Source organism: Vreelandella stevensii S18214, assembly GCF_000275725.1.
GTDB lineage: Bacteria > Pseudomonadota > Gammaproteobacteria > Pseudomonadales > Halomonadaceae > Vreelandella > Vreelandella stevensii.
The window spans coordinates 1-54,966 of sequence record NZ_AJTS01000030.1 but is presented as its reverse complement, the minus strand read 5'-3'; the positions used below and the strand labels follow the sequence as shown (position 1 = coordinate 54,966).

The following is a 54,966-nucleotide window of genomic DNA, read 5'->3' as shown; positions in this document are numbered from 1 at the left end:
ACACGCTGATTCCCAGGCCCGACACGGAAACCCTGGTGGAGGTGGCGCTTTCTCGCGCCGCTGCCCCGGTGGGCAGGCTACTGGATCTGGGAACGGGCACGGGCGCCATTGCGCTGGCGCTGGCCAGTGAAAAGCCGGGTTGGCAGATCATCGGTGCGGACATTCGCCCCGGAGCCGTGACGCTGGCCGAGCGCAATGCCGACGCATTGGGGATCACCAATGCCCGGTTTGTGTTGAGTGATTGGCTCAGCGCGTTCGTGCCTCCGGCAGAGGAGCCGCCTTTCGATATCATCGTCAGTAATCCCCCTTACATTGCGGCCGATGATCCGCATTTGAGCCAGGGCGACGTGCGTTTCGAGCCGCACTCGGCGCTGGTTGCCGATGCCAACGGCATGGCCGACCTGCTCCACGTGATCGAGGCGGCCAAGGCCCACCTGGCCCCTGGTGGCTGCCTGGCAATGGAGCATGGCTACCAGCAGGCGGCCAGTGTGCGTGAGGCACTGTTGGCGGCGGGCTATCAAAGCGTTGAAAGCGTGCAAGACATGGGTGGCCATGAACGGGTTACCCTAGGGCACCTCGAATAACTGCCTGATTCATTTGTATTGGATCCTGCCATGAAACCAAAAAATAGAACGCTGGACCGTATCGACCTCAAGATCCTTCGCTGTTTGCAGGAAAATGCGCGTATTTCCTACGTGGATCTCGCCGCAGAAGTTGGGTTATCCACAACCCCTTGTCTGGAGCGGGTCAAGCGCCTGGAGCGTGCCGGTATCATTCGTGGCTACCAGGCCATTCTGGACCCTCGCGCCCTGAAGGCGAACCTGCTGGTGTTCGTCGAGATCAGCCTGGAGACCCAGTCGCCTGCGGTCTTCGATGAGTTTCGGCGCGCGGTGGAAAAGCTGCCGCAAATTCAGGAGTGCCACCTGGTGTCCGGGCAGTTCGACTACATCCTGAAATGCCGTATTCCGGAAATGGCCGCTTACCGCCAGCTGCTGGGGGATGTGGTATTGACGCTGCCAGGGGTGAAAGAGTCCAAGAGCTATGTGGTGATGGAAGAGGTAAAAGAGAGCTTCAATCTCCACATTCCTGATTTCGAGGAATTCGAGGATAAGTAAGCCAATGATGGACGATCAGGCGCTGCTGCGTTACAGCCGCCAAATCATGCTGCCCGAAGTGGATATCGAGGGTCAGGAGCGACTGCGTAGCGCTCACGCCTTGATTATCGGGGCTGGCGGGCTGGGCTCGCCAGCCGCGCTGTATCTCGCTGCGGCGGGAGTGGGGCGGATTACTCTGGTAGACGCCGACCATGTAGAGCTTTCCAACCTGCAGCGCCAGATAGCCCACCAGCAGGCCAGCCTGGGGCTCAACAAGGCGCGTTCGGCGCAGCAGCGCCTTGAAGCACTGAACCCTGAATGCCAGGTGGTGGCCATCGAGCGTCACGCCGAAGGCGAGCTGTTGGCAGAGTTGGTGGCCTCGGCCCAGGTGGTGCTGGACTGTACCGACCGGTTTAGCAGCCGCTATGCCATCAATGCCGCGACACAGCGAGCCGGTGTGCCGCTGGTCTCGGGGGCGGCTATTCGCTTTTCCGGCCAGCTGGCGGTATTCGACCCGCGTCAGCCAGATAGCCCCTGCTACGCCTGCCTCTATCCCCCGGAAGCTGGCGATGACGAAGCCCTCAGCTGTGCCGAGAGCGGCGTCATGGCGCCCCTGGTGGGATTGATTGGCTGCTTTCAAGCGGTCGAAGCCTTCAAGCTACTGAGCGGCGCAGGGAAGGCACACCAGGGGCTGTCGGCCTTCGACGGGCTCAGCGGGCAGTGGCGTCATTTCCAGGTGCCGCGTGACCCGGCGTGCCCGGTGTGCGGAACGCGAAAGCCCGCCTGAATAGGCGGGCCTGGTCACGGTCTTTTGCTTTTTATAGGCGGATGAATCAGTTGCGGATCAGGTAATCGAAAGCGCCCAGCGACGCTTTGGCGCCTTCACCCATGGCAATGATGATCTGCTTGTAGGGCACGGTGGTGACATCGCCTGCGGCAAACACGCCGGGCACCGAGGTCATGCCGTGGGCGTCGACGATGATTTCGCCACGCGGTGACATCTCGATGGGGGAGCCCTTCAGCCACTCGGTATTGGGCACCAGGCCGATCTGTACGAAGATGCCTTCCAGAGCGATGTTCTTGACTTCGTCGGTTTGGCGATCCTTGTAGGTCAGGCCGTTGACTCGGCTGCCATCACCGGTCACTTCGGTGGTTTGCGCGTTCAGCACGATATCCACGTTGGGCAGGCTCTTGAGCTTCTTCTGCAGCACGGCGTCGGCGCGCATTTCACCCATGAACTCCACCAGCGTCACATGGCCGACGATGCCTGCCAGGTCGATGGCTGCTTCGACGCCTGAATTACCGCCACCAATGACCGCGACACGCTTGCCCTTGAACAGCGGGCCATCGCAGTGAGGGCAGTAGGCCACGCCCTTGTTGCGATACTGCTGCTCGCCGGGCACGTTCATTTCCCGCCAGCGGGCGCCTGTGGCCAGTACCAGGGTCTTGCTTTTCAGCTTGGCGCCGGATTCGAAGGTCACTTCGTGCAGGCTACCTTCGGTTTCTGCTGCTTTGAAGGCGGTGGCACGCTGCAGGTTCATGACGTCCACTTCGTACTGCTTGACGTGCTCTTCCAGGGCGCTGACCAGCTTGGGACCTTCGGTATGGGTCACGGAGATGAAGTTCTCGATCCCCATGGTGTCGGCCACCTGACCACCGAAGCGCTCGGCGGCAACGCCAGTATTGATGCCCTTGCGCGCAGAGTAGATGGCCGCTGACGCGCCCGCCGGGCCGCCGCCGATGACCAGCGTGTCGAAGGCTGCCTTGTCACTCAGTTTCTTGGCTTCACGCTCGGCTGCGCCGGTATCCACCTTGGCCAGGATCTGCTCCAGCGTCATGCGACCCTGGTCGAAGGGCTTGCCGTTGAGGTAGATGCTGGGCACCGACATGATTTCGCGGGCCTCGACTTCCTCCTGAAACAGGGCGCCGTCGATGGCGACGTGGCGCACCTTGGGGTTGAAGATGGCCATCAGGTTCAGTGCCTGGACGACGTCCGGGCAGTTCTGACAGGAGAGCGAGTAGTAGGTCTCGAACAACATCTCGCCGTCCAGCGCCTTGATTTGATCGAGCTGCTCTTGCGACGTTTTGGGCGGATGTCCGCCGACCTGCAGCAACGCCAGTACCAGCGACGTGAATTCGTGGCCCATGGGAATGCCCGCAAACACGACGCCGGTCTCTTCGCCAGCACGGTTGAGAGCAAAGGAGGGCTTGCGCGCATCCTGGCCGTCGGTTTTGAGGGTGATCTGAGTGCTCAGGCTGCTGATGTCTTCCAGCAGGCCCAGCAGCTCGCGTGACTTGGCACCGTCATCGAGGGACGCAACGATCTCGAAGGGCTGAGTCACTTTTTCCAGATACGCTTTCAATTGATTCTTTAAATTGGCGTCCAGCATGACAGTGGTTCCTCGTAGTCAGCAGTAGAACGTTCTCGACCAGGCACGCCAGCCTTGGGTATGCGATAAGGGGCAAGCGTGTGGGAAAACAGGGATGCATTAACAGGGTGCTGAAAAAAAGACACCCGGGACATGCCCGGGTGTGATGCTGCCGACCGACACGCGCCGGGTCGGCAACGGTAGGCGTTTAGATCTTGCCTACGAGGTCCAGAGACGGGGCCAGAGTCTCTTCGCCTTCTTTCCATTTGGCCGGGCACACTTCGTTCGGGTTGGCGCGAACGTACTGGGCGGCCTTGACCTTGCGCAGCAGCTCTTCGGCGTTACGACCGATGTTGCCCGCGTTGATTTCGACGATCTGGATCTTGCCGTCGGGGTCGACAACGAAAGTACCGCGCTCGGCCAGGCCAGCTTCTTCGATCAGTACTTCGAAGTTGCGTGAAATTTGCAGGGTCGGATCGGCAATCATCGGGTACTGCAGCTTACCAATGGTCTCGGAGCTGTCGTGCCACGCCTTGTGGGTGAAGTGGGTGTCGGTGGAGACGCTGTAGATCTCGACGCCCAGCTTCTTGAAGGCTTCGTAGTTGTCGGCCAGATCACCAAGCTCCGTGGGGCATACGAAGGTGAAGTCAGCGGGGTAGAAGAAGAACACTGACCACTGACCTTTCAGATCCGCTTCAGTAACGTCAACGAACTCGCCGTTCAGGTAAGCAGTCGCTTTAAACGGTTTTACTTCAGTATTGATCAAAGACATTGAAAACATCTCCGCAGTGAGTGAATGGTAGTTGGAAAAGTTGCTGAACATATTAGCGAACTACGACTAATAGCTAAAATTGGAAAAAATGATGCTGCCAATAGCCAAGGTCTATAGTTTGCCTGCGCCCTTGGATGTGGGGTCACCAACAGGGTAATGCAAGAATTTTTCACTTGGACTTGCGATGGACGTCGCTGCGCCGCAAAATTCGCACGGTCAGCAGAATGGCCTAAGCTGTTTTTCAGCAGCGGCAAACGAGTAGAAAAAGTGGCCACCATGACCGTTGCCTGATGCGGCAGACCCGCGGGCCGGGCGCTGTTGAAACAAGTGAACTTTCGAGACCGGGTAGGCTTTCGAGCCCAGGCAGATTTTCGAGATAAGGAGTAGCTAGATGGGGAACATCCCAAAACGTTCAGTGGCCGTTACGGCGTTGGCTTTTGCCGTAGCGGCCGGGACTGCTCACGGCAATGAAGTGCGGGTATACAACTGGTCCGACTACATTGCGCCGGAAACGCTGGAGAAATTCACCGAGCGCACCGGTATCTCCGTGACCTACGATGTCTACGACAGTAACGAGATCCTCGATGCGGCGCTGCTGTCTGGCCGCTCGGGCTACGATGTGGTCGTACCCTCCAACTACTACTTTACCCGTCAAGCCAGAGCGGGGGTGTTCCAGCCCCTCGACCACGAGCAGCTGCCCAACTTCGAAAACCTCAACCCGGAGTTGATGGCCAACCTGGAAGCCATCGATGAGGGCAGCCAGTACTCCATCCCCTACATGTGGGGCACCAATGGCATTGGCTACAATGTCGAGCGAGTGAAGGAGATTCTCGGTGACGATGCCCCGGTGGATAGCTGGGCACTGCTCTTTGATCCGGAAATTACCGCGGCTCTGCATGCGGCCGGTTGCGGCATCTCCATGATGGACTCGGCAGACGAAATGCTCTCGCCGGCCATTGCCTACTCGGGCGGCGACCCGCTGAGTGAAAACCTGGAGGACATCGAAACCGCCGGGCAAGTGATTGCGGCCGTACGCAACCACGTCACTTACTTCCACTCTTCGCGCTATATCTCGGATCTCGCCAATGGCGAAATCTGCGTCGCGGCTGGCTACTCGGGCGACGTGTTCCAGGCAGCAGACCGAGCTGAAGAGGCGGGGCGTGACTTCACCATCGCTTACAGCATCCCGAAAGAGGGCGCTGCGCTGTGGTTCGACATGATGGCCGTGCCGGCCGATGCGCCTAACCCCGAGAACGCCCATGCGTTCATCAACTTTATTCTCGACCCGGAAATTGCCGCCGAGATTAGCGAGTACGTTAGCTACGCCAACCCCAACCTGGCCGCGAACGAGTTCCTTTCCGAGGAGCTGCTGAATGACCCTGCGGTTTATCCGGATGCAGACGTCATGCAGAACCTGTACGTTCAGGCGGAAAAGCCGCAGGACGTGCTGCGTGCGCGTACTCGTATCTGGAACCGCGTCAAGTCTGGTCGCTAAGCTGACCCCTGCCTGACAGCGAGCCGGGCAGTTGCCTGGCTCGCTGTTCGTCTTTTATCGCCCGGCTTCTCGGGCCTTTTGATGGGAGTGGCGAATGGTCACTACGCCCCTGTCGAACGACACTTCATCCTCGTCATCTGCCATTCCCCCGTCGCTGAGACCACAGGGAAAGGCACCCCGTTTTGCCGAGGATATCGTGTTGGAAGTCAAACGCCTGAGCAAGCGCTTCGATGACGCGCTGGCGGTGGATGACGTGAATTTGCAGGTCAAACGCGGCGAAATCTTCGCCCTGTTGGGGGGCTCGGGGTCTGGCAAGTCGACCCTGCTGCGCATGCTGGCGGGCTTCGAGACGCCGAGCGAAGGTCGCATCCTGCTGAGTGGCGAAAACATTACCGACATGCCGCCGCACAAGCGCCCGATCAACATGATGTTTCAATCCTATGCGCTGTTTCCGCATATGACGGTGGCGCAGAACATCGCCTTCGGGCTGAAACAGGACAAGCTCCCCAAGGCGGATATCGAGGCGCGAGTGGCCCAGATGCTGAAGCTGGTGCATATGGAACGCTTTGCCAAGCGCAAGCCGCATCAGCTTTCCGGCGGCCAGCGCCAGCGAGTGGCCTTGGCGCGTTCGCTGGCCAAACGGCCGAAGCTCTTGCTGCTGGACGAGCCCATGGGCGCTCTCGACAAGAAGCTGCGCACGGAAATGCAGCTGGAAGTGGTCGAGATCATCGAACAGGTAGGCGTTACCTGCATCATGGTGACCCACGATCAGGAAGAAGCCATGACCATGGCGGACCGTGTGGCGATCATGGCCGATGGCTGGATCGAGCAGGTGGGCTCTCCGGTCGATATTTACGAAAGCCCCGCCAGTCGCATGGTGGCGGAATTCGTCGGTACCGTGAACCTGTTCGAAGGGGAGATCATCGAAGACGCGGCGGATCATTGCCGCATCGCCAGCCCTGCGCTTTCACGGCCGATCTATCTCGACCACGGGATCACCACCCAGGCGGTGGACCGTCGAGTATGGGCAGCCCTGCGGCCCGAGAAAATCTGGCTGACCCGTGAACAGCCTGTCGGTGAGTACAACTGGGAGGCCGGCAAGGTGGACGACATTGCCTATCTGGGGGGGTATTCGCTGTATTACGTGCGTACGGCCTCGGGCAAGTTGATCAAGGTGAGCATGGCCAACACGGAGCGGCGCGGTGATCGTCCCACCTGGGAGGATAGCGTGTACGTTTATTGGGAAGATCACAGCGCTATCGTGCTGAATCGCTGATGATTCGGTCTCTTGAAGGAGATTGCCTACCATGATGCCATCTGGCTTTACCGGCATGATCAAGCGTCTACAGCTGGGGCGGCGTGCGGTAATCGCATTCCCGCTGGTGTGGCTCACGCTGTTCTTTTTGCTGCCCTTTGCGTTGGTGCTCAAGATCAGCCTTGCCGAAGGGGCGATTGCCATTCCTCCCTACGGGCCGCTGGTCGAGTATGCCGATCAAACCCTGAGTATCTTTCTCAATGTCGGCAACTATCTGTTCTTGCTCTCTGACTCGCTGTATGTCGCGGCTTACTGGGGCTCCATCAAGACAGCATTTACCGCCACGCTGGTGTGCTTGCTGCTCGGTTATCCCATGGCCTATGCCATGGCCCGTGCCCCGGGGCGCTGGCAGTTGATTCTGCTGCTGCTGGTGATGCTGCCCTCCTGGACGTCGTTTCTGATCCGCGTGTATGCGTGGATGGGCATACTCAGCAACAATGGCCTGATCAACAATCTGCTGCTGAGCATCGGCCTCATCGACTCGCCGCTACGCATGATGAATACCCAGTTTGCGGTCGTCGTGGGCATCGTGTATGCCTACCTGCCGTTCATGGTGCTACCGCTGTATGCCCATCTGACGCGTCTGGATACATCGCTATTGGAAGCGGCCTCTGACCTGGGGTCGCGTAAATTGAATACTTTCCTGAAAGTCACTCTGCCGCTTTCCATGGGGGGCATCGTGGCGGGTTCCATGCTGGTATTCATTCCTGCAGTGGGTGAGTTCGTGATCCCTGAGCTGTTGGGAGGGCCTGATACCCTGATGATCGGCAAGGTGCTTTGGGAAGAGTTCTTCCTGAATCGTGATTGGCCGGTGGCCGCAGCGCTGGCGATGGTCATGTTGCTGCTGTTGTTGATCCCCATTGTATGGTTCCACCGCTACCAGTCACGGGAGCTCGAACAATGATGACGTCCTCTCGGCGCCCCAGCTTTACCACAGTGATGCTGGTGCTTGGCCTGCTGTTTCTCTATCTGCCGATGTTCGTGCTGGTGTTCTACTCGTTCAACTCATCGCGCCTGGTGACGGTGTGGGCGGGTTTCTCGACCCACTGGTACGGCGAGCTGTTCCGGGATCGGCAGATTCTCTCGGCGGTATGGACCAGTCTCAAGATCGCCTTTTTCGCTGCCAGCATGGCGGTGTGCCTGGGCACGGTGGCGGCTTTCGTGATGACCCGCTATGGCCATTTTCGAGGCAAGACGGCGCTTTCCAGTATGGTGACGGCACCGCTGGTCATGCCTGAGGTGATCACCGGGCTTTCCCTGCTGCTGCTGTTCGTGCAGATGGCGCAACTGATTGGCTGGCCCGCGGACCGGGGGATGGCGACGATATGGATTGCCCACACCACGTTCTGCAGTGCCTATGTGGCGGTGGTGGTGTCGGCGCGTCTCCGGGAGCTGGATCGTTCCATCGAAGAGGCGGCCATGGACCTTGGCTCGCCGCCGGTCAAGACATTCTTCAGCGTGACGCTGCCGGTCATTGCGCCTGCTCTGGCGGCAGGCTGGCTGCTGGCGTTCACGCTGTCGCTGGATGACCTGGTGATCGCCAGCTTCGTATCAGGCCCGGGAGCCAATACGCTGCCCATGGTGGTGTTCTCCTCCGTGCGCATGGGCGTCTCGCCCAAGATCAATGCCTTGGCCACGCTGATCATTCTGACCGTCTCGTTGGCGACGCTGCTGGCGTGGTACTTCATGCGCCGCAGCGAGGCCAGGCGGGTGGCTCAGATGCAGCAGGATGACGTGGCCTGACCATGGCTCACAAGACGTCGTCGTCACGGCCGGTGATGACGGCGTCGAGTTCGCCTGTGAAAGGTGAGATCACCACCTGAAGCCGGATGGGGGCGCAGCATTGATGGCAATCTTCCCAGGTATCGTGGCTGCCCTGTGACGTGTCGATCATGAAGGTCAGAGGCGTGTCACAATAGGGGCAGTAGAAGTCATGGGGGACCAGCGCGTCGTCATGCATGGTGGTTGCCTGTCAGGCAGAAAAAGGATATCCAGTGTAACAGCCCTGTCCGGGGCGGGCACAAGCGGCATGATTCAGGTAGGATAAGAGCGGGTTTACCCAATTAACCTAGTGAGAAAAAACGATGATGAAACGTCACATGGCAGTAGCGGCCTTATTGGCCTTCCCGATGGTCGCTCTGGCGGAAACACCCAACGTAACGCCTGGCGAGTGGGAGTTCGTCAGCGTAACCAGTATCAGCGGTGACATGCAGATTCCCGATCAGACGGAAACCGAGCGTCAGTGCATCACCCAGGAAGAGCTGGATGGCGCAGAGTTTGGCTTCATCGAAGAAGAAGAGGGCTGCGAGCTGCAGCACCAGGACATGAACGCCGATGGCCTTTCGTACAGCATGGTGTGCCGTGCTGAAGGCGGCGAAGCCAATATCGACGGTGAAATGCGCTTCATGGGTGAGCGTATCGAAGGCAGCGTGGACATCTTCACCCAGTCACCCATGGGCGAATTGACCATGAACACCGTGATCGAAGGCGAGCGCATCGGCGACTGCGAGTAACCGTACGCACTGCTTTAACGATCTTCAGCAGCGGTTTTCAACAACAAGGGCGCCTTTTGGCGCCCTGGTTGTCTGTCTACTCGGTAGCAGAGGTTGCTTAGCGCTCGGGCGTAGCCAGCGGTTCGTGGTCGGCCTCCGGCGCATTGGCAATTTCTTCTTCCAGCTGCCGCTTAACGGCGCCAGGGGAGCCTGAGTAGCGTGCCAGCAAGTCGTAGGCCACCGGCACCACGAACAGCGTAAACACCGTGGCCGCGCCGACCCCCGCCATGATCACCGTGCCAATCACCAGGCGAGACTCTGCGCCAGGGCCACTGGAAACGATCAGCGGAATCGCCCCGGCCATGGTGGTCACCGCCGTCATCAAAATGGGCCGCAGGCGGGTCACCGACGCTTCGATCAGGGCCGAGCGAAAGGCCTGACCCTCATCGCGCAGCTGGTTGGCGAACTCGACGATCAGGATGCCATTCTTGGCCGCCAATCCTATCAGCAGCACCAGCCCCACCTGACTGTAGATATTCAATGACTGGCCGGTCAGCAGCAGGGCCAGCAGGGCGCCACTCATGGCCAGCGGCACCGTCAGCATGATCACGAAGGGGTGAATCAGGCTCTCGAACTGGGCGGCAAGCACCAGGAAAACTACTATGGCGCCAAGTACCAGCAGGAAGGTCGTCGCCCCGCTGGCCTGCTGGAAGTCTCGAGAAGGGCCTGCCAGATTGGTCTGCACTTCTTCCGGCAGGATGGTGTCTGCGGTCTCCTGCAGGTAGGCCAGCGCTTCACCCAGTGGGTAGCCATCGGCCAGGTTGGCCTCGATGGTAATGGCGCGCACGCGATCGAAGCGGTTGAGCGTGCTGGCGCCAGCGAAGTCAGAGAGTGTCACCAGGCTGGCCAGCGGAATCAGCTCACCGGACCGCGCGGAGCGCACCTGGATGTTGTCCAGCGCTCGCGGGCTGTTTTGGCGGCCACGGTCGCCTTCCAGAATCACGTCGTACTCTTCGCCGTCATCCACGTAACGGGTCACGTTGCGCCCACCGAGCAGCACCTCCAACGTGCGGCCTATTTCCGTGACGGTGACCCCCAGCGCGGCCGCCCGTTCGTAGTTGATGTCGACCCTGAGCTGCGGCTGGGTTTCGTTGTAGTTGCTCTCTACGGCGGTCAGGCGCGGGTTGTGCTCGCGAATATGGTTGACCAGCGTATCCCGCCAGCTGGCCAGTTCCTCGTAAGTGCCGCCCCCTAGCACGAACTGGACCGGTTTCTGGGTGCGTTGACCAAACCCCTGGCGCATGACCGGGAAGGCTTGCACGCCCGGCAAAGAGCCCAGGGTTTGCCTCACGTCCGCCATGATCTCCCAGGCGCTGCGGCGGCTGCCCCAGTCGGCCATGTTGACGATGATGAAGCCGCTGTTGAAGTTTTCGATATTGCCGAACCCCCGCGGTGCCCGGACCACCACGCGCTCCAGCTCACCGCTATCGACAAAGGGAGTCAGGCGAGCTTCGATCTCATCCATGTAATCCATCATGTAATCGAAGGTGGCGCCCTCTGGCCCGTTGACCAGTACGATGAAGTTGCCGCGATCCTCCTGGGGGGTGTATTCGCTGGGCAGCACCGACGCCAGCCAGGCAGTGCCTGCCACCAGCAGGGCAAACAGGGCCACCACCACCCATCTGAATGCCAGCACGACCTCCAGCGCGCGCTGGTAACGCTTTCGAGCGCCGTCCAGCAGCCACTGCACCCCTTGGCCAATGCGGCTATCGTGCATCCCCGGCTTGAGGATCTTGGAAGCCATCATGGGCGTCAGGGTCAGGGCCAGCAGCGTGGAGACGACCACCGCGGCGGCCATGGTCAGCGCAAATTCGGAAAACAGACGGCCGATGTCACCCTGCAGCATGCTCAGCGGCACGAACACGGCTACCAGCACGAGGGTCGTGGCAATGACCGCAAAAGCGATTTGACGAGTGCCGCGGAAGGCCGCCACCAGCGGTGTCTCACCGTAATCGTGCATGCGCCGGTTGATGTTTTCCAGCACCACGATGGCGTCGTCGACGATCAGGCCAATGGCCAGTACCAGCGCAAGCAGCGTCAGCAGGTTGATCGAGAAATTCATGGCCGCCAGCGCGGTAAAGGCGCCAATCACGGCGATGGGGACGGTCACGGCGGGCACGATGGTGGTTCGCAGATTGCCCAGGAACAGGAAAATCACGATCACCACCAGCCCCATGGCGATGAACAGCGTCATGACCACCTGGTCGATGGCTCCGGATACGAACACCGAAGCATCGTAGTTGAGTGACAGTGACATGCCCTCGGGCAGGGTGCCTTGTAAGCGCTCCAGCTCCTGCTGTACCGCTTCGGAAAGCTCCACCACGTTGGCGGTGGACTGCATGATCATGCCTAGCCCCACCATGGGCACGCCGTTGGCCCGAAACACCGAACGGTCTTCCACCGAGCCCACTTCCACTCGGGCCACATCGGCCAGACGAATCAGGTGCCCGTTGCTGCCCTGGGTAACCGCCAGCCGCTGAAAGTCATCGGCAGTGGCGAAATTGCGCGGCAGCCGTACGATGAACTGGCGATCATCGGACTCGATGGAACCCGCGGGCAGCTCGACGTTTTCGGCACGCAGGGCGTCCTCGATATCACCCACGGTGAGGCCCCGTGCTGCCAGCGCGTTGCGGTCCAGCCAGACACGCATGGCGTAGTCACGCCCGCCGCCCACGCGCACCCTGGCCACCCCCGGCTGCACCGACAGGCTGTCCACCAGAAAGCGGTTGGCGTAGTCGGTGAGCTCGGTGATCGAGTAGTCCGCCCCTGAGAGACTAAGCCAGATGACGATTTCATCGCTGCTGTCGGCCTTGGTGACTTCAGGGTTGTCAGCATCATCGGGAAGGTTGCGCAGGGCGCCCGATATGCGGTCGCGGACGTCGTTGGCGGCCGCGTCGATATCCATGCTGATGGCAAACTCGATCTGAATGCGCGAACGGCCATCTTCGCTTTGAGACGTGATCAGCTCGATGCCTTCTACCCCGGCAATACGGTCTTCCAGCACCTGGGTGATACGGGTTTCGACCACGCTGGCCGAGGCGCCGGGGTAACGCGTGTCGATACTGACAATGGGCGGGTCGACGGTGGGGTACTCTTGCAGCGGCAGGCGATTTAGCGCGAGTAGACCAAAAGCCACGATCAGCGCGGCGATGACCATGGCCAGCACCGGACGCTGTACGGAGATGTCGGATAAGCGCATTAGCGGTCAGCCTCCAGCAGGGTACGGATGCTGGTTTCTTCGTCGGTAATGCCCATCAAGCGAACCTGCTGGCCGTCGCGGGCCAGCTGCAGGCCGTGCACTGCCACCAGCTCGCCATCTGCCACACCCTCGAGCACTTCCACTTCCCCACTGCGGCGCTCACCCAGGGCGACCTCGCGGCGCTCCAGGCGATGCTCTCCTTCCTCCTCGTGAATGACCATCACGAAATGGCGATTGCCGCTCGGCTCGATAGCGGCTTCAGGCAGTACCAGCGTATTGCGCACGCGTTGCTGCACGACCACCTCCATCAACATGCCGGGGCGCAGGCGCAGCGCGGGGTTGGCCAGCTCGGCCCGGACGCTAACGCTGCGTGACACCGGGTCGATGCGCGTGCCAATGCTGGCGATTTCACCTCGGAAGACCTCATCCGGGTAGGCGGCGGTGGTCGCACTCAGCGCCAGCCCTGCCGACAGGCGCCCCAGAAACACTTCCGGTACGGTAAAGTCCAGCTTCATGACATCCAGCTTGTCGAGGGTCACCAGCTCCATGCCCGGGGTCACCAGCGCGCCAACGCTGACGTTGCGAAAGCCAACGCGGCCGCTGAAGGGCGCGACCACGCGGTAGTTGGCCAGGCGTGCCTGGAGGGCCTGCACGTCGGCTTCGGCCTGTCTTAGCCGCGCCTGGGTGTCTTCCAGTTCGGCGCGGGGGGCCAAATTGCGCTCCTGAAGTTGAGACGTTCTGGTCACCGCGTTGCGGCGCTCGTCGGTGATGGCGCGCGCGGCTCTGAGCAAGGCTTGCTCTTCGGCATCTTCAAGACGAATCAGCAGTTCGCCCTGTTCGACCTGAGCACCATCCTCGAAAGTGATCTCGGCAATGGTGTCGGTGACGGTGGCCGATAGCGTGACGCTCTCATCGGCGCGCAACGTACCCAGCGCCTCCAGAGGATCGGACCATTGGGTGGCCTGGGCAACATGACCGATCACTGGTGGTGGGGACTGTGCCAGGGCCAGAGGTGACATGGCGGCCAGCACGATGAAGAGAAAGAGGCGTTTATAAACGAGCATGAGCGTCTCAGCGTCAACAGGAGGTGTCCCGCATTATCCGGAAAACGGCTGCCGTGATAAGCGCTAACGGCAAGATATCGGTACATAGGGAAGTTATCTATACATTATATGTACATGTATTTTGTGCTTGTAAAGTGTTGTGCGGTTTGTCAGCTGCTAAGATAGTCAACTTTTCATGTAAGGGCTCCAGGATGATGTATGACGTGGTCGTCATTGGCGCAGGTGCCGCCGGGTTGATGTGTGCGGCTCAAGCAGGTTATGCAGGGCGGCGCGTGCTGGTGGTTGACCATGCCAATAAACCGGGCAAGAAAATCCTCATGTCAGGAGGCGGTCGTTGCAACTTTACCAACCTTGACGCCTCTCCAAGCCATTTTTACTCTGAAAATCCTTACTTTTGCATTTCTGCATTGAAACGTTACCGACCGGAACATTTTGTATCGTTGGTAGAGCGCCATGGCGTAGAGTACGTGGAAAAAGCGCCGGGGCAACTCTTTTGTGCCGACTCCGCCAAGGAGATCGTGAGAGTCCTGCTGACCGAATGTGAATGGGCCGGCGTCGAACTGGCATTGAAGACGTCCATTTCCAAGGTGGAGCGCTTGGGCGAGGGAATGCAGTTGACTACCTCGATGGGCACCATCAGCTGTGGCGTGTTGGTAGTGGCCACGGGGGGGCTCTCCATTCCCACCATGGGGGCTTCGGGCTTCGGTTACGATCTCGCCCGTCAATTTGGACTTGAGGTGTTGCCTACTCGGCCTGGGTTGGTGCCCTTCACGCTCAGTGATGTCTGGAAAGCGCGTGCTGAAACGCTGTCAGGGCTCAGCGTGCCGGTATCGGTCAGCTGTGGTCAAGGGCGCTTCAATGAGCCCATGCTGTTTACCCATCGGGGGCTGTCGGGGCCGGCGATGCTCCAGATTTCGAGCGTCTGGCAGCCCGGTAGCGCCATTACGATTGATTTATTGCCGGGTGAGGAGGTGGCGGCTTCGCTGCGTCATGCGCGTGAGCAAACTCCCAAGCGCATGTTGTCTACCTGGCTGGGCGAGCGGTTTCCCAAACGTCTGGCACAGGCGATAGTGGAGTGGTACCCCGAGCACGCCACCGGCATGCCATTGGCACAGTACAGCAACGAGGCGATCGACTGCTGGGCACAGTACCTCAATGAGTGGCAGGTGAAACCGGCGGGCACAGAGGGTTGGCGTACGGCAGAGGTGACCATGGGCGGGATCAGTACCGAGGCCATTTCGTCGAAGAGTTTTGAAGTACGAGGCTTACCCCAGCTGCGTTTCATTGGCGAAGTGCTGGATGTCACGGGCCAGTTGGGTGGTTACAACTTCCAGTGGGCCTGGGCGAGTGGCGTCGCCTGTGGCCAGGCGTGTTGATCACCATTGAAAAAGCCGCCTGAGGCAAGGCATCCGGCGGCTTTGAACAGGCAAACGCCTCGTCAGCTGGCGACTTTGGCCAGCAGTTTCAGCTTGCGAAGCAGCATATAGCCTGCCAACGCGCGTTTGCCGACGGCCATAGCGCCACCAGGATGGCGAACCAGCCGCAGGGCAGCGAGCCCGCCCACGACGTACAGCGGTAAGCGCAGGCTTCGCCAGTGCCGGTCGAGCGGCGCGGAAGTGCGTTGCAACGTATCACTGCTCACCAGTATATCGATACGCTGCTGTTCCAGCTCGGCCAGCAGCGCTGCCTTGCGCTGCTGGCGACTCAACGGCTTGTCTGTGGTCTTAACGTCGACGGTCGGTGAGTTCTTCATCATTGGCCTCCAGCAGGGCGCGATCGGCTGCCAGCTGTTTCAAGGTTTCCTTGAGCAGCGAGTGCCGCTTTGCCTGACGTATGGCAATCACTGCCAGCAGCAGACTGAGTGCCATCAGTACGCCAGCACTCACGCCAATGGCCGTCAGCCGATAGGTGTCCCAGAACAGAACAACTACCAGCGCCGTCAGTGTGGCAACGCCCAACAGCAGCAGCAGCAAACTGGCGCCAGCCAACAACAGTAGTACCAATAAACGAGCGCGCTCTTCCTCCAATTCCAACACCGCCAAACGCAGGCGGGTTTCACCGTTGGCTAACAGTGACCTCAACAAGCGTTTGGCGGCAGAAAAGACGCGTTGGGTTGGCCCCAATGCCATTAGCGACGACCGAGCAGCATACCTACCACCAGGCCAGCTGCGGCACCGATACCGATGCTGGTCCAGGGGTTCTCATGTACATAGCGGTCGCAGCAATCGGCTTGCTGAGCCAGTGACTCGCGGGTGTCTTCATAGATGCGCTCGCCGCGGGCTTCCAGGCGGGCACGAGTATCCTTCAAACGACGTTCGGCACGCTCACGCAGGTCGCGCATTTCACCGCTGGCATCTTTCGATGTGGCGTTCATTAGCTCTTCGACCGTCTCGCTGAGATGGCGCAGGTCTTCTTTCAGCTGGTCGGCACGTGCGGAGGCGTCTGTGTTACGTTTAGCCATGATGTCTTCCTTTGACGAATGAATGAGTGACAGCTTCAGCATAGCAGCCGTCACTCTACAGACAACCCCAAAGTTTAGTGGTTCCGCATCAACGGTTCAGGCCCGTGGCGCTGAACAGCGGGTTGAGGCTGAAGCCAAGACTCAGGCGATGCACGCGGTTGTCGTAATCGATCATGCTTTCGCCGTACCCGTAGTAATACTGTACGTGTGCTCGCACCCCATTGAAGGCGGGCCAGCTATAGTCGATTTGAGTACCCAGGTTGCCCGGGCTCGGGTTGCCGCGCAGTTGACCAGCGACTTCATGATTGTTGTCCAAGCGCCTGGCCAGACGAATGTCGCCATATCCCATGAAGCGCTCGATATCCGGGTTGTCGTCGTCACCGTCGGATTCCGGCACGCGCCAGTGGGGGGCCAGAGTCAGTGCCCAGTCGCCGCGCTGCAAGGTGCTTTCCAGGTATACGCGGTTCCAGCTCCGTGACAGCGGGTCCGAACGGCCATTGGATTGGTGGTTGAAGGCGATGCGGTTGCGCGTATTCACCCAGCCCAGAGCGCTCCAGGCGTTATCGAAATCGATGAACACCTCGGGCTCGTAGTTGGTTTCCCGGAAAGGGGAGGAGGCGTCAGTGTTATAGGCCTGCCACCAGCTTCGCTGGGTATAGGCGAAATAGACGTCGCCAATGTCGCCAAACACGTCTTCCGCCAGATTGAACTTGGCGCTGAACTGGAACTTCACTTCGTTGTTGTTAGGCCCGGACGCATCGGTCACTTCACGAAAATTGTTGGAGTCCTGATTAGTGTTATAGCTCACCGGAAACAGGTAATTGGTACGGTGGGTGGTGATGGAAAACGGGTTACGCGTCGACTGCTGCTCCAGCTGGCGGCGCTCGGTCAAATCCTCCAGGGCGACCTCTTCTGGCAGGGGCGCCGGTGGAATACCCTGAGCCGCCGCTTCGGGTGCGTCAATTTGCTGCAGCTGCTGGCGGAGCTGATAGAGCTCGGTATTCAAGGCGCGAATACGCGCTTCGATATCGCCGCGTGTCTCGGCCATGGCCGACTGGCTGCCCAGAGCAACCAGCAGGCTTGTCAGTATCAGGGGTCGGATAACCATCAATATGGCCCACGTTGGTAAATAGACAAATGTTAGCGTCGTTCTATACAGGCGGCCGAAGTAAGTCAACTGCCAATATTCTGGTGACCGGCCGGATTGCGCGGGCAGGCCTTACGATTGACAATGGCACCTTGCCCGATAATGCGGGCTGACCAGTCAATGAGGCTTCTAGACGTGGTGAAGAGTGCCATGAAAGCAGTGAACGGCGCGCTGGGCGTGTTGATGTGTGTCGCGCTGCTGGTTGTATCTCCGGTGGGGTGGGCCGAAAGCGGCGAGCGTGTGCCTTCGGAAAGTGCTCTGAACGAGCGGCTGGCTGCACTGGAGTCTCAGGAGGGGGAGCTGACCGCCGCGCAGCAGCGCGAGCAGGCTGCCCTGGAAGCGGCGCTGCAAGCCCATGAGCGGCTCAAGGCGCTGGAGGAGCGACAGCGCGCGCTGGAGCAGCGCGTCAGTCAAGCCCCGGAGCAACTGCTGCAGCTGGAGCGTGAGCTTCGCGAGGCCGAAGAGGAGAGCCTGCAGCTCTCCGTGGATAGCTTGAGCGATACGCCGCTGGACGCACTGGAAGCTCAGCAGGGCAGTGCAGTGATCGAACTCCAGCAGCTACAGAGCCAGTTGGCTGAAGTCAATTCGCAGCTGTTGGCTGCGCAAACCTTGCCTGAACGTGCCCAGCAAGCCATCTCCGAAGCCTTGCAGCGGGCCGAGACCTTGCGCCGCGAACATGATACCCGAGAAGCGCTGCTGGCCGACCGCCAGCTATCCGCTCGCGAGGATGCGCAGTTGATCCAGTGGCGTCTGGAGCGTGCGCTGGCCGAGCAGGAAGTGTCCCTGAATCAGCGTGAGCTCAGTGCCAACAGTCGGCTGCGGGAACTGGCTCAGCAGCGGCGCGAGCTGTTGGCGTTGCAGATCGACCATCAGGAGCAGCGGCTGAACCTGCTGCAAGGGGTCATCGATCGTCAGCGACGCCTGCAGTCCGAGCAGGCGATTGCCGATGCCGCCCGGGATGATCCATTGATTGCCGAGGGGCATCCGGTGGTGCTACGCGCCCAGCAGGTAAACCAGAACCTGAGCCTCGAGCTGCTGCGTGCCACCGACCGCGCCAATGGCATCGTGCGCGAAAACATCGAAGCCCAGCGCCAATTGGAGCTGGTGCGTCAGTTGCAGCGTAGTCTTGGTGAGCAGATGGAGGCCATTCGCGGTAGCCAGCTGCTATCCCGGATACTCAGGGAGCAGCGCCAGTCGCTACCGGTGATCGTGCCGCGCCGCGACCTGCAAGATGAAATTGCCGACTTGCGCCTCAAGCAATTCGATCTGATACGCCAGCGTGATCAGCTGCGCCAGGGAGAACGCCTGGCCACTCAGCGGCTACAGGAAGCGGGCGTCGAGGTGACGCCTGGGCTGGTGGACTCCCTGACGCGACTTTATCAATCTCGCCGTGAGCTGGTGGAGCAGCTCGAACAGTCCTACGGCAGCCTGTTGAGCGCCGCCATCGAGCTGCAGTTGAACCAGCAACAGCTCTTGACCACCACCCACGAGCTGCGCGCCACCATCGATGAACAGCTTTTCTGGGTAGCCAATAGTCGTCCGCTGGACCTTAACTGGGTGCGCCAGTTACCCAATTACCTGCAGCAGGAGTGGCAGCAGGGCGAATGGCGTGCCGTACTGCCCAACCGCTGGCAGGGCCTTGGCTGGGACATGCTGGTCGGTGCGCCGCTCCTGCTGCTAAGCCTGGCGCTGCTGGGGTTACGCTCCCGTATTAAGGCCGCGCTGGCCCGGCTACACTCGCAAATAGGCCGTTTGAAGAGTGATACGCAGCTGCACACGCCCAGAGCAGTGCTGATGAATGCGCTGCTGGCGCTGCCTGGTCCGCTGGCGCTGGCGGGAGCTGGCGTTGCCCTGCGCACGGCAGAAGGCGCCCTGGCAATGGGGCTGGCGCCGGCCTTGCTGCAACTGAGCCTGAGCTGGGGGGTGATTGCTCTGGGCCGCCGCTTGCTGGTGCCCGATGGCGTTGCCGAGCGTCACTTTACCTGGGCACCCGCCTACAATGCTCGATTACGCCAGTTGCTTGGAGGGTTAGGCGTAGCGCTGGTTCCCGTGGTAGGGATTGCGGCCATGTCTGGGCAGATGGAAACCCCGCTGGCCATGCGCCCGGTGGCCATGGGATTGTTCATGCTGGGGCTGCTGGCCATGGCGTGGTGGTTGATGCAGCTGATTCTGGCCCACGTACCTGTCTTTGGAGTGCGGCTGTTTCGGTTGATCCTGGGGCTGGCCATGGCCAGCGTACCGTTGGTGATGCTGGGGCTGGTGGCCTGGGGCTACGAATATACGGCACTGCGGTTAGTGGCGCGTTTTGCGATGACTCTTTACCTGCTGGGGCTGTGGGTCGTAGTGGAAGCCACGGTGGTCCGCAGCCTGGCGGTGGCCGCTCGCCGCCTGGCGTATCGGCGCGCTTTGGCGCGACGGCGTGCCCAGGTGCAGGAGGGGGCGGAGGGCGGTCTCGAAGTGGTTGAGGAGCCGCCCCTGGACATGGAGAAGATCAATACTCAGTCGCTGCGGCTCTCCAAGCTCATCCTGCTGATCGGGTTCAGTCTACTGCTCTACCTGGTCTGGTCGGACTTGCTGGCAGTGCTGGGGTATCTGGATCAGGTGGCGCTGTGGGACGCCGATGAGGGCGATCTGGTGGACGGCGCGCTCTCCCTTTCCGACTTTTTCACCGCGCTGTTGGTGGTCGCCATTACCTTCATCATGGCGCGTAACCTGCCGGGGTTGCTCGAAGTGATGGTGCTGTCGCGGCTGGCCTTGAAGCAGGGCAGCGCCTACGCCATCAGCTCGCTGCTCTCTTACGCCATCGTGGGAACGGGCGTCGTCATGTCGCTGGCTACCCTGGGGGTTTCCTGGGACAAGCTGCAGTGGCTGGTGGCGGCGTTGAGCGTGGGGCTGGGCTTTGGCTTGCAGGAGATCTTTGCCAACTTCATTTCTGGCCTGATCATCCTGTTCGAACGCCCCATTCGAATCGGCGACACCATCACGCTGGGTAACCTGCATGGCACGGTCAGCCGTATCCGCATCCGCGCCACCACGGTGACTGATTTCGATCGCAAGGAGATCATCATTCCCAACAAGACATTCGTCACCGATCAGCTGATCAACTGGTCGCTGTCCGACAATGTCACTCGGGTGGTGCTGACCTATGGCGTAGCGCATGGCTCTGATTTGCCATTGGTGCATCAGCTGCTGCGCCAGGCCGCCGATGAAAACCCACGCGTGCTGGCGGACCCGGAGCCTCAGGTGTTCTACCTTAACTATGGCCCGCACAGCCTGAATTTCGAGCTGCGCATCTTCGTCAACGACTTGCTGGACCGGCTGTTTGCAGCCGACGAAGTGAACTGCCGTGTGGATGAGCTATTCCGCGAAGCGGGCGTGCGGGTCGCCTTCGAGCAGATGGACGTATGGCTTCACCGAGATCAAGGGGAGTCGGTGAAAGTACAGACCCGCAAGCCGCTGCCTCCTGCAAATCTGGGTTAAGGGGCCTCGTGACTGGCCAGCATCAGGAACTCCCGATTGCCGTCCCCGCCGGTGATCGGGCTCTCTTGCCAATGGGTGATGTGTAAACCGCAGCTCTGGCAGGCTGCACGTATCTTGTGCTCCACCTCGCTGTAGCGGGCTGGGTCGCGTACCACGCCGCGCTTGTCCAACGCGCTGGGCTCCAACTCGAACTGCGGTTTGACCAGAGAGATAAGCTTTCCCTTGGCCGGTAACAGGGCGGCGATTTCCGGCAGGATCAGCGTTTGAGAAATGAACGACACGTCCATGATGGCCAGCTCGATGGGGTATTGGCGCAGCACTTCCAGCAAGGCTGCCGAGGTGCTCATGTGGCGCGCATTCAAGCCTTCCAGGCACACCACCCTTGGGTCCTGGCGCAGCGCTTCGGCCAACTGGTCGTGGCCTACCTCGACACCCACTACATGGCGGGCTCCGAAGCGCAGGGCGCAGTCGGTAAAGCCGCCGGTGGACTGGCCCACATCCAGCACGCCCAGGCCCTCCAGCCGCATATCCAGCGTAGTGAGCGCTCCCTCGAGTTTAAGGCCTGCCCGGGAAGCGTAGCGCTCCTCGGGGTCCTCCTCGACGCGCAGTGATGTGTCGGCGGGCCACTTTTCGGAAGGCTTGGTGAGCGGGGTGCCGTCGGTCAAAAAGACACGCCCATTCTTGATGAGGCGCTGGGCGCGGGTGCGTGAGCTGGCCAGCGCCTGGCTGACCAGCAGTTGATCGAGTCGTATCATGGCAGCGTATCAGGAGCGTTGAAAGACCGCGCATTATGTCATGTTGTGCCTGGCTCTGCCTGCAAGTCGGTGGGAGGGATTCGCGTAGCTCCCCAGCTGCGATGTAGATAGCCCTTGACGCGCTCCAGCTCCTCCTCGCCCACGCTGGCCAGCCCGTCGCTTTCCAGGGGGTCGTAGTGGTAGATGTAAAGCCGCGAGAGAAACTGCTCGAAGGGCAGTGATGCTTCACCGAAGCGTTCGCCGTTGCCAGCAGTACTGACCTTGAGTCCATCTCCCCAGTCCTGGCCGCTATCGTTATTGGGGTTGTAGAAGTAGACGCGCATGACATCGCTGGGGTCGAGCGAGGCGCGTAGAATAGTGATGGCATGCCAGCCGATGAAACGCGCCGCGCTGTCCGTGACGGCAACGCCAGCAGGCTGGGGGTGAATCAGCGGCTGATTGCCGTTGTAGAAAGGGTGGTAGCTGGCGTAGAAGTGACGAATGAAGGTGTCGACCTCATGCAGCTTCCCGGTGGCTACGTCCACATTGATACTGAATCCACGGCCAGACCACCAGCCGTGAAACTCAGGGTTGACCCAGCGGTGAGGGTCGCCTTCCCGGCCGATGCAGCGTCGGCCCATTTCCGCATAAATGCGATCCAGGTGCGGGACGACGATCAACGACACCGGGTCGAGATCGAGAGGGAGCTCGCTGGCCACTCCCGCCACGCTCTCCTGTGAAGAGATCGGTTGGCCTTCGAAATGCATGATGATCTCATCGTCCCGAGCGGCCCAGGTCACCATTTGCAGCAGGTAGTCCGGGTCGTTGTAGGCCCACATCGACAGTGCACGCGCCGATTGGCAGGTAGGGTTGTTACCCTGGCCAATGCCCAGCGGTAGTCCCAGCATGCACAGCACGCCTTCGATCAAACGTGCTCTGGGCGATGCGGTATCGCCATAGGCCAGCGTCAAACGCGAGACGGCCCAGTCGGAGAGCGGCAGGCTCAGCTGCCGCCACATGGCTGGTGCCACCGGCGGTTGATAGAGAATTCCGCGTTCCAGCATGAGCGCCAGGCCATAGACCGCCTGAGCGGTGGCGGGGTAGACGCCGCTGCGAATCAAGGTATGCGCCAATTCGCGATAGCACAGCAGGCAGTCGCGCCCTGTGGACGACAGCCCCAGCGCCTCGGAAAGCAATTGATCGGCTTCTTCCAACAGGAAGCGCAGCAGGACGGCATGGTAAGGCGACACGAGGCCAGTATCGTGCATGGCACGGGCAAAACCGGTGGACTCCGCTTGAAGCGTTGCGTGGTCCATGCGCTCCAAGCGTGCCCGGTAGACCTCGATGCCGGGGTCTTCCCGGCAGGCCTGCGTGGGGCCATAGAGCGAGCTGACCAGCCGGTCGGCACCCTGGCCGCTGGCGCCCAGGTCAATCTCCGGGTTGGCCTGGCACAGGGCGATCTGGGTGATCATCTGCTTGATGGAGTCGACCTGGATGGGCCGCTGCTTGAGAATCCGCCAGATTTCATCGATCAGTTGATCGATGACGTGCTCATGGCCTAGCCGCTCGGCCAGGTGCTGAAACAGTTGGCGGGGAATTTTTGCCAGCCGGCCTTGGGTTTCACGCTCGGCTTCGCTGGGCGCGTTGAACAGCAGCCCCAAGTTGATAGCCATGACCTGAGTAAGGTAGTGATGGGCATGTTCTGGCGACAGCTGAGGATGCGCGTAAACGCCCTTGGCCACCGCCAGCAGCCGCAGTTCGCTCAGCGCCTCGATCACTACCACAGTGGCATCGGCGCTTTTCAGCGAAAATGGGGTCAACGCCGGGACCAGATACTGGGGGGTTTCCCAGTCTGATCCCACAAATACCCCTGCTGCCTCGAAGTTGGCGGCGCGCGCTTCCAGCGCTGCGCAGCCTCCTTCGACCATCAGGATACGCCGCGCGGTGTCCATCACACGGGGCAGCTTGGCCACCTTTGAAACGGCGGGGGCCTTGTCAAGTAGCGATACTGCCTCATCGAACTTGCTCAGCAACCCATCGAGCTTGCCTTCTTCCCCGTCAGGGGTGGAACGCTGATTGGTCACGCTGACTCCTTATCCCGATAAAGGGAGAATTATACATAGAAGTCGAGAGATTCCTGCCGCTTGAGCAGGTCACGTAGCGTATGGGCATCGTCGCCCTTGAAGTAGATCAGCCCCCAGTGGGTCCCAAACGCGGTGCGCTTGGTCACGGTCTCTTCCAAGGGGGGCGTCAGCTCATGGGACTCGAAGTAGTCATGATCTTCGGTCTCTTCGGGTATTTCCAGGCGGCTGACCACGCGGCGGCGCGGATAAACGCCAAAGCAGCCCGCAAACCCGTTGGCATCGACGATCTCCTTGGGGAAGAACTCGGCTACTTCTTCTGCCGTGGCTTTGGGGTCGAAGACCAGCATCGACGCTTGATAGGCGTTGAAGCCATAGACGCGCTCGAGGAGTTCGAACACCTTGAACCCTGGCGGACGATAGGCGACTTCACCAAAGTACATCTCGCCATCGCTGGTGACGAAGTACTCCGGATGGATCAGGCCAAACTCGATATCGAAGGCCTTGATCAGTTTTTCGATCTGGGCGGTGATCTGTTGGCGATACTGCTCGAGCTCCGGCGAGGCGGGAACGAACACCGAATAACCCAGCGTGACGTATTCTGAAATGTTCAGGAAGGCGATTTTGCCATCGTGAATCCACGCTTCCACGGCGAATTCCCAGCCATCCAGGTGCGACTCCATCAACACGGGAAACTCTTCATCCGGGATGGTATCCACCTCGTCCGGCGTGCGGATGACGCGGTGCCCGAGGCAGCCCGCCTTGTCGAACGCCTTCAAGTGGATAGGGTCGTTGGGGTCGCCGTCCAGCTTGAGCAGGGTCTGGTTGACCCGTTTCAGGAAACGGATGACATCGTCTCTGTCGTGGGCCTCTTCGAAAATACCCACGCGAATACCGCCCAGCTGGGCGCGCCGCTTCATCAGCGCCTTGTCACGCAGGAGCAGGGACTGGCCATAGAGGCGAGGGTTATCGAGCAGTACGGAGTTGATCGCACCGGCCCACTCGACGGTCTCCTCGAATAGCGGGATAGCGACATCCACGCCTTTTTCCTTGAGGGTTTCTGCTATTTCCATGGAGCGGTCGTTGAGGCGCTCGAAGTTCCAGGGAACGTAGGGAATATCGTGTTTTTTGCAGTGTTCTTCTGCCCAGTCGGGGGCGACCACGATGTAGCGCCGGTCGAACTGCTCGGCCGCTTCGATTGCATTGAGGCTCCAGCCGAGGAGGGCGATGTAGCCCTTGTTGGGATCCTTTTGCATGGTGGTGACTCCTGTTGGGTAGATGAAAAATCGTGCCAAACACTCTTTCCACCATACACGACCCAGGTGGCCCCGGGCTAATTAGCACCCACTGAAGGGAGAGCAGGGAATTCGTGGGCCTTGACGATGTCTGCTAAGGGGCTGCCCGGTGAGTGTGGTAGGCTACCCCGTTGTTGGATACGTTCAAGCGTCAAGAGGAAGGGCCAGGATGGCGGCCAAGCCGATCTACCGTGTGGTGGTTCACCAGCAGGGTGAAATTTGGGATTTATACGTAAGAGAGATCTTTCAGAGCGAACTCTGGGGCTTTATTGAAGTCGAGGAGTTTGTCTTTGACGATGCGTCGCGAGTGGTGGTGGATCCGGGAGCGGAGAAACTGCAGCGTACCTTCGAAGGTGTCAAGCGCAGCTACCTGCCGCTCAATGCCATTGTGCGCATTGACGAAGTAGAGCGTGAAGGCCCCTTGAAGGCGGTGAAAAGTGATGCTCGCGTCGCGGAGTTTCCTCGTCCCTTCCCGCTACCGCCCCGTGGGGAAGGGTAAGCGCCCAACACGCGCAACGCTATAGCGCTACGCAGGCTGGCTTCGTCGGTCAGCCGCGTTTTTTATGATCAGGACATGACGTCATGCAAGTAGAGAAATTTCGAAGGAATTGTTACGCCGCCGCCATGGGCGTGCTGTTGAGTGCCAGTGGCCAGTTAGCGTTTGCTCAATCCGATAGCCAGGCCTGGGTCAGTGATGAGCTAAGCACCTATGTGCGTAGTGGCCCCACAGATGGCTATCGCATTGTGGGAACCCTGAATGCGGGTGAGCAGGTCGACGTACTGGAAACCAGCGGGAACTACACCCGAGTGCGCAGCAACAGCGGCGACACCGTGTGGGTGTTGAGCAGCGAACTGCAGCAAACGCCCAGCGCTCGTCAGCAGTTGCCAGAGCTTCAGGCGCAGGTGGAAGAACTGACCCAGGAGCTCGACGGCATCAACGATACCTGGGAGCAGCGGGTCTCTTCGATGACCGAAACTCTGGAGGTCCGTGAGCAGCGTATTGCCGAGCTGGAAGCGCGTAATCACGAGCTGGACGCCGAGTCCGAGCAGGCCCGCCGTCAGGTGCGCGCGCTGCAGGCACGTCTGGATACCCAGGAAGAAGACTTGTTGATGCGCTACTTCATGTACGGCGGGGGGGTGGCCGGTGCGGGCCTGCTGGTGGGGCTGATCGTGCCGCATCTGCCGCGTCGCCGCAAAAAACGTGACCGCTGGTTCTAAACAGCGTGCTGGTCATCCTCCATCACGGCCTGACGAGGTAAGTACCATGGACAACCCCTGGCGGTTGCGCTGGCAGGAAGGGCGCATTGGCTTTCATCTGGCGGCAACACATACCGCGCTGCCACAGCACTGGCCCGAGCTGGGGGTGGAGGAGGGTGCCAAAGTGCTGGTGCCGCTGTGCGGCAAGAGCCTGGACATGCGCTGGCTGGCCGAGCAGGGTCATCCGGTGCTGGGCGTCGAGCTGGTCCCGGAAGCCATCGAGCAGTTTCTGGCCCAGCGGGAAGAGGGCGTTTCTCGCTACCGCCAGTCAGGTTTCGAGGTGTTTCGTCAGGGGAGTGTCGAGCTCTGGTGCGGGGACTTCTTTCATCTGCATATCAAACAGGCTGACGAAGTCGGGGCCTTCTATGACCGGGCGGCGTTGATTGCCCTGCCACCCGCCACCCGTGAGCGCTATGCGTTCCATCTGGCACAGCTGATACCGCCCGGTGCCAAGGGATTGCTCGTCGCGCTGACGCATCAGGAAGGCGAGGCAGGGCCGCCCTTCAACGTGCCCGACCACGAAATAGAGCGCCTGCTGGCACCCAATTTTCGCGTTGATCGCCTCGCTACGGAGCCTGCCGATGAGTGTGGCCGTCGCGAGAGCCTTTGGGCACTGGAGCGGCGCGGCCCTCGCGTGTGAATTGACCCAGGTCAGCGCGCCAGCAGGCGGCCCAGTTCCGGGTCGCTGAAGGCGCGGTTCAAACCATCGCTCAGCAGGTCGTTCAGCATGCGGGTATTGCTGTCTTCACCGGGTTTGATGGCGTAGCCCTGCGTACGGCGTGAGGTATAGGTGCCGGTATAGGTCGTGCCCTGATGCTGCGCGATGGCGCGGAAGACACCCTCGATACGGGCCTCGTCGATGAGCGGCTGGCCGCTATCGCCCCGCAGGTAAGCCAGACTGGCGAGCTCCAGCGTCAGAGTGGGGCGGCCCTGGGCGGTTTCCCGGGTGGGGTTGAAGCCCATGTCGCGCACCGCACGCTCAGCTTCGGCCTGAAGTTTCGGAATCAATTCATGTCGGTTGACGGTGATTTGCGCCGTCGACATGCTGCCGCCTGCCCGGGTGCCAATGACTTCACTCGGGCGGGCATCCACGGCCACCACGGTCACCTGCTGCCCGGAGCCTACCTGCGGCACGTTGGCCGTGCGGGAAGGGTTCAGCTGCAGGAACTGGGGGCTGGCGCAGCCGGCCAGCAGGGCGGTGGCCAACAGCGCACCGGAAATACGTAAAAAATGACGCCGACGCATATCTCTCTCCACACTCTACTTGTTTGGATCGTCACCTGTCTGGGTAACCGCTTGCCTGAATAGTAAAAACCTGTCGTAACAAGGCATTGCTGACCAGATTCGGTACAGTATAGCCCTGCCACGACAGGCGAGGCCAGCGGCTTACGCGACCCGGCTAGGCTGCGGCTGGGGCGCGGCGTCTTCCTTGAATCGATGCCACTGGCGCGGGTGGGCAAACAGCCGCTGGCCGCGCTGCAGGTTCAGTCGTTCGAAGTCGGCATGACGCACGGTGGCCAGCCAGGGCTTGGCAAGCCAGTCCGCCTCCAGCTCGACCCGTACTTCGGCCCCCACAGGGGAAAGCGCGGTGACCGTGACAGGCAGGTGGCTTTCCGGGCTGGGTGCTTCAGCCAGGCGCACTTCGTGGGGGCGCAACAGCAGCTCTTCGTCACCGTCCGGCAGGTCTACCTGCAGGCGCGCGTCTCCGCAGGTCAGCACACCTTGCTGCACGCTGCCCTCCAGGTGGTTCACGTCACCGAGGAATTCGAACACAAAGCGGTTCTTCGGCGAGCGGTAGAGAGTTTCCGGCGTGTCGATCTGTTCGATACGGCCGTTGCTCATCACCACGACGCGATCCGAAAGCTCCAGCGCCTCCTCCTGGTCGTGGGTCACGAATACGCTGGTGAAGTTCAGCTCATCATGAAGGCGACGCAGCCAGCGGCGAAGGTCCTGACGTACCTTGGCGTCCAGCGCGCCGAAGGGCTCGTCCAGCAGCAGCACGTCGGGCTCTACGGCCAGTGCCCTGGCCAGCGACACACGCTGCTGCTGGCCGCCCGAGAGCTGCGCAGGCAGGCGGTTGGCCAAATGCTGGAGCTGAACCATTTCCAGCAGCCGAAATACTCGTGCACGAATCTCGCCGCTGGAGGGGCGACGCTTGCGCGGCATCACGGTCAGGCCAAAGGCCACGTTGTCGTAGACGCTCATATGGCGAAACAGCGCATAGTGCTGAAAGACAAAACCGATGCGCCGGTCACGCACGTGCACATGGGTGACATCGCGATCGCCAAACAGAATTTTACCGGGCGTTGGCCTGCGGTCAGCGCTCTCCAGCCCTGCAATGATACGCAGCAGGGTCGTCTTGCCCGACCCAGAGGGGCCCAGCAAGCCGACCAGCTCGCCCTCATGAATGTCCAGGTCGATGGGTTCGAGGGCCTGGGTATTGGCAAAATGCTTGGCAATATTCTCTAAGCGAATACTCATACGAGTGCCTCCCGGCGCGATGCGCGCCATTCCAGGCCTGCCTTGGCCGCAAGGGTTAACAGGGCAATCAGCGCCAGCAAGGCCGCGCTGGCAAATGCCCCCACGGCGTTGTAATCCTGATAGAGCTGTTCGAGGTGCAAGGGCAGCGTGTTGGTCTGCCCGCGAATAGCCCCTGAGACCACGGAGACCGCGCCGAATTCACCTACCGCGCGGGCGTTGGTGAGGATGATGCCGTACAGCAGTGCCCAGCGGATGTTGGGGAGCGTCACGCGCCAGAACGTGGTCCAGCCTGAGGCGCCCAGGGTCACGGCGGCTTCCTCTTCGCGGGAGCCCTGGGCCTGCATCAATGGAATCAGTTCCCGAGCGACGAAGGGGCAGGTGACGAAGATGGTGACCATCAGAATGCCGGGCCAGGCAAACATGAGCTGGATGTCATGGGTGTCCAGCCAGCTGCCGATCCAGCCATTGCGGCCGTAGAGCAGCAGGTAGATCAAACCGGCCACGACTGGCGAAACGGCAAAGGGTATGTCGATCAGGGTTTGCAGAATGCGGCGGCCGGGGAAGCTGAAGCGGGTCACCAGCCAGGCCAGCGCGACGCCAAAGACCAGGCAGACCGGAATGGTCATCAGCGCGATGACCAGCGTCAGGCCGATGGCGTGCAGGGTAAAGGTATTGGTCACGTTGGCCCAGAACACCGCCACGCCCTGAGAAAAGGCCTGAGCAAAAATGGCGACCAGCGGCAGCAGCAGAAACAGCGCCGACAGCAGCAGGGCGCTGACGATCAGTACGCGCCGCACCAGCGGCGCATCCCCTACGCGATGCATTAGCCTTTTCCTCCATGCAAGCGGCGCACGAAGCGCCCCTGCCAGATGTTGATGACCAGCAGCAGTGCCAACGACACGAACAGCACCACCGAGGCGATGGCCGAAGCGCCTGCGTAGTCGTACTCCTGAAGCCGAACGAAGATCATCAGTGCCGTGATCTCCGTTTCGTAGGGCATGTTGCCCGCGATGAAGATGATCGCCCCGAACTCGCCTAACGAGCGCACGAACGCCAGCCCCGTACCGGTGACCAGCGCTGGCCACAGGTGGGGCATGATCACCCGGCGAAATGCCACGCTGTCGGTAGCACCCAGCGACATGGCGGCTTCATCGATCTCGGCGGGCAGGTCTTCGAGTACCGGCTGCACGGTGCGCACCACGAAAGGAATACTGGTAAAAGCCATGGCCAAGGCAATGCCGACCCAGGTATAGGCGACCTGAAAGCCCAGCGGTTCGAGCAGGCGGCCCATCCAGCCATTGCCGGCATACAGGGTGGCCAGGGTAATGCCCGCCACCGCCGTGGGCAGGGCGAAGGGCAGGTCCATCAGCGCATCCAGCAGACGCTTGCCGGGGAACTCGTAGCGCACCAGCACCCAGGCCAGCAGCAGCCCGAAAACGGCGTTGACCAGCGCGGCCACGGCGGCAGCGCCAATGGTCACGGTGTAGCTGGCCACCACGCGGCCATCGGTGATGATGGCCCAGTACTCGCTGAGGCTGAGCCCCGCCAGTTGGCCAAACAGCCCGGTGATGGGCAGCAGCAGTACCAGCGAGATAAACAGCACGCTGATACCCATGGAAAGGCCAAAACCCGGCAGCACGCGTGTGCTGCCGGATCGCCAGAATGCAAGTTGGCTCATGGGGCTCCGTTAACGACGTTGCAGTTGATCGAGCAGTGCGCCGCCTTCGAAATGGGCTTCCATGGCTTCTTCCCAGCTACCAAACACGTCTTCGACCTGCAGCAGCTCGGTCTCGGGGAACTGGTCGGCAAACTCGGCCACGACGGTCTCGTTATGCACACGGTAGTTGAAGCCCGCCAGCAGGCGCTGAGCCTCTTCGCTATAGAGGTACTCGAGATAGCTCTGGGCCAGATCGCTGTTGCCGTTGCGCTCGGCGTTGGGGCCGACCACGGCGACCGGGAATTCGGCCAGGATGCTGACCGGCGGCACGATCACTTCATAATCGTCGCTGCCGTATTCGGTACGGATATTGTTGACTTCGGACTCGAAGCTGATCAGCACATCGCCAATGCCGCGTTCGATGAAACTGGTGGTGGCACCACGACCGCCGGTGTCAAATACCGCGACGTTGCGCAGGAAGGTGCGCATGAAGTCCTGAATCTGCTCGTCGTCACCGTCGAAAGCCTGATCGGCGAAGCCCCAGGCGGCCAAATAGGTGTAGCGGCCATTGCCGGAGGTTTTCGGGTTCGGGAAGACCATGCGGACGTCTTCCTGTACCAGGTCGTCCCAGCTCTCGATGCCCTTGGGGTTGCCCTTGCGCACCAGGAACGCGGTGGTGGAGTAGTAGGGTGACGCATTGTTGTCGAACGCCTGCTGCCAATCTTCCGCGACCAGGCCTGCATCCGCCAGCGCTTGAACGTCGGTGACCTGGTTATAGGTCACTACATCGGCGCGCAGACCCTGCAGAATGGCCCGTGCCTGAGCCGAGGAGCCTCCGTGAGACTGGTTGATACCGATCTCTTCGCCGTGCTCTTCCTGCCACCAAGCCTGGAACTCAGGGTTGATGGCCGAAAAAAGCTCACGGGCGATATCGTAGGAGGAGTTGAGCAGCTCACGCTCCTGGGCCACGGCGCTGGTGGAGAGCGTCATGCCGGCAACGGCGGTGCCGACGGCAGCGGCGAGCAGGCTGCGGCGCAGTCCATTACGAAGCTGGCTGGTGCGAAGTAGAGTATGGCGTGTCATGGCAGGCTCCTGATGGCAGGGGGCGACATAGTCGCGATGGTGCTAAGGTTAAACCTGTCATTGTGGAATTACAATTGTGTTTTATATTCTATTTGTGAATATATGAGGAAGGTTAGGCAATGATGCATTTCTTTCATGCCGCTCAAGGGCATCATCCTTGCATGGGGCTGGGCGCAGCGCTCTGGTAAGATAGCGCGATACCGTTAATCCGCGCTAAGGACCCCATGATGAGCACTGCCCAGGATTTCTTGATTGCCCCTTCCATTTTGTCGGCCAACTTCGCCCGTTTGGGGGAAGAGGTAGACAACGTTCTGGCCGCCGGTGCAGACGTGGTGCACTTCGATGTCATGGACAACCACTACGTGCCCAACCTGACCATTGGCCCAATGGTCTGCAAGGCACTGCGCCAGCACGGCGTGACCGCGCCCATCGATGTGCACCTGATGGTCAAGCCGGTGGATCGCATGATCAGTGATTTCATCGACGCGGGCGCGAGCTACATCACCTTTCACCCCGAAGCCTCCGAGCATATCGATCGCTCTTTGCAGCTGATCCGCGATGGCGGCTGCAAGGCCGGGCTGGTTTTCAACCCGGCAACGCCGCTTAGCTATCTCGATTACGTGATGGACAAAGTGGATATGGTGCTGCTGATGAGCGTCAACCCGGGCTTTGGTGGGCAATCGTTCATCCCGACGACCCTCGACAAGCTGCGCGAGGCGCGGGCAAGGATCGATGCTTCGGGCTTGCCGATCCGCCTGGAGATCGATGGGGGCGTCAAGGTGGATAACATCGCCGAGATTGCCGCTGCCGGTGCCGATACGTTCGTGGCTGGCTCGGCCATTTTCAATGCGCACCAGGCCAGCGACCCCCACGGATACGATAGCGTCATTCAGCAGATGCGAGCTGCGCTGGCCAGCGTCCGCTGATCGAGGCAGGCGCTCAATGTAGCTTCATGCGTGGCTTGAGGTAGCGGTTCAGTTTGTCTACCAGCCAGGCAAGACCCGTTTTTGGCGCGCCATGTATCGACAGCTGATGCATACGATACAGGGAAGCATACGCTTGGCGCGCCAGCCAGCCCTCCAGAAACAGCCCGCGAGAAGCGGAGCTGCGCATCAGGTTGCCCACCGCATCGTAGCGCGCCAGCGATACCAGTGAGCCGTGGTCACGGTAGTGAAACGCGGCCAGAGGCTTCTGTTCCAGGCAGTTAATCAGGTTCTTCGCCAGTACCTTGGCCTGTTGATGGGCGGCCTGAGCGCGGGGTGGCACGGTAGCATCCTCGCCTTGTGGGCAGCTGGCGCAGTCGCCCAGGGCAAAAATGGCGGGGTCATCGACGCTTTGCAGGGTTTGCTGCACGGCGACCTGATGGCGCTTGTTGGTGGTGAGCCCCAGCTCGCTGAGGAATTCGGGCGCCTTAATGCCCGCGGCCCAGACGTTCAGGTCGGTATCGATGACTTCGCCATCATTGGTGACCAGATGATACTCCTTCGCTTCCTGAATGGCCGTGTTGACGTGCACGGTGACGCCGAGGCTTTCCAGCTCCTGCTGCACGGTGCCGCTGATGCGTTCGGACAAGCCTGGCAGCAGGCGCGGCGCGGCCTCGATCAAGTGTACGCTGATGGACTGGTGGTCCACCGCCGTCACCCCGTAGGCGTTCAACAGACGTGAGGCATCCAGCAGCTCCGCTGACAGCTCTACCCCTGTGGCGCCACCACCGACGATGCCGATGGTGAGCTGGGTATGTTGGCGCAGCGATGGGTCGGTGTAACGCAGGAAGGTGTTGATCATGTCCCGCTGGAACGCCTTGGCCTGCTGGGGCGAATCGATGAAGTGGCAATGCTCGGCCACGCCCTGAGTGCCAAAGTCGTTGGAAACGCTGCCCAGTGCCAGTACCAGGTAGTCATAGGTGATCTGCCGAGCGGGCAGCACTTCTTCGCCCTCTTCATCGACAATGGCCGCCAGGTGAATCACCTTCTGTTCACGATCCAGCCCGCTCAATGAGCCCCGCTGGTAGCGGTAGTGATGGGCGGTGGAGTGGCCACGATAGTCCACTTCGTCCATGCTGGAGTTCAACACGCCGGTAGCCAGCTCATGGAGCAGCGGTTTCCAGACATGGGTCGCGTTACGGTCCAGCAGCACGATCTCGGCGCGTTTTTTCTTGCCCAGCGTGTGCCCCAGCTTGGTGGCGAGGGCCAAGCCTCCGGCGCCGCCGCCCACAATCACAATTCGGGGAGTGGCCATTACTCTCTCCTTGGCTAATATAGCCTCAGCATAGAAGCTTCCACGCGGTATGGGTAATCGCAGGCCGATAAGGTGATAAAATTAATCGTGATTATGTCGTCCAGTGCCATGACCAGGGAGCCCGTGTGCATACCATTCTGCAGCAGAAGCAACTGATCGCCTTCGACCTCGATGGCACCTTGATCGATTCCGTGCCTGATCTGGCCGTGGCCGTACAGCAATCCATGCGGGAGATGGCGCTGCCGCTGCCGGATGAGCAGCAGGTGCGCCACTGGGTAGGCAACGGTGCACAGGTGTTGGTAGAGCGCGCACTCAGTTGGGCGACTTCGTCAGCGCCGGAGCCGGGGCTTGTCGAGGCTGCGCTGGCGGCGTTCATGCGCCATTATGCGGCGGCGCCCAACGCACGCACCGTGCTGTACCCGCACGTGGCGCAAGCGCTGCAGCAGCTGCATGACGCAGGCTTCACGCTGGCACTCATTACCAACAAGCCCGAACGCTTCATTGCGCCCATTCTGGAGCATTTCGAACTGCTGGCGCTATTTGCCCACTGCGTGGGTGGCGATTCGTACATATCGCACGTTTGTTGGACGTTGCGCCGAGTGCCTGCGTGATGGTCGGAGACTCACGCCACGATATCGAGGCGGGCAAGGCAGCGGGTTTTGCCACGGTGGCGCTGCCTTACGGCTACAATCACGGCGACCCTATCGAACAGAGCCAGCCGGAGGTGCTGATCGAGTCCTTGGCTGAGCTGATCGACTCTGACGCTTAGGCATCAGTGATCGGCGCGGGCGCCCCCCAGCGCCTCGTGAAGCAGCTCGGCGTTATGCAGCAGCAAGGCAGGGTAATTGTAGGCAGGGCCATCGGCCTCGCTGAGCGTATCGGTGTATAGCGGGCCTGCCAGAGCCAGGCCTGACTCTCTCGCCAGGGCGTCCATGTGAATGTCGGGCACCGTGCTTTCATAAAAGAGCGCAGGCGGACGCTGCTCGGTGAGGTGCTTGCTCATGGTCTCCATGGCCGATGCGCTGCCCTGGGTTTCGCTATTGAGGCCCCAGATGGCGCTGTACTCGAACTCGTAGGCGCGGGCAAAGTAGCCCATCGAGGCTTCGCTGGTGATGAGGGTGCGGTTGGTCTGCGGGATGCCCTGCAGACGCTCTCGCACCTGCTGGTCCAGCGCCAGCAGGGCTTCCCTGGCTTCAGCGGCGCGTTGCTGGAAGGCGTCGGCCTTGTGCGGGTAGTGCTCACTCAGCGTTTCGGCAATCACATCAAGGTAGGCGGCAGCGCCCTTGGGGTCCATCCACATATGCGGGTCGGGGTTGCCCTTGTACTGGCCCATGGGAATGGTCAGCGGTGACATGGCCGCGTTTTCCGCCAGGGCGGTCAAGGTTAGCGTGTCATCTGCCATGGCCTTCACATGGCGCAGCCAAGGCTCCAGCTCATAGCCGTTGTAGAACACGATATCGGCCTCTTCCAGTGCCAGCACGTTGGGAGGCGTCAACTCCCAGCGGTGAACATCCTCGCCGGGCGGCACGATGGTCACGATGCGCACGTCGCTACCTGCCACGCGTTTCACCAGGTCCTCGATGATCGAGAACGATGCAATCACGTTGATGGTGGCGGTCGCGAAGGCGGGAGGGGCTGCAAGCAGTGCCAAGAGTAACAGCGTGATCGTCCCTGGGAATCGCCTATCCATGTCACGCTCCTAACCCGTAAAAAAACAGCAGATCATAAAGAGTGTTGGGCAGTGTTGCCAGTGTCGGCCACTTCCTATGCAGGGTAGTCGATGAACGATGCCCCGCCTATTCGTCGAATGATTACCTCACTCTGATTTAACCTCTTTGCTGTATAAAAAACGATAACGCGAATTTGGCGCTCTGCTCCTGGCCTTTGCGAACGTGTTGTTGACAGGTCCCAGGCGTTTCAAACACCTCTGACACTGCATAGTGACCAGTGCTTCTTTATCCCTACGCTTGACGCCAATGGCCATTGTGTTCAAGTCCGAAACTGAAGAACGCCCTCTTGTGTAAAAACGAACCAAGGCGTTACTGCATTAGTCGCTGATTGCCTCTGCAAGGAGGCCTTGGGTTGGGTTATCACCCTGAGCAGAATAGCTTTATGAGTGTCACGGAGTAAGTGGAACAATGGCGCAGTCGGAACCGTCAGTGCCTGTGCTGGTGATCTCTCGCTGCCGCCGGAGTCTGCTGAACCCATCTGGCAGCGCATATTGCTCTCCCGTCGGCAGTTCGCGTTGCTGTGCTTTGCGACACTGGAACGCGACACCGCGCTGGTGTAGCAACTCCTCCCCTCTGAACGCTGCCAGGTTAAGCGCCTGTCCCGGATGCTCAGCAGCACCGCTGCTACCTTGCGCAGGGGGGCAGGAAATTTGCTTATAGTCCGGTGTATATTGCGCGACTCGTCGGTATCAATCATGGCGGCCTGCGTGGCGTCAGCCATCCAATACGACGGCAGCATGGTATCGGCGTTGATTGAGGTCTATGTGGCGACCACGGTCATTACCCTTGGCAGTGACCCGCCACGAAACGGCGAGGCGTGCTCCATCGCACCCGTGGCGCGCAGCCTGTATGGTTTGTAAAGAGATCAAGTGTTGCAGTGTTCAGAATGATTAGAAATAAGCACCTGCGTGCCGAGATCAATCAGGTTGGTGGCGAGCGTGCATCCGCAATGACTGGCACCTATGTTCGAAACAGGTATGTGCTTGGAGTCTTTTCGCAAAGCGATGCATCGCAAGCACGATGTATACCATCTTAACGACGCAGCATAGAAGCTGCCGCCGCCACCATGATCGTTGCCGCCCCGCGGAACAGATGTTGCTGCGCGCGCGGGCTGGACAGCAGGTGCCGCATACGCACAGCCGTCACAATGAACAGCGCGCCAACGCTCAGTAATACCAGAACGGTTAGCGGCACCAACATCATTACCCAAGTTTGTAACGAGACCGCCTCTAAGTTGATGACCAATGGAAGGATCGCCAGGTAAAAAGCGATGGTCTTCGGGTTGCCCAGCGTTATGGTCAGTCCAGACAATGCCGCCGACAACAGTTCCCGTTTCTTCGCTGACTTGCCCTCTTCTATCGTTTGATGATTGGTGAACCAGAACTGCCAGGCCAGGTAGCACAGATACAATGCCGCCCCCCAGCGAACCACCTCGAACAGTGCGTTGAAGTGTTCCACGACCATCGCCAGCCCAAAGACCGCGAAAGACAAATAGATCAGGTCACCAACTATCAAGCCGAGCAGCAGGCAAAAACCCGGCAAGGTACCGCCACTGACGCTACGGGCGACGAGAGCGGCCAAGCCAGGGCCGGGGATGGCAGCGGCAATCCCTAGTGCCATCGAATAGGAAAATATTTGCGTTACATCGAGCATGTCTCGGTCCTGATGAAGTGGTTATTTTGTCAACAGCGTGTAGAGCGCCACCGTCTGATGGCCTCGCGGGAAAAAACCAAGTCCTGCACCGCCAGTCCAACCGACTTGAAGATGCTCAAGCGCTGTTCATGCAGTGGTGTGAGACCGGCATGCAGGTTACCGATTTCTGTGCCGACCTTTTGCGAGGGCAACAGGCCTTTCTGGACAGCCTTGATCACGCACTCGGCTGAGGCAAGTACCGAACGATTGCAGTCCGTGAACAAGGCGCTGTGTTCATACACATCTTCGTGCAACTCTTGAAAACCGAGAGCAGAAGAGCCAATGGCGTTGATATGGCAGCGTGCGGGCACTGCGGCCCGGCTCAGAATAGGCGAGCGCGCGGCTGTGGTGGTACATATGATGTCGCTGCCATGCACTGCCTCGGTTACTGTTGGGTGGGTTGAGATCGGGAAGTTGCAGAAGCGCTGGCTCCAGGCGGCAAACTCTTGCCGGGCTGTTTCGGTGCGCCCCCATATGGAAAGCTGTTTGACCGGTCTGACGGCCTGCATTGCCATGAGATGGGCGCGGGCCTGTAGGCCTGTACCCAGAATGGCCAGGCGGCTTGCATTGGGCGCGGCAAGTAGGTCTGTTGCGTATGCCGAAGCTGCAGCCGTGCGGATTTCGGTGATCGCCCCTGCATCGACCGCAACGACTGGGGATGTCCCGGCCTCGTCATAGATCAAGACGCTCCCCGTATGAGACGGACCAAGCTTCTTGGCCCCAAGCCTGACCACCACCGATTTCAAGCCAAAGCCTTTGTAGGGGCCGGACTTGATATAGGCTGGCATAACACCCATCAGATCGTTGTCGTTTCCACGGATGATTGTGCGTAGCGGCTGCTGTACCTGATTTGAGGAGTGCAGCCTGAATGCTTCCTCGCTGAGAATCAGGCCTAGTTGAAAGTCCAAGAGTTTCCTGACTGAGTGGCCATCCACGTGAAGCATAGTTCAAGCCTCGTCCGTCTGTTTGATCCCTAGAAATGCCTCCCACTTGAAGCGATGATCGACCTCCGTGATGGCGATGCTGTTCAGGATGGTCGACATGTGTTTCTGCGAAACGCCCAGAATCACGTCCAACATGTTTTGTTTGCTGAAACCGGCATGCAGGACAGCCTCAATTTCCTGTCTTTTCAAGCGGCCGCCGCAATGAATAACTTCCTGTGTGAAGTTGTACAAGGCCCGCAGCCGGTCATCAAGGTTATCTGGATCGTGCGCAGCAGCTTCGACCACACGGGCATCAACGCCTTTGGACAAAGCGATGAAGGCATGTGCCTGAACCGTGTAGGTGCAGTTATTTTCGACACCGCAGGTTATCCATACAACGGCCTTTTCTGCTTCGTCCAACGAGCTGTCGATGAACAGGTCGTGTGCTTGCTGGTAGGCTGCCAATAGTGCTGGTGATTCGGCCATATATGCACTCTGGTTGGGAATCCAGCCAAAGCTGTCGATTGAGTTTTGGAGTAACGCTTTGCTTTTCTCCGGTGCCGAATCGATTGTGTGTCGCTTCAAAATAGACATCATGACCTCGTTTGTGCATTGGTAGTTCAATTAAAGGGCAAGCTCCACGCTCAGCCTGAACGGGTCGGTTTCAGCGAGACGTGCACTCCAGTGCGTGTGAGTAAAGACAGACCAGAGCATTCGGATCGGACGGGTGTTGGAGATGAAATGCAAATCATGGATTTTGGCCGCCACCTCAGTGGTCAGAGCAACATCCACTTCGCTTCTGGCCGCCGCCGCAGCGGCGGCACTGGTGGAAAGTGTGAGAATCACGGAATCTATCTCAAGCCCCCGAGGTAGTAATTCTTCTATCAGGAGCCGCGGTGCCGGGTGGGTTGCGATGGTTGGCTTGCTGGTCGTCAGTGGCCCCTTGCTCGCTAGTCCGTACAAAGGGGTGTCGAAAACAAAGGTAGCGACTAGATTCAAGCGTGGCTCCATATAGAAGTTATGTATCTCTGGATAGGCGTTAGCCACGATCAGCACTGCTGGTGTTTCCTTCTCCATGGAGGAGCAGGCATTCTCATAGGAATCGTTAAGTTTGATCCGAACGCATGATTCGGGGTGTCGTTGCTCAAGCCATTTTGCAAAGAATCCGGCGGCGGCTTCACTGCTGGTTCCGCTGGGGCCTAGGGTGTGAATGATGACGTCGTGCCAGTCCCCAATACCTAGGTTCAGTAAGCTGTTGTCCATAGCCACAAGTCTCCAATGGAATCAGTTAAATATAGGGGTCAGCCAATGAGCGTATTTGGCATTCAGGCCTCTCACGCTCTCCAAGTAGAGTCTTCTGATTGCGGTACTAACTTTTCCGACGCCACTTTCTTGCAGCTTGTAGTGGTCGATTTGAGTTACTGGCACGATCTCGACGCCGGTGCCAGACAGAAAGCATTCTTCGACTGAGAACAACTCTGAAAAAGGAACATCCCTCTCGATAACCTCCATCCCCAGTTCATCTCTGGCCAGCTTGATGACGGTATCGCGTGTAATGCCCTCAAGAATGTGGGCACTCAAAGGCGGAGTAATGAGGTGGCCACCTTTGACGATGAAGACGTTGGAAGAGGTCGATTCGGCCAAGTTGCCATGCACATTCAGCATCAAAGCGTCATCGCACCCAATGCGCTGCGCCGATTCCATAGCTAGCGCCGAATTGGCGTAGCTGCCAGTGATTTTGGCCCGCGCGGGGAGTGACGAGTCGGGAATACGCCGCCAACTTGAAACGGCGCAATGGATGCCGTTTGCTGGCATGTAGGCTCCCATGTCAAGGGTGTTGATTGCCAGACCTGTGCTGACCCCAGCGAGCTTGACGCCGAAGCTGAATCCAGGAAGCAACGTTTTCTTGTAGGCCAAAGGTCTAATGTAGCTATCGGTTGATGCTTGGTTGCGTTGCAGCAGATCGAGAATGATTGCTCTCATCTCCGGGCGTGGCGGCAGGCCTTCCAACTGCAAAAATTTGGCCGAGTGCTCTAGTCGCTTAAGGTGGTCGTCCAGCCGGAAGACATTCAGTTGACCATTGCCGGAAGCATAGGCACGGATGCCTTCGAAAACGGCAGTGCCATAATTGAAGGCTTGGGTCGTTGTTGGGACTAGGGCTTCTGCAGCTGGCACTATCTCTCCATCTAGATATACCCAAGGGTGAGGTTTGCGCGGCACAGTCGAGACGGTGCCAAGCGAATCCGCCATGGTCAGGCCCTCCACGTTGCAATTTTCAATGCGGTTTCGCGCTCCTGGTTATCACTGCCTTGACGCTTGTCATGGAGTCTGGCGGCTTTCCAGCTAACCATTGCCGCAGTACCCGTCACGGCATCAGTCGAACCGACCGCGATGCGAACGCGAGTATTAAGCTTTTCCGCCATGGAGCTGGCAATGAACTGCAGGTTGTTCAGGGTAGCGCTGCTGCTCTCTAATTCCAGCGTGACGCTCAGTTGGTCGGCGCCTGCAACGGCCTCCACTAGGATATGGTAATCTAAGCAGCCTTTGAGATTCTCGAGCAGTGTGGCTTCGATGTCGTAGGCGCAGTGGGTGCTGCCATTGATTATCAAGGTGTCTCTGACCCGGCCGATAGGAATGATGTGCCACTGGCCCGTATTCAGCACTTGGGCTCTGACCATATCGCCAGTGCGATAGCGGATCAGTGGCTTCTGCCCTGGATAGAGGTGGGTGATGACCAGTTCGCCTGTCATTCTGTCGTCCTCGGGTTCCAAGACTTGCCCCGTCAGCGGATCTATCACTTCATAAACAATATTTAAGGGAACCGTGCAGAGGTTTCCTTGAATGTTGCTCACTGCAAGGATTGATGACTCCTGTGACGCATACATGCAGTTGTAGATGGTACTACCCCAAACCTCACCGATATTTCGCAGCAGGGCAGGCGTAGTGAGCTCGCCTAGGGTAAAAATCAGCTTCACGCCCAAGTGGGAAGGTTGGCAATCTCTTTGGAGCAGATGTTTGGCTAGGCTGATGGCAATGGCTGGTGTGCAGACTAGCGCGGTGATCTTCAGTTCCCTGATCAGCGTCACGGCCCGGTCCAGCCCTACAGTGGGTGAGCGCGGCCACATTTTCACGACAGTGTGGCCCAAGCTGCGACACACATCCTCGAAAGTATCTCCAGTCGAATGCAGTTCCGTAGGCCCCATTACACCGATAATATGCTGAGAACCGTGGGCGCGGAAAATCTCGCCATAACGGAGTATCAGCGGGCTGTTGTTGAAGATGGAGTCCTGCTCGTTGCGAGGACATGGGGTGGCTGCGCCAGTGGTGCCCGTAGTCTCATAGTAGATCCAGGCTTCAGTCAGCGGCGCAGCAGCCATCTCATGCCCGGCTGTGCGCAAATCACTCTTCGTAGTGAATGGCAATTTACGAAATGCATCCCAGTTCAGATCATCTATGTCTGAATCAGACATGGCGGACAGTGCAGTACGATAAAAAGGCGCATATTCCCTGACATAGCGAAGCGTGCTTTTAAGCCGCTCAAGTTGGATGCTGTTTAACTCGTCAGCGGAGACTTTGCCATTCTCAAATAGCTCGTGTTGATGATAAACAGTATGAGCCAGCTTCAGAAGATCAGGCTTGAATAAGGCGTACATTGAGGCCCCCTTGTTACTTGAATAGCGGAAGACTGCCAGTTAGCTTGGTGATCTTTTTTTTGGAGCCGACCAGTCCAATGGCGACCAGTTCAATGGAAGAGCTATCGGCTGCTGACATGCGCTCTTCGTACTCTTGATAGGTTCTACAGGATTGCGCCAGGGCACTGAACGGGATGTTGTGAATCTCATCCTCCTCCAGTGTTTTTACAAGTATTTCGCGCAGCTTTTCTTTGCTGGAGAGCAGTATTGGCAAGGGGGTGTAGATGACGCCGGGGTAATTCACGTTATCCTGACTTCGCATGTCTGGCCCTACCAGGTTTTCTACCGAGCGTCCCATGCTGACACCTATGACGCTAACAGCATTAGCCGCATGCCCTAGCCCCAGCTCCTTGTCGACTACGATGACGCACTTGTGGGTGGCTGCATCAAAATTCATTGGCTTCTCCTTTTTTAAAAATCAGCTCTGCACGAGTTTCCCGCTGACGCCAACCAGAGCGTTCAATAACCCAAAGAACCTTGTTGTGTCGCTGCCGAGCTCAATATCAACCACTTTCCAGTTGGCAATTTTCTTCCACTTTTGGACGCCCTGTTGATGATTGGGGTGGATTAAATATGCAGAAAGGTCTTCCTGGTTTTCAAATAGTCCCATTACAACGAAGTCCATGGCTTGTTCGCGTGGACTTATATTCCGGGCGCAAAGCCAACCACGTATTTCGCTAATATGTTTTGGATGTTCGCGAGTCGCTGCCTCTGCCTCGATGACCTCTTTGTCACACCACTGTAAAGAGCTATTAAGCTTAAAAGCCACTAGGTGGAAAATCATTTCTCATCCTCATGTCTCGCCTAGTAAACGCGATTATCTAATTTTCCGATCAACTTGGTATTTAAAATAAAGTGCTTAGCACTCAGTGCAGCATGGCAGTTATTTAGTCTTATGCAACTGGATTAAAATGTTAATTGATAGGGTCGGAAAAGTGCTTTCTATTCTTGTTGCAAGTCATATCAGGAATGGTAGGATTTACCAGAAATTCGCTGATGAGTGAAAAATATGACCGATCAAGCGTTAAGTCTGACAGATGTCAAAATTCTGACCGCGCTGCAGCAAGATGGCAGGATCACCAACCAAATGCTGGCCGATCAGATCGGCATGTCTGCATCTCCGTGCTGGCGTCGAGTGAAGCATTTGGAAGATCAAAACTACATTCAGGGCTACCGTGCAGTCTTGGATCGCCGAAAGATCGGGCTTGGGGTCATGGTTTTCATACGGATCAAAATCGACCGCCACAGTGAATCTGAGGCTAGGAAGTTCGAGCAGGAAGTCATGCAACTTGAGGATGTCGTTGCGTGCTACAGCATCGGTGGTGACGCCGATTTCCTGCTGCAGGTGGTGGCTTCTGACCTGGATTCATTCGCTGATTTTGCGATGTCCAGTGTTCGGCAGCTGCCTGGCATCAAGGAAATGCAGAGCATGTTCGTGCTCAAGGAAATTAAGCCTTTCGTCTCATTCCCGGTCAAACGTCTGCGAGCTGTTTGAAGAGGCCTGTGTCGCGCCTAGCCAAGAGTGGCTTGCAATCGCTCTCCATCAGGGGTGGCGCCGAGCAGCCGCATTCGGCTAGCTGATTCTCAGGCGGTTAAAGTCGGCGCTTCGAACTCGACGCTGAACAGATCACTGGTCTGGGCGCTCAGTGGATTGCTTTCGACGGGTAGCACGATGCCGCGAAACACCGCATTGACCTCGACTTTCACCTAGTTGGTCTGTGCTCAACGATCAGCGTCCTACGCCTTGGTTCCTTAATCAAGACCCATTTGGTGTCTGGTGTTTTATGGATGGTCTAATTGGCCTTGCATTGGCGCTGCATCCATACCGTTTCGATTGGTTTTGTCCGGGAGGTTAAGCCGGTTAGGCCTTCTCAGCTTTCTGATAGAGCAACATGACAACGGATCTTCTTGAGTTGACTATCTCAAGGTTAGATTTGCAGTGGGCGAGGGAGTACTTCGGTCCTATATATACTTTGTTGACCTCAAGGCTACTCAGACCGAGCGTAAAGGTGAAACCGAGCCCTTCATTATGTTCGTAAAGCACGGACATGCACAGGTGGGGGCAGGCGTGCTAATCAGCTGGTTATGTCATTGGGAGCACTCCGCTTGCCGCTCGGTGAGGGCCTGTGGGTACCGCAGAAGGGACATAGCCTGAGGAGAGTGCGATAATACGGATTGGCGGTTCTGTGGGCAAGTAGTGGACGAGGGGCCGAGGGGCTGTGTTATCATGAAAGCCTGAGGGTGCTTTGGGAGCCTTGGTGCCTGCACAGCTCTTATAATCAATTGAATGAATTTCGATCTGCCATGGCCCGTACCGCATCGGTCAATGTTGCTCAGCAGTGGTGGCGCTTCCAATAGGAAGCGGCGTATCGTTGCGGCCTCGCCCCGTACCTTGCCGTCGTACCGCTAGGCAAGGCTCTGTAGATAGCTTTCTGTCACGGCGGCTCCAGGACCCAAGGAGATTGCCGGATGACCTTGACCTCCCTCACTATTGCGCATCGTGCTGTTGCCGGTGCCCGCTAGAGTTTACTTGTCGCCCCTTTGCCACTTCAGCCCCTTGCTATGTACGTTGCAAGAGTATGGCGTGATGTGTTCTGTTTCAACCTGCCCTCAGGGGTGTCCGATGGCCCACGTTCCACTGAACTCCACGTTCGATGTGTATAATGGCGTGTATAACAGGCAGGCTTTCATGGCAAAATTCATCAGAAAATTAAAGGGTTGTCATGAATAAAGTCTTAATGGTCGATAATTACGATAGCTTCACCTTCAACATCGTCCAGTACCTGGGGGAGCTGAATGCCGAGGTGATGACCTACCGCAACGATGAGATCACCTTGGCGCAGATGGAAGCGCTGGCACCTACCCATCTGGTGATTTCGCCGGGGCCATGTACCCCGAATGAGGCGGGCGTCTCGCTGGCTGCCATCGAACACTTCGCGGGCCGACTGCCCATTTTGGGGGTTTGTCTGGGTCATCAGGCCATCGGGCAGGTATACGGTGGTAAGGTGGTGCGCGCTCCTCAGGTGATGCATGGCAAGACGTCTGCGGTGGTACATGGTGGAGCCGGGGTGTTTGACGGTCTGGAAAATCCGCTGGAAGTCACGCGCTACCACTCGCTGGTGGTCGACCAGCACCGCTTGCCCGACTGCCTGGAAGTCACCGCCTGGACCGCAGAGAGTGACGTGACGCCGGGGCTCATCATGGGGTTTCGTCACCGCACCCTGGATGTCGAGGGCGTGCAGTTTCATCCGGAGTCGATACTCACGCGCCAGGGCCATGCGTTATTGGCCAATTTCTTGCGACGCGGCTGATCGCCAAATTCATACGCTTTAGGGGCTTATCTGCTCATGCAAATGCGAGACGCAATTAACGCGGTGATGCGCCGCGAAGACCTCTCTTTCGATGCCATGCACGCGTTGATGCGCCAGATCATGACCGGCGAGGCCTCCGATGCACAAATTGGCGGCCTGTTGGTAGGGCTGGCCATGAAGGGTGAGAGCGCCGAGGAGATCAGCGCCGCCGCCCAGGTGATGCGCGACCTGATGAAGCGCGTCACGCTGCATGCCGATAACGTGGTGGATATCGTCGGTACCGGTGGTGACGGCGCCAATCTGTTCAATGTCTCCACGGCGGCCAGTTTTGTGGCAGCGGCGGCCGGTGCCCATGTGGCCAAACACGGTAATCGCAGCGTTTCCTCGTCATCTGGCAGTGCGGACCTGTTCGATATCGCGGGCATCTACCTTGATTTGAAGCCGGAACAAGTGGCGCGCTGTATCGAGCAGGTGGGGGTCGGCTTCATGTTTGCCCCCAACCACCATCCGGCCATGCGCTATGCGATTGGGCCGCGTCGTGAAATGGGCGTGCGCACGCTGTTCAATATTCTTGGCCCGTTGACCAACCCGGCCGGTGCGCCCAATCAGGTGCTGGGCGTGTATTCCGCCGAACTGGTGCCGCTGATGGCCGAAGTGCTACGCAAACTGGGCAGTCGCCACGTGATGGTCGTCCACTCCGATGATGGCCTGGACGAAATTTCCCTGGCAGCCCCCACCCAGGTGGCCGAGCTGAAAGAGGGTGAGATCACCCGCTACACCATTGCCCCCGAAGCGCTGGGCATCGAGCGCCAGAGCCTGGCGGCGCTGAAAGCCACCAGTGCCGAAGATAGCCTGCGGTTAGTAAAGGCATCCCTGAGTGGCGAAGGCGCCGCGGCAGATATCGTGGCCCTGAACGCCGGTGCCGCGCTCTACTGTGCCGGCATAGCCGACAGCTTGAAAGAGGGCGTGATGGTGGCCCAGGATGCGCAGGCCTCCAAATTGCCCCTCGAAAAGCTCAGAGAGCTTTCGCACTTCACCAGTGTTTTCAAAGGATGATCAACGCCATGACAGAGCAGGCTACTCCCACCATTCTCACGCGCATTCTGGCTCGCAAGGACCAGGAGGTCGCCGAACGCCAACAGGCGGTTTCCGAACAGGACCTGTTGGCACTGGCGGGTCAGCAGAGCGCGCCGCGCGGTTTCATCGAGGCGTTGAATCAGCGCATCCAGGCGGGTGACCCTGCGGTGATTGCCGAAGTGAAGAAGGCGTCCCCCTCCAAGGGGGTCATGCGCGAGAAGTTCCATCCTGCCGACATAGCCCGCAGCTATGCCCAGGGCGGCGCCGCTTGTCTGTCGGTGCTCACGGATGCCGACTTTTTTCAGGGCCACGAAGATTATCTGATCGCCGCGCGGGATGCCTGCGAACTGCCGGTCATTCGCAAGGACTTCATTACCCACGGCTATCAGGTGACGGAAGCGCGAGCCATTGGCGCAGACTGTATCCTGCTGATCGTGGCGGCGCTGGACGATGCGAAGCTTCGGGACCTGCATCAGCAGGCCAACGCCATGGGCATGGACGTGCTGGTCGAAGTGCACGATGCCGATGAACTCGAGCGTGCTCTGGCGCTGAATCTCAAGCTGGTCGGCATCAATAACCGCAACCTGCATACCTTCGATACCCGCCTGGATACCACACTGGACCTGCTGACGCGCATTCCGCACAGCGTCACCGTGATCACCGAATCGGGGATTCATACCCGTGACGATGTGGAGCGCATGCGTGATCACGACGTCAACGGTTTTCTGGTAGGGGAAGCCTTCATGCGTGAAGAGGACCCGGGCCTTGCATTGAAGCGTCTGTTTTTCTGATCCTGGGGGTCGAAAAAGCGCTGCGGAAAGCGGTTTTCAGGAGAGCTGCCGATGTTTCAGCGTCGCCTGCTGGTGGCACTGTTGGTGTTGATCATGCTGACCCTCGCTCAGGGCGGCGTGGCCGTGTGGGCCATCGACGGCGCTCGGCAGAAGGTAGAGCTGGGCAGGCTTTCCAGTGACCTTCACGCGGGTTTTCTGGCGTTTTCCGACAGCAAGAACCAGCTGCGTACCTGGCTGGCCAACGCTCAACAGGGCGGCCAGCCAGCCGACGTGCAAGAGCGCGATTTCATTCTTCACGAGATGCACACCCATCTTGAACGTTTGCATGTCAACAGCGACCGCCTGGCGGCCAGGATGCAGCCCTCCAGTGAGCTGACGGCTGCGCTGGTCGAGGAGCGCCAGGCGGCGCTGGCGACCTTTGATAAACTGTTGCCATGCTGCTGACGCGTTTACATGGAGGTACGCTCAGCCTGAGGGCCGCCCCTGAAGGCGGCTGTGAGGCGCTGCTGCAGCTGCCGGTGCACGCCCAGGCGGGCCCCGCGCTGAGCGTCATGAGGTAATCAGGATGCACATAGTCGTCATCGAAGATGACCCCAGGATTCGCGATTTCTTGAGCAGAGGCCTGACGGCCGAAGGCTACCAGGTGGAGGCTTTCAGTGAAGGGCAGGTGGCGCTGCTGCACCTCGTGCAGTGTGCACGGGAGCCCGATCGGCAGCCGGTGGTGATTCTGGATCGGCTGCTGCCGGACATCACCGGCACCGATATCTGTCGCAGCTTGCGCACGGCGGGGGTGGCGTTCCCCATTCTGATGCTGACCGCGCTGGACAGCATTGAGGATCGTGTCTCGGGCCTGGAGTCCGGGGCCGACGACTATCTGGTCAAGCCGTTTGCCTTCGAGGAGCTGCTGGCGCGCATTGCCGCCCTGCAGCGCCGTTCCTGGGGCCACCCGGCCAGCCAGGAAGTGAACGAGCTGCGGGTGGGCGACCTGTGCCTGAATCGTGAGCAGCGTAGCGTGACCCGGGGCGGCCAGCGGATCGAGCTGACACCCAAGGAGCTGGCGATCCTCGAACTGCTGATGAGTACGCCCGGCAAGCTGTACAGCCGAGAGCGCATCCTGGCCAGTGTCTGGGGTGCCCACGAAGACCCGCTGACCAATATCGTCAATGTCTATATCCGGCGGCTGCGTAGTAAACTGGACGTACATGGTGCCGGGGAGTCATTGATCACGACCCAGCGCGGTTTTGGCTACCGTCTGGACCCCGCGCCCTCCCCGTGACGGGGCGGTTATCGAACATCGCGAAAAACCTCGTACTTCTAGTGCGAGGATGGATAGCGAGGGGCGCGAGAGCGCCCCTAGTCCGGCCTCGATTGTTGCTCAATATACTGCTTGACCATGCTCAGGGGGGCGCCTCCGACACTTCCCGCAAAGTAGCTTGGACTCCATAGCGCATTTTTCAGGTACGCAGGCTTCACCAGTTCGGGGTGCAGCCGCTTCAATCTCCTGCTTGATACGCCTTTCAAGCTGTTCACCAGTTTGGATAACGCCACTTTTGGCGGGTAGTTAACCAACAGGTGAACGTGATCTGTCTCACCATTGAACTCAACTAGCTCGCTTTCAAAATCCGCGCAGACCCGTCGAAATAGCGTTTCAAGGGAGTCGAGGTGCTCAGTGTTGAAGATTCTGCCCCGGTATTTGGTCACAAAGACCAAGTGAGCATGAATCATAAAAACACAGTGTCTACCGGTGCGTAAGTCTTGTTTGGTCTCCATAGGCCAACTATACTACAGCCTATGAAGCAGACCAAGACCCTCAAGGTTCGAGTGAAGGACAAACACGCCGCCGAGCTTAACCGCATGGCCCGCAGCGTGAATTTTGTTTGGAACTACCTCAACGAACTGTCTTCCCGAGCCATTCGGGAGAAAGGTCTGTTTCTGTCTGCCTACGACATGCACCCCTATACCAAGGGTGCTGGCAAGGACCTCGGCCTGCACAGCCAAACGCTGCAATGCATCGCTGCTGAATACGTTGCCCGCCGCAAGCAGTTCAAAAAGCCCCGCTTGAATTGGCGCAAGTCCGGCGGTGTACGCCGCTCACTTGGCTGGATTCCGGTCAATACCGGCGCGGCCAAGTGGAAGAACGGGCAGGTATTTCACAACGGCACCTACTTCAAGGTGTGGGATAGCTACGGCCTGTCGACATACAAGTTCCGTGCCGGCAGTTTCAACGAAGATAGCCGGGGCCGGTGGTATTTCAATGTTGCGGTCGAGGTGGACGTGCAGCCGACGCTTGGGCAGGGCGCCGTTGGCATCGACCTTGGGCTCAAGGATGTGGCCACCTGTAGCGATGGAGGAAGGCTGGAAAACAGCCGCTTCTACCGCCGCATGGAAGACCAGTTGGCGACAGCCCAACGTGCCCGCAACAAGCGGCGGGTAAAAGCTATTCACGCCAAGATCAAGAACCGTCGCCAGGACGCGCAGCACAAGTTTTCCCGGAAACTCGTCAACCAGTACGGCGAAATCGTCGTGGGCGATGTTTCCTCAACCAGGCTCGCGAAGACCAGGATGGCCAAAAGCGTCTACGACGCTGGCTGGTCACAACTGAAAACGATGCTGGAATATAAATGCGCTCACGCAGGCATCGTCTTCAAGGTCGTTCGCGAAACCAACACCACCCGCGCCTGTTCGTCGTGCGGCTCGCTTAGCGGGCCGCAGGGCGTCAACGGGTTGCGAGTAAGGGTCTGGGAGTGCGTGGAGTGTGGTGTACTCCACGACCGGGACGTGAATGCGGCCCGGAATATCCTCAGCCTCGGGGCAGGACGTTGCCCTCAAGAAGTTGGAATCCCCGTCCTTTAGGGCGGGGAGGACGTCAACAGCAGGAAGAGAGCTAACGGATTAGCGGCAACCGCCGGAAAACCAAAGGGCCTGCTGGAGACAGCAGGCCCTTCGCGTTGCGGTTCGAGGCGGTTATTGGCTACGCAGGCAGTGGAGCAGCGCCTGAAGCGGATGAGCCAGCGTTTGCGCTGAGTAACGCTTCACCTGGCTACGGCACGAGTACCCGGTGGCCAGCAGCTTGCCTGCGTTCTCTTCGGCCTCTACCTGAGGCTGCCAAGACTGGGCGTAGATGGTTTTGGAGGTGGCGACGTTACGGCTTTCATGGCCGTAAGTACCCGACATGCCGCAGCAGCCCGTGGTGGCCAGCTCCAGCTGCAAGCCAAAGGCAGCAAACACCTGCTGCCACGCTTTGGGGCTGCCCGGCGCGTTGGTTTTTTCGGTGCAATGGGAAAGCAGCTTGTAGCCCGGGTCATTCAGCTTCACCGGGCTGGGATTGAGCGTGTTGACACGGGTAGCAAGCCACTCCTGCAGCATCAGCACCGTGGGCACCTGTTCGCTGCCCAGCGCTTTGACGTACTCCTGGCGATAGGTCAGCGTCATGGCTGGGTCGATGCCTACCATGGGCACGTCGAACTCGCTCAGCGCCCGCAGGCGCCTGGCCTGCTTGGCCGCGGTGCGCTCGAAGGCACCTAAAAAGCCTTGTACGTGGAGCGGCTTACCGTTGGTGGAAAACGGCATCACGAACACGCGCAGGTTCAGCCGCGACAGCAGCTCTACGACATCCATCACCAGCCTGGCTTCGAAGTGAGTCGTGAACGCGTCCTGCACGATGATCACGCTCTGCGCGCGCTGCTGTTCGGTGAGCAGGGCCAGTGACGTAGGCGTGGCTTCTGCCACCCCCCAGGCACGCAGCTGCTTTTTCACGCTGGCGCGGGAGAGCGTGGGGGAGTCGCTGATGCCGAGCCCTTTGTGCATCAGTTGGGTGACCCAGCGCTGCCCCAGGGCGGCGTTATACAGAGGGGCGATCCTGGTCAGCGCGGGCAGCATGAACTCGGTGCCCCCGATCACGTAGTCGCGCAGCGGGCGCAAATAGCGGCCGTGGTAGACCTCCAGGAACTGCGCACGGAACTGAGGCACGTGGACCTTGATAGGGCACTGGCCCGCGCAGGATTTGCACGCCAGGCAGCCTGCCATGGCATCGTACACTTCGTGGGAGTAGTCGTGGTGCTGCTGACGGCTGAGGGTGTTCATCACTCGCTTGGGAAAGCTCTTGATAAAGCCCCAGCTGCGTTCGGCCTTCTTCTTGCGCGACTCTTCGACCACGTCGATGCCTGCCTGAGACTGCAAGCGCAGCCATTCCCGGATCAGGCTGGCACGGCCTTTGGGAGAGTGTCGGCGGTCGCGGGTGGCCTTCCACGACGGGCACATGGGGTCGTCCACATCGTAGTTGTAGCAGGCGCCGTTGCCGTTGCAGTAAACCGCTGCGTCGTAAGCCTGCCAGGCGCGTTCGTCGATGGTGCGGTCCAGCTGGCCGCGCATCGTTACGCCATCCACGCGCAGCAGCTCCGGGTCGCTCTGTCTGGCGATCAGCGGGGCATTTTCAGCGGGCGAGGCGATCTTGCCAGGGTTGAGCTGGTTATGCGGGTCGAAGGCCGCCTTGATCTGCTGCAGGCAAGGGTACAGCTCACCAAAGAAGGTGGGGCCATACTCCGAACGCACGCCCTTGCCATGTTCACCCCACAGCAGCCCGCCATATTTCTGGGTCAGGGCGACCACTTCATCGGAAATCTCCCGAATCAGCGCTTGCTGCTCGGGGTCTTTCATGTCCAGTGCCGGGCGCACGTGCAGCACCCCCGCATCCACATGGCCGAACATGCCGTAGGAGAGCTGGCGAGCATCCAGTGCCGCGCGGAACTCGGCGATGAACTCGGCCAGGTGTTCCGGCGGCACGGCGGTATCTTCCACGAAGGGTAGCGGGCGCTTTTCTCCCTGCACATTGCCCAGCAGGCCCACCGAGCGCTTGCGCATGGCGTAGACTTTCTGAATTTGTGGGCGGCCTTCCGCCAAGGTGTAGCCCAGCCGCTCGACGCGGGTGTCCTGGCCAAGGTGCCGGGTGAATGCCGCCACTCGCTCGGCCAGCGTATCGGCGTCGTCGTCGTTGAACTCGATCAGGTTGATGCCCTGTATGGGCGTGCTGCCCGCCGGGAAGAACTCGGCCACGCTGTCCCAGACGAAATCTTCCATGGCTAGCTGCAGCACCGTGTCGCCCACGGTCTCGATGGAGGTAGGGCGAGCGCTACTGGCCATCAGCGCCTTGGCATCGCGCAGCGCATCCATGAAGCTGGCATAGCGAACGTTCACCAGCGTCGCGTACTTCGGAATCGGCAGCACGTTCAGCACCGCCTCGTTCAGGAAGCCCAGCGAGCCTTCGGAGCCACACAGCAGGCTGTTCAGGTTGAGCTGGCCGTCCTCACGCAGATGGGCCAGGTCATAGCCGGTCAGGCAGCGGTTGAGCGGGGGGAACTTGGCGTCGATCAACGCCTTCTGCTGGTCGATGATGGTGGCAGCGGTACGGTGTACTTTCCCCAGTACGCCTTCCTCGGCCAGTGCTTGCTGCTCCTCTTCCTCGCTCAGCGGGCGGCTGTGCAGGTGCTGCCCACCGAGCAGGATGGTATCCAGCGCCAGTACGTGATGGCGGGTCTTGCCATATTCGCAGCTGCCCTGGCCGCTGGCATCGGTGGAAATCATGCCACCGATGGTGGCCCGATTGGAGGTCGACAGTTCGGGGGCGAAAAATAGCCCGTGGGGTTTCAGAGCGGCGTTCAACTGGTCCTTGACCACCCCGGCCTGCACCCGCACCCGCCGTGCTTCCACGTCGATCTCGAGGATCTGGTTCATGTGGCGGGAAACGTCCACCACGATGCCGTCGGTCAGCGATTGGCCATTGGTGCCGGTGCCGCCACCTCTGGGGGTCAGCACCACTTCCCGGTGGGGCAGCTCGGCAGCCAGCTTGGCCAAGCGCTCCAGGTCTTCGGCGTGCCTGGGGAAGACCGCTGCCTGGGGCAGGCGCTGATAAATCGAGTTGTCGGTGGCCAGCACGGTGCGGTTGGCGTAATCCGGGGCGATTTCGCCCTCGAAACCGCGGGCGCGCAGGGCGTCGAGGAAGCGGACGTAGTGGCCCTTCAAACGTTCAGCGGGGGCCGTGCGGGTATCCAGAGATGCAATCATGGTGAATCGAGCCGTCACTGCTGGGGGCGAATAGGGGAATAGCGTACTTTACCCCAGCTACTCCAGGCGTGCATCTTGCCTGGCCGTTGGCGCTGGCGAGACCGAGAGAGATTATGGTTGCTCAGTATGGTGAGGCTTTGCACTACCTTAGCTTTAAAATGCAGCGTTTTGCTATAGCCAAACGCCTACAATCTTCATGTCCGCTTTTCCCTCGTACAATGGCCATGGCTCCCGTCCGCGCTTTTGCCTACAATGGTCGCCTTTGTCGCGCCCTGGGCGGCGCGTGTCATTGAATTCTGGCCAAGGAATACCTCATGCTCGATCCGAAACTGCTGCGCGGTGATCTGGAGACGACGGCGCAACAACTGGCCCGGCGGGGCTTCGAACTCGATACAGCGGCACTGCAGGCGCTGGAGTCGCGCCGTCGTGAGTTGCAGACTCAGACCGAGCAGCTGCAAAACGAGCGCAACATGCGTTCCAAGGCGATTGGCAAGGCCAAGGCCAACGGCGAAGACATCCAGCCGCTGCTGGATGAAGTAAGTGACCTGGGCGACCGCCTGGACAAGGCCAAGAAAGAGTTGGCTGAGGTGCAGGAGGAGTGGGACGATGCCATCAGCGGTATTCCGAACCTGCCCCATGACAGCGTGCCGGAAGGCAAGAACGAAGACGACAACGTCGAGTTGCACCGCTGGGGCACGCCCCGTGAGTTCGACTTCGAGGTGTTGGACCACGTGGACCTGGGCAAGCGTTCGGGCTATCTGGATTTCGAACTGGCCGCCAAGCTGACCGGAGCGCGATTTGCCGTCATGCGTGGGCCGATCGCGCGTCTGCATCGTGCACTGGCCCAGTTCATGCTGGATACGCAAACCCAGCAACATGGTTATGAAGAGTGCTATGTGCCCTACATGGTGAATCGCGATTCGCTGATGGGAACGGGGCAACTGCCGAAATTTGGCGAAGACCTGTTCAAGCTCGACGATGAGCGAGAGTACCACCTGATTCCCACCTCCGAGGTGCCGCTGACCAACTTTGTGCGCGACGAGATCGTCGAGCTGTCGGCGCTACCCATGAAGCTGACCGCGCACACGCCCTGTTTTCGTAGCGAGGCCGGTTCTCATGGGCGCGACACCCGGGGCATGATTCGCCAGCATCAATTCGATAAGGTCGAAATGGTACAAATCGTCGAGCCCGACAAGAGCTATGCGGCGCTGGAGGAGATGCGCGAGCATGCCGAGGCGATCCTGCAGGCTCTGGAGCTGCCTTACCGGGTCGTGACGCTCTGCACAGGGGATATGGGCTTTGGGGCAGCGAAAACCTACGATCTGGAAGTGTGGCTGCCCAGCCAGAACACCTACCGGGAAATTTCGTCGGTCTCCAACTGCGAAGACTTCCAGGCGCGTCGCATGCAGGCCCGCTACCGTCACCCGGATTCGAAAAAGCCGCTGCTGCTGCATACCCTGAACGGTTCGGGGCTGGCGGTAGGGCGGTGCCTGCTGGCGGTATTGGAGAACCACCAGCAGGCGGATGGTTCGATTAGCGTGCCGGCGCCTCTTCAGCGCTATCTGGGCGGTCAGGAGCGTCTTGCCCTGTAATGGCCCACTCGACGTTCACGCCAGCATCGATGCGAATGGTGCCGGGGCGATAGTCGCTGGCTGAGCCGCTACCCACGGCGTCACTTTCGGCCCGCATGGCCATCATGCGTGGCTGGAAGATGGGCGCCTGGGTCTCTTCGATACGCTGGACATGGCCCAGCTCCACGCCAAGGGTGGTGGCCATCAGGTCTGCCTTGTGGCGGGCCTTCTCCAGCGCTTTGGTCAATGCTTCATCGGTGGCGGCGTCACGGTCGTGCAGGTCAAACTGCACGCCATCCAGCGCATTGACCCCCGCGCCGATCAACGCATCCAGCACATCTCCCC

The 54,966-nt window shown here is 59.6% G+C and carries 55 protein-coding genes and 1 pseudogene (1 of these 56 only partly in view); 25 read left to right on the top strand and 31 right to left on the bottom strand.

The window, feature by feature from the left end:
- The 3 genes in view from prmC to HSS18214_RS0106140 are tightly spaced (at most 30 nt apart) and all read left to right on the top strand, a layout consistent with a single transcriptional unit that may run on beyond the window.
- A protein-coding gene (prmC, locus tag HSS18214_RS0106150) for a peptide chain release factor N(5)-glutamine methyltransferase (protein ID WP_016914426.1) crosses the window boundary here: on the top strand, positions 1 to 584 show its 3' portion. The gene continues 265 nt to the left of window position 1, outside the view; 584 of the gene's 849 nt are visible here — the last part of the coding sequence; the start codon falls outside the window, past its left edge; its stop codon occupies positions 582 to 584.
- A gap of 30 nt (positions 585 to 614) precedes the next feature.
- Positions 615 to 1,115, top strand: coding sequence for an Lrp/AsnC ligand binding domain-containing protein (locus HSS18214_RS0106145; protein WP_016914425.1), 501 nt, complete (start codon positions 615 to 617; stop codon positions 1,113 to 1,115).
- A gap of 4 nt (positions 1,116 to 1,119) precedes the next feature.
- Positions 1,120 to 1,881 carry a HesA/MoeB/ThiF family protein gene (locus HSS18214_RS0106140; protein ID WP_016914424.1) on the top strand — a complete coding sequence of 254 codons (762 nt, stop codon included), beginning with the start codon at positions 1,120 to 1,122 and terminating at the stop codon, positions 1,879 to 1,881.
- Positions 1,882 to 1,927: 46 nt separating this feature from the next.
- On the opposite strand, the gene ahpF is transcribed toward HSS18214_RS0106140, so the two are convergent.
- Together ahpF and ahpC are read right to left on the bottom strand one after the other, a co-directional pair.
- The gene (ahpF, locus tag HSS18214_RS0106135) at positions 1,928 to 3,484 is read right to left on the bottom strand and encodes an alkyl hydroperoxide reductase subunit F (RefSeq protein WP_016914423.1); all 1,557 of its coding nucleotides are present in this window, start codon (positions 3,482 to 3,484) and stop codon (positions 1,928 to 1,930) included.
- A gap of 187 nt (positions 3,485 to 3,671) precedes the next feature.
- Positions 3,672 to 4,235: an alkyl hydroperoxide reductase subunit C gene (gene ahpC / locus HSS18214_RS0106130; protein WP_026001768.1), complete on the bottom strand. Its 564-nt coding sequence runs from the start codon at positions 4,233 to 4,235 to the stop codon at positions 3,672 to 3,674.
- A gap of 391 nt (positions 4,236 to 4,626) precedes the next feature.
- Between ahpC and HSS18214_RS0106125 the strand changes: the two genes are divergently transcribed.
- The 4 genes from HSS18214_RS0106125 (at position 4,627) to HSS18214_RS0106110 (ending at position 8,788) form a co-directional block, all read left to right on the top strand.
- The gene (locus HSS18214_RS0106125) at positions 4,627 to 5,730 is read left to right on the top strand and encodes a polyamine ABC transporter substrate-binding protein (RefSeq protein WP_016914421.1); all 1,104 of its coding nucleotides are present in this window, start codon (positions 4,627 to 4,629) and stop codon (positions 5,728 to 5,730) included.
- A 94-nt stretch (positions 5,731 to 5,824) separates the two neighbouring features.
- Positions 5,825 to 7,006, top strand: coding sequence for an ABC transporter ATP-binding protein (locus tag HSS18214_RS0106120; RefSeq protein ID WP_026001767.1), 1,182 nt, complete (start codon positions 5,825 to 5,827; stop codon positions 7,004 to 7,006).
- Positions 7,007 to 7,037: 31 nt separating this feature from the next.
- Positions 7,038 to 7,949 (top strand): ABC transporter permease subunit, encoded by a 912-nt coding sequence (locus HSS18214_RS0106115; protein ID WP_016914419.1) that lies wholly within the window; start codon positions 7,038 to 7,040, stop codon positions 7,947 to 7,949.
- A complete protein-coding gene (locus tag HSS18214_RS0106110) occupies positions 7,946 to 8,788 on the top strand; it encodes an ABC transporter permease subunit (protein ID WP_016914418.1) in 843 nt (280 codons plus the stop codon). Before HSS18214_RS0106115 ends, HSS18214_RS0106110 begins: the two co-directional genes overlap by 4 nt.
- A 7-nt stretch (positions 8,789 to 8,795) precedes the next feature.
- Here HSS18214_RS0106110 and HSS18214_RS0106105 read toward each other — a convergent pair whose 3' ends face one another.
- Positions 8,796 to 9,005 carry a zinc ribbon domain-containing protein gene (locus tag HSS18214_RS0106105; RefSeq protein WP_016914417.1) on the bottom strand — a complete coding sequence of 70 codons (210 nt, stop codon included), beginning with the start codon at positions 9,003 to 9,005 and terminating at the stop codon, positions 8,796 to 8,798.
- Positions 9,006 to 9,144: 139 nt separating this feature from the next.
- Between HSS18214_RS0106105 and HSS18214_RS0106100 the strand changes: the two genes are divergently transcribed.
- Complete coding sequence (locus HSS18214_RS0106100) at positions 9,145 to 9,558, top strand: DUF3617 domain-containing protein (protein ID WP_100731929.1); 414 nt, start codon at positions 9,145 to 9,147, stop codon at positions 9,556 to 9,558.
- 97 nt (positions 9,559 to 9,655) lie between these two features.
- On the opposite strand, the gene HSS18214_RS0106095 is transcribed toward HSS18214_RS0106100, so the two are convergent.
- Together HSS18214_RS0106095 and HSS18214_RS0106090 are read right to left on the bottom strand one after the other, a co-directional pair.
- On the bottom strand, positions 9,656 to 12,796 hold the full coding sequence (locus HSS18214_RS0106095) for an efflux RND transporter permease subunit (protein WP_016914415.1): 3,141 nt from the start codon (positions 12,794 to 12,796) through the stop codon (positions 9,656 to 9,658).
- A complete protein-coding gene (locus HSS18214_RS0106090; protein WP_016914414.1) occupies positions 12,796 to 13,860 on the bottom strand; it encodes an efflux RND transporter periplasmic adaptor subunit in 1,065 nt (354 codons plus the stop codon). Before HSS18214_RS0106090 ends, HSS18214_RS0106095 begins: the two co-directional genes overlap by 1 nt.
- A gap of 191 nt (positions 13,861 to 14,051) precedes the next feature.
- Between HSS18214_RS0106090 and HSS18214_RS0106085 the strand changes: the two genes are divergently transcribed.
- On the top strand, positions 14,052 to 15,236 hold the full coding sequence (locus tag HSS18214_RS0106085; RefSeq protein ID WP_026001764.1) for a BaiN/RdsA family NAD(P)/FAD-dependent oxidoreductase: 1,185 nt from the start codon (positions 14,052 to 14,054) through the stop codon (positions 15,234 to 15,236).
- A 62-nt stretch (positions 15,237 to 15,298) separates the two neighbouring features.
- Here the strand turns inward: HSS18214_RS0106085 and HSS18214_RS0106080 are convergent, their stop codons facing one another.
- From HSS18214_RS0106080 to HSS18214_RS0106065, 4 genes are all read right to left on the bottom strand, one after another.
- Complete coding sequence (locus HSS18214_RS0106080) at positions 15,299 to 15,613, bottom strand: YqjK-like family protein (RefSeq protein WP_016914412.1); 315 nt, start codon at positions 15,611 to 15,613, stop codon at positions 15,299 to 15,301.
- Positions 15,585 to 15,989, bottom strand: a complete 405-nt coding sequence (locus HSS18214_RS0106075) for a phage holin family protein (RefSeq protein WP_016914411.1) — start codon at positions 15,987 to 15,989, stop codon at positions 15,585 to 15,587. Before HSS18214_RS0106075 ends, HSS18214_RS0106080 begins: the two co-directional genes overlap by 29 nt.
- Positions 15,989 to 16,321, bottom strand: a complete 333-nt coding sequence (locus HSS18214_RS0106070) for an ElaB/YgaM/YqjD family protein (protein ID WP_016914410.1) — start codon at positions 16,319 to 16,321, stop codon at positions 15,989 to 15,991. The genes HSS18214_RS0106075 and HSS18214_RS0106070 overlap by 1 nt, the downstream gene beginning before the upstream one ends.
- Before the next feature lie 88 nt (positions 16,322 to 16,409).
- The gene (locus tag HSS18214_RS0106065) at positions 16,410 to 17,429 is read right to left on the bottom strand and encodes a phospholipase A (RefSeq protein WP_016914409.1); all 1,020 of its coding nucleotides are present in this window, start codon (positions 17,427 to 17,429) and stop codon (positions 16,410 to 16,412) included.
- Positions 17,430 to 17,651: 222 nt separating this feature from the next.
- Here HSS18214_RS0106065 and mscK point away from each other — a divergent pair, with 222 nt between their 5' ends.
- Positions 17,652 to 20,948 (top strand): mechanosensitive channel MscK, encoded by a 3,297-nt coding sequence (mscK, locus tag HSS18214_RS0106060; RefSeq protein ID WP_156808483.1) that lies wholly within the window; start codon positions 17,652 to 17,654, stop codon positions 20,946 to 20,948.
- On the opposite strand, the gene HSS18214_RS0106055 is transcribed toward mscK, so the two are convergent.
- From HSS18214_RS0106055 to HSS18214_RS0106045, 3 genes are read right to left on the bottom strand one after another with little or no spacing between them, the layout of a single operon-like run.
- Positions 20,945 to 21,703, bottom strand: coding sequence for a TlyA family RNA methyltransferase (locus tag HSS18214_RS0106055; protein WP_016914407.1), 759 nt, complete (start codon positions 21,701 to 21,703; stop codon positions 20,945 to 20,947). The genes mscK and HSS18214_RS0106055 overlap by 4 nt on opposite strands.
- A 38-nt stretch (positions 21,704 to 21,741) precedes the next feature.
- Positions 21,742 to 23,766 (bottom strand): hypothetical protein, encoded by a 2,025-nt coding sequence (locus HSS18214_RS0106050; protein ID WP_016914406.1) that lies wholly within the window; start codon positions 23,764 to 23,766, stop codon positions 21,742 to 21,744.
- Positions 23,767 to 23,795: 29 nt separating this feature from the next.
- The gene (locus HSS18214_RS0106045) at positions 23,796 to 25,019 is read right to left on the bottom strand and encodes an ATP-grasp domain-containing protein (protein ID WP_016914405.1); all 1,224 of its coding nucleotides are present in this window, start codon (positions 25,017 to 25,019) and stop codon (positions 23,796 to 23,798) included.
- A 208-nt stretch (positions 25,020 to 25,227) separates the two neighbouring features.
- Between HSS18214_RS0106045 and HSS18214_RS0106040 the strand changes: the two genes are divergently transcribed.
- The 3 genes from HSS18214_RS0106040 to HSS18214_RS0106030 all read left to right on the top strand — a co-directional run bounded on the left by HSS18214_RS0106040 (position 25,228) and on the right by HSS18214_RS0106030 (position 26,955).
- On the top strand, positions 25,228 to 25,557 hold the full coding sequence (locus tag HSS18214_RS0106040) for a DUF1820 family protein (RefSeq protein ID WP_009100748.1): 330 nt from the start codon (positions 25,228 to 25,230) through the stop codon (positions 25,555 to 25,557).
- A gap of 83 nt (positions 25,558 to 25,640) precedes the next feature.
- Positions 25,641 to 26,276 (top strand): TIGR04211 family SH3 domain-containing protein, encoded by a 636-nt coding sequence (locus tag HSS18214_RS0106035; RefSeq protein WP_026001763.1) that lies wholly within the window; start codon positions 25,641 to 25,643, stop codon positions 26,274 to 26,276.
- A gap of 46 nt (positions 26,277 to 26,322) precedes the next feature.
- The gene (locus HSS18214_RS0106030; protein ID WP_016914403.1) at positions 26,323 to 26,955 is read left to right on the top strand and encodes a thiopurine S-methyltransferase; all 633 of its coding nucleotides are present in this window, start codon (positions 26,323 to 26,325) and stop codon (positions 26,953 to 26,955) included.
- A gap of 11 nt (positions 26,956 to 26,966) precedes the next feature.
- Here HSS18214_RS0106030 and HSS18214_RS0106025 read toward each other — a convergent pair whose 3' ends face one another.
- The 5 genes from HSS18214_RS0106025 to cysP all read right to left on the bottom strand — a co-directional run bounded on the left by HSS18214_RS0106025 (position 26,967) and on the right by cysP (position 31,536).
- Positions 26,967 to 27,560 (bottom strand): YajG family lipoprotein, encoded by a 594-nt coding sequence (locus HSS18214_RS0106025; RefSeq protein WP_016914402.1) that lies wholly within the window; start codon positions 27,558 to 27,560, stop codon positions 26,967 to 26,969.
- Positions 27,561 to 27,701: 141 nt separating this feature from the next.
- The gene (locus HSS18214_RS0106020) at positions 27,702 to 28,796 is read right to left on the bottom strand and encodes a sulfate/molybdate ABC transporter ATP-binding protein (RefSeq protein ID WP_016914401.1); all 1,095 of its coding nucleotides are present in this window, start codon (positions 28,794 to 28,796) and stop codon (positions 27,702 to 27,704) included.
- A complete protein-coding gene (gene cysW / locus HSS18214_RS0106015; protein ID WP_016914400.1) occupies positions 28,793 to 29,620 on the bottom strand; it encodes a sulfate ABC transporter permease subunit CysW in 828 nt (275 codons plus the stop codon). The genes HSS18214_RS0106020 and cysW overlap by 4 nt, the downstream gene beginning before the upstream one ends.
- Positions 29,620 to 30,474, bottom strand: coding sequence for a sulfate ABC transporter permease subunit CysT (cysT, locus tag HSS18214_RS0106010; RefSeq protein WP_016914399.1), 855 nt, complete (start codon positions 30,472 to 30,474; stop codon positions 29,620 to 29,622). Before cysT ends, cysW begins: the two co-directional genes overlap by 1 nt.
- A 9-nt stretch (positions 30,475 to 30,483) precedes the next feature.
- Entirely contained in the window at positions 30,484 to 31,536 is a 1,053-nt protein-coding gene (gene cysP, locus HSS18214_RS0106005) for a thiosulfate ABC transporter substrate-binding protein CysP (protein WP_016914398.1), read from the bottom strand.
- Between the two features lie 227 nt (positions 31,537 to 31,763).
- Between cysP and rpe the strand changes: the two genes are divergently transcribed.
- A complete protein-coding gene (rpe, locus tag HSS18214_RS0106000; protein ID WP_016914397.1) occupies positions 31,764 to 32,462 on the top strand; it encodes a ribulose-phosphate 3-epimerase in 699 nt (232 codons plus the stop codon).
- A gap of 13 nt (positions 32,463 to 32,475) precedes the next feature.
- On the opposite strand, the gene HSS18214_RS0105995 is transcribed toward rpe, so the two are convergent.
- Positions 32,476 to 33,774: an NAD(P)/FAD-dependent oxidoreductase gene (locus HSS18214_RS0105995; RefSeq protein WP_016914396.1), complete on the bottom strand. Its 1,299-nt coding sequence runs from the start codon at positions 33,772 to 33,774 to the stop codon at positions 32,476 to 32,478.
- Between the two features lie 125 nt (positions 33,775 to 33,899).
- Between HSS18214_RS0105995 and HSS18214_RS17895 the strand changes: the two are divergent.
- Positions 33,900 to 34,372 (top strand): annotated as a pseudogene (locus HSS18214_RS17895) (HAD hydrolase-like protein); the annotation flags it as partial.
- 12 nt (positions 34,373 to 34,384) lie between these two features.
- On the top strand, positions 34,385 to 34,543 hold the full coding sequence (locus tag HSS18214_RS19725) for an HAD hydrolase-like protein (RefSeq protein ID WP_337459485.1): 159 nt from the start codon (positions 34,385 to 34,387) through the stop codon (positions 34,541 to 34,543).
- A gap of 3 nt (positions 34,544 to 34,546) precedes the next feature.
- Here HSS18214_RS19725 and HSS18214_RS0105980 read toward each other — a convergent pair whose 3' ends face one another.
- Entirely contained in the window at positions 34,547 to 35,464 is a 918-nt protein-coding gene (locus HSS18214_RS0105980) for a metal ABC transporter solute-binding protein, Zn/Mn family (protein WP_016914394.1), read from the bottom strand.
- 747 nt (positions 35,465 to 36,211) lie between these two features.
- On the opposite strand from HSS18214_RS0105980, the gene HSS18214_RS0105975 reads away from it, so the two are divergent.
- Positions 36,212 to 36,364 carry a hypothetical protein gene (locus HSS18214_RS0105975; protein ID WP_156808482.1) on the top strand — a complete coding sequence of 51 codons (153 nt, stop codon included), beginning with the start codon at positions 36,212 to 36,214 and terminating at the stop codon, positions 36,362 to 36,364.
- 172 nt (positions 36,365 to 36,536) lie between these two features.
- Here the strand turns inward: HSS18214_RS0105975 and HSS18214_RS0105970 are convergent, their stop codons facing one another.
- From HSS18214_RS0105970 to HSS18214_RS0105935, 8 genes are read right to left on the bottom strand one after another with little or no spacing between them, the layout of a single operon-like run.
- On the bottom strand, positions 36,537 to 37,157 hold the full coding sequence (locus tag HSS18214_RS0105970; RefSeq protein ID WP_016914392.1) for a LysE family translocator: 621 nt from the start codon (positions 37,155 to 37,157) through the stop codon (positions 36,537 to 36,539).
- A gap of 29 nt (positions 37,158 to 37,186) precedes the next feature.
- Positions 37,187 to 38,104 (bottom strand): ornithine cyclodeaminase family protein, encoded by a 918-nt coding sequence (locus tag HSS18214_RS0105965; RefSeq protein ID WP_198517601.1) that lies wholly within the window; start codon positions 38,102 to 38,104, stop codon positions 37,187 to 37,189.
- Between the two features lie 39 nt (positions 38,105 to 38,143).
- Positions 38,144 to 38,713, bottom strand: coding sequence for a carboxymuconolactone decarboxylase family protein (locus HSS18214_RS0105960; protein ID WP_016914390.1), 570 nt, complete (start codon positions 38,711 to 38,713; stop codon positions 38,144 to 38,146).
- Positions 38,714 to 38,743: 30 nt separating this feature from the next.
- The gene (locus HSS18214_RS17890) at positions 38,744 to 39,382 is read right to left on the bottom strand and encodes a hypothetical protein (RefSeq protein WP_016914389.1); all 639 of its coding nucleotides are present in this window, start codon (positions 39,380 to 39,382) and stop codon (positions 38,744 to 38,746) included.
- 21 nt (positions 39,383 to 39,403) lie between these two features.
- Positions 39,404 to 40,369, bottom strand: a complete 966-nt coding sequence (locus tag HSS18214_RS0105950) for a branched-chain amino acid transaminase (protein ID WP_050980294.1) — start codon at positions 40,367 to 40,369, stop codon at positions 39,404 to 39,406.
- Between the two features lie 2 nt (positions 40,370 to 40,371).
- A complete protein-coding gene (locus HSS18214_RS0105945) occupies positions 40,372 to 41,772 on the bottom strand; it encodes a phenylacetate--CoA ligase family protein (RefSeq protein ID WP_016914387.1) in 1,401 nt (466 codons plus the stop codon).
- Between the two features lie 13 nt (positions 41,773 to 41,785).
- Positions 41,786 to 42,208: a DUF2000 domain-containing protein gene (locus HSS18214_RS0105940; protein WP_016914386.1), complete on the bottom strand. Its 423-nt coding sequence runs from the start codon at positions 42,206 to 42,208 to the stop codon at positions 41,786 to 41,788.
- 21 nt (positions 42,209 to 42,229) lie between these two features.
- Complete coding sequence (locus HSS18214_RS0105935) at positions 42,230 to 42,595, bottom strand: Dabb family protein (protein WP_016914385.1); 366 nt, start codon at positions 42,593 to 42,595, stop codon at positions 42,230 to 42,232.
- Between the two features lie 225 nt (positions 42,596 to 42,820).
- On the opposite strand from HSS18214_RS0105935, the gene HSS18214_RS0105930 reads away from it, so the two are divergent.
- A complete protein-coding gene (locus HSS18214_RS0105930) occupies positions 42,821 to 43,306 on the top strand; it encodes an Lrp/AsnC family transcriptional regulator (RefSeq protein WP_016914384.1) in 486 nt (161 codons plus the stop codon).
- 89 nt (positions 43,307 to 43,395) lie between these two features.
- Here HSS18214_RS0105930 and HSS18214_RS19645 read toward each other — a convergent pair whose 3' ends face one another.
- A complete protein-coding gene (locus tag HSS18214_RS19645; protein ID WP_016914383.1) occupies positions 43,396 to 43,518 on the bottom strand; it encodes a hypothetical protein in 123 nt (40 codons plus the stop codon).
- A gap of 1,016 nt (positions 43,519 to 44,534) precedes the next feature.
- On the opposite strand from HSS18214_RS19645, the gene HSS18214_RS0105920 reads away from it, so the two are divergent.
- From HSS18214_RS0105920 to HSS18214_RS0105895, 5 genes are all read left to right on the top strand, one after another.
- Positions 44,535 to 45,122, top strand: coding sequence for an anthranilate synthase component II (locus HSS18214_RS0105920; protein ID WP_040460858.1), 588 nt, complete (start codon positions 44,535 to 44,537; stop codon positions 45,120 to 45,122).
- A 36-nt stretch (positions 45,123 to 45,158) separates the two neighbouring features.
- The gene (trpD, locus tag HSS18214_RS0105915) at positions 45,159 to 46,178 is read left to right on the top strand and encodes an anthranilate phosphoribosyltransferase (protein WP_026001760.1); all 1,020 of its coding nucleotides are present in this window, start codon (positions 45,159 to 45,161) and stop codon (positions 46,176 to 46,178) included.
- Between the two features lie 8 nt (positions 46,179 to 46,186).
- Entirely contained in the window at positions 46,187 to 46,990 is an 804-nt protein-coding gene (gene trpC / locus HSS18214_RS0105910; RefSeq protein WP_026001759.1) for an indole-3-glycerol phosphate synthase TrpC, read from the top strand.
- Positions 46,991 to 47,041: 51 nt separating this feature from the next.
- Positions 47,042 to 47,434 (top strand): hypothetical protein, encoded by a 393-nt coding sequence (locus tag HSS18214_RS0105905; RefSeq protein ID WP_016914379.1) that lies wholly within the window; start codon positions 47,042 to 47,044, stop codon positions 47,432 to 47,434.
- Positions 47,435 to 47,555: 121 nt separating this feature from the next.
- Positions 47,556 to 48,266 (top strand): response regulator transcription factor, encoded by a 711-nt coding sequence (locus HSS18214_RS0105895; RefSeq protein ID WP_016914377.1) that lies wholly within the window; start codon positions 47,556 to 47,558, stop codon positions 48,264 to 48,266.
- A gap of 77 nt (positions 48,267 to 48,343) precedes the next feature.
- Here the strand turns inward: HSS18214_RS0105895 and tnpA are convergent, their stop codons facing one another.
- A complete protein-coding gene (gene tnpA, locus HSS18214_RS0105890; protein WP_016914376.1) occupies positions 48,344 to 48,760 on the bottom strand; it encodes an IS200/IS605 family transposase in 417 nt (138 codons plus the stop codon).
- A gap of 21 nt (positions 48,761 to 48,781) precedes the next feature.
- Between tnpA and HSS18214_RS19475 the strand changes: the two genes are divergently transcribed.
- Positions 48,782 to 49,843, top strand: a complete 1,062-nt coding sequence (locus HSS18214_RS19475) for an RNA-guided endonuclease InsQ/TnpB family protein (protein WP_016914375.1) — start codon at positions 48,782 to 48,784, stop codon at positions 49,841 to 49,843.
- A gap of 111 nt (positions 49,844 to 49,954) precedes the next feature.
- On the opposite strand, the gene ydiJ is transcribed toward HSS18214_RS19475, so the two are convergent.
- Entirely contained in the window at positions 49,955 to 53,050 is a 3,096-nt protein-coding gene (gene ydiJ / locus HSS18214_RS0105880) for a D-2-hydroxyglutarate dehydrogenase YdiJ (RefSeq protein ID WP_016914374.1), read from the bottom strand.
- Positions 53,051 to 53,364: 314 nt separating this feature from the next.
- Between ydiJ and serS the strand changes: the two genes are divergently transcribed.
- On the top strand, positions 53,365 to 54,642 hold the full coding sequence (gene serS / locus HSS18214_RS0105875; RefSeq protein WP_016914373.1) for a serine--tRNA ligase: 1,278 nt from the start codon (positions 53,365 to 53,367) through the stop codon (positions 54,640 to 54,642).
- On the opposite strand, the gene HSS18214_RS17885 is transcribed toward serS, so the two are convergent.
- On the bottom strand, positions 54,584 to 54,966 hold a 383-nt coding region (locus tag HSS18214_RS17885), incomplete at its 5' end, for an SIMPL domain-containing protein (RefSeq protein WP_016914372.1). The genes serS and HSS18214_RS17885 overlap by 59 nt on opposite strands.

Bases quoted from the DNA above. Each gene is read 5' to 3' on its own strand.
- HSS18214_RS0106145 (WP_016914425.1), top strand. From the start codon at position 615: ATGAAACCAAAAAATAGAACGCTGGACCGTATCGACCTCAAGATCCTT.
- HSS18214_RS0106140 (WP_016914424.1), top strand. From the start codon at position 1,120: ATGATGGACGATCAGGCGCTGCTGCGTTACAGCCGCCAAATCATGCTG.
- ahpF (WP_016914423.1), bottom strand. From the start codon at position 3,484: ATGCTGGACGCCAATTTAAAGAATCAATTGAAAGCGTATCTGGAAAAA.
- ahpC (WP_026001768.1), bottom strand. From the start codon at position 4,235: ATGTCTTTGATCAATACTGAAGTAAAACCGTTTAAAGCGACTGCTTAC.
- HSS18214_RS0106125 (WP_016914421.1), top strand. From the start codon at position 4,627: ATGGGGAACATCCCAAAACGTTCAGTGGCCGTTACGGCGTTGGCTTTT.
- HSS18214_RS0106120 (WP_026001767.1), top strand. From the start codon at position 5,825: ATGGTCACTACGCCCCTGTCGAACGACACTTCATCCTCGTCATCTGCC.
- HSS18214_RS0106115 (WP_016914419.1), top strand. From the start codon at position 7,038: ATGATGCCATCTGGCTTTACCGGCATGATCAAGCGTCTACAGCTGGGG.
- HSS18214_RS0106110 (WP_016914418.1), top strand. From the start codon at position 7,946: ATGATGACGTCCTCTCGGCGCCCCAGCTTTACCACAGTGATGCTGGTG.
- HSS18214_RS0106105 (WP_016914417.1), bottom strand. From the start codon at position 9,005: ATGCATGACGACGCGCTGGTCCCCCATGACTTCTACTGCCCCTATTGT.
- HSS18214_RS0106100 (WP_100731929.1), top strand. From the start codon at position 9,145: ATGGCAGTAGCGGCCTTATTGGCCTTCCCGATGGTCGCTCTGGCGGAA.
- HSS18214_RS0106095 (WP_016914415.1), bottom strand. From the start codon at position 12,796: ATGCGCTTATCCGACATCTCCGTACAGCGTCCGGTGCTGGCCATGGTC.
- HSS18214_RS0106090 (WP_016914414.1), bottom strand. From the start codon at position 13,860: ATGCTCGTTTATAAACGCCTCTTTCTCTTCATCGTGCTGGCCGCCATG.
- HSS18214_RS0106085 (WP_026001764.1), top strand. From the start codon at position 14,052: ATGATGTATGACGTGGTCGTCATTGGCGCAGGTGCCGCCGGGTTGATG.
- HSS18214_RS0106080 (WP_016914412.1), bottom strand. From the start codon at position 15,613: ATGAAGAACTCACCGACCGTCGACGTTAAGACCACAGACAAGCCGTTG.
- HSS18214_RS0106075 (WP_016914411.1), bottom strand. From the start codon at position 15,989: ATGGCATTGGGGCCAACCCAACGCGTCTTTTCTGCCGCCAAACGCTTG.
- HSS18214_RS0106070 (WP_016914410.1), bottom strand. From the start codon at position 16,321: ATGGCTAAACGTAACACAGACGCCTCCGCACGTGCCGACCAGCTGAAA.
- HSS18214_RS0106065 (WP_016914409.1), bottom strand. From the start codon at position 17,429: ATGGTTATCCGACCCCTGATACTGACAAGCCTGCTGGTTGCTCTGGGC.
- mscK (WP_156808483.1), top strand. From the start codon at position 17,652: ATGTGTGTCGCGCTGCTGGTTGTATCTCCGGTGGGGTGGGCCGAAAGC.
- HSS18214_RS0106055 (WP_016914407.1), bottom strand. From the start codon at position 21,703: ATGATACGACTCGATCAACTGCTGGTCAGCCAGGCGCTGGCCAGCTCA.
- HSS18214_RS0106045 (WP_016914405.1), bottom strand. From the start codon at position 25,019: ATGCAAAAGGATCCCAACAAGGGCTACATCGCCCTCCTCGGCTGGAGC.
- HSS18214_RS0106040 (WP_009100748.1), top strand. From the start codon at position 25,228: ATGGCGGCCAAGCCGATCTACCGTGTGGTGGTTCACCAGCAGGGTGAA.
- HSS18214_RS0106035 (WP_026001763.1), top strand. From the start codon at position 25,641: ATGCAAGTAGAGAAATTTCGAAGGAATTGTTACGCCGCCGCCATGGGC.
- HSS18214_RS0106030 (WP_016914403.1), top strand. From the start codon at position 26,323: ATGGACAACCCCTGGCGGTTGCGCTGGCAGGAAGGGCGCATTGGCTTT.
- HSS18214_RS0106025 (WP_016914402.1), bottom strand. From the start codon at position 27,560: ATGCGTCGGCGTCATTTTTTACGTATTTCCGGTGCGCTGTTGGCCACC.
- HSS18214_RS0106020 (WP_016914401.1), bottom strand. From the start codon at position 28,796: ATGAGTATTCGCTTAGAGAATATTGCCAAGCATTTTGCCAATACCCAG.
- cysW (WP_016914400.1), bottom strand. From the start codon at position 29,620: ATGCATCGCGTAGGGGATGCGCCGCTGGTGCGGCGCGTACTGATCGTC.
- cysT (WP_016914399.1), bottom strand. From the start codon at position 30,474: ATGAGCCAACTTGCATTCTGGCGATCCGGCAGCACACGCGTGCTGCCG.
- cysP (WP_016914398.1), bottom strand. From the start codon at position 31,536: ATGACACGCCATACTCTACTTCGCACCAGCCAGCTTCGTAATGGACTG.
- rpe (WP_016914397.1), top strand. From the start codon at position 31,764: ATGAGCACTGCCCAGGATTTCTTGATTGCCCCTTCCATTTTGTCGGCC.
- HSS18214_RS0105995 (WP_016914396.1), bottom strand. From the start codon at position 33,774: ATGGCCACTCCCCGAATTGTGATTGTGGGCGGCGGCGCCGGAGGCTTG.
- HSS18214_RS19725 (WP_337459485.1), top strand. From the start codon at position 34,385: ATGGTCGGAGACTCACGCCACGATATCGAGGCGGGCAAGGCAGCGGGT.
- HSS18214_RS0105980 (WP_016914394.1), bottom strand. From the start codon at position 35,464: ATGGATAGGCGATTCCCAGGGACGATCACGCTGTTACTCTTGGCACTG.
- HSS18214_RS0105970 (WP_016914392.1), bottom strand. From the start codon at position 37,157: ATGCTCGATGTAACGCAAATATTTTCCTATTCGATGGCACTAGGGATT.
- HSS18214_RS0105960 (WP_016914390.1), bottom strand. From the start codon at position 38,713: ATGTCTATTTTGAAGCGACACACAATCGATTCGGCACCGGAGAAAAGC.
- HSS18214_RS17890 (WP_016914389.1), bottom strand. From the start codon at position 39,382: ATGGACAACAGCTTACTGAACCTAGGTATTGGGGACTGGCACGACGTC.
- HSS18214_RS0105950 (WP_050980294.1), bottom strand. From the start codon at position 40,369: ATGGCGGATTCGCTTGGCACCGTCTCGACTGTGCCGCGCAAACCTCAC.
- HSS18214_RS0105945 (WP_016914387.1), bottom strand. From the start codon at position 41,772: ATGTACGCCTTATTCAAGCCTGATCTTCTGAAGCTGGCTCATACTGTT.
- HSS18214_RS0105940 (WP_016914386.1), bottom strand. From the start codon at position 42,208: ATGAATTTTGATGCAGCCACCCACAAGTGCGTCATCGTAGTCGACAAG.
- HSS18214_RS0105935 (WP_016914385.1), bottom strand. From the start codon at position 42,595: ATGATTTTCCACCTAGTGGCTTTTAAGCTTAATAGCTCTTTACAGTGG.
- HSS18214_RS0105930 (WP_016914384.1), top strand. From the start codon at position 42,821: ATGACCGATCAAGCGTTAAGTCTGACAGATGTCAAAATTCTGACCGCG.
- HSS18214_RS0105920 (WP_040460858.1), top strand. From the start codon at position 44,535: ATGAATAAAGTCTTAATGGTCGATAATTACGATAGCTTCACCTTCAAC.
- trpD (WP_026001760.1), top strand. From the start codon at position 45,159: ATGCAAATGCGAGACGCAATTAACGCGGTGATGCGCCGCGAAGACCTC.
- trpC (WP_026001759.1), top strand. From the start codon at position 46,187: ATGACAGAGCAGGCTACTCCCACCATTCTCACGCGCATTCTGGCTCGC.
- HSS18214_RS0105905 (WP_016914379.1), top strand. From the start codon at position 47,042: ATGTTTCAGCGTCGCCTGCTGGTGGCACTGTTGGTGTTGATCATGCTG.
- HSS18214_RS0105895 (WP_016914377.1), top strand. From the start codon at position 47,556: ATGCACATAGTCGTCATCGAAGATGACCCCAGGATTCGCGATTTCTTG.
- tnpA (WP_016914376.1), bottom strand. From the start codon at position 48,760: ATGGAGACCAAACAAGACTTACGCACCGGTAGACACTGTGTTTTTATG.
- HSS18214_RS19475 (WP_016914375.1), top strand. From the start codon at position 48,782: ATGAAGCAGACCAAGACCCTCAAGGTTCGAGTGAAGGACAAACACGCC.
- ydiJ (WP_016914374.1), bottom strand. From the start codon at position 53,050: ATGATTGCATCTCTGGATACCCGCACGGCCCCCGCTGAACGTTTGAAG.
- serS (WP_016914373.1), top strand. From the start codon at position 53,365: ATGCTCGATCCGAAACTGCTGCGCGGTGATCTGGAGACGACGGCGCAA.